A 57,671-nucleotide genomic window follows, 5' to 3' on the forward strand; every position below is an offset into this window, starting at 1 on the left:
ATGTTTTTCCCGACACCATATTTGCCCTGATACATCGGACCACCCGCAGAAATGCTTAAACCTTGGCTGCTAGCTTGAGCATGCGCACCGTTGCTGATATCACTGGTGCTGATGCTTCCTGTGGTTAGGCTGTTTTTATCTGCCGGCGCAGTGCTGGAAATAAGTCCTCCGGTCAGCGTTGTTTTATCTTTAACGTTGATCTTAAAGCCGCCATCACCCGCTTTGATGCCTGATTGCTCCACAACACTATGATAATCACTAGAGGATTTATCCTTGTTCAAGGAAATATTGGTTGTGGCTGTACCCTCCTTTTCTCGACTATTATAACCAATGGAAAAAGAGTTTTGCTTGCTAGAACTTTGTCCCGTATCACTGCGGCTGGTAATGGCGAAATCACCCCCTACTTCCATTTCTACACGCTCTCCAGAAGCCACAGCACCTGCCAATGTGGTGTTTGCCCCACTCGTTGTGTGAACTGTGCCGGTGCCAATAATATGGCTGTTCTTCTGTTGAACCTCCTCACTGGAACCCTTGCCTTTACCAAAAGAAGCATTCCCCATCCACCCTGGACCACCGGTACCATAACTATACCCAACATTCATCGAAGCGCTTTGCGTGTGGTTTTCTGTGCTTTGCGTATTTTGAGCACTTTCAAAGATGATATCTTTACCTGCTCCTATGGTGATATTCCCGCTCTGTTCATCATTGCTTTGTATCGGGTTTGTACCGGCAATAATATCGGCTCCAACACCATGGATGCTACCTTTGTGGGCTTGCATATTAACAGCGCGTCCTGCTTCTATTGTACCTGTTACCGCGGTAGAGGTCTGAACAGAGGCTTCTGCCTTCTCTGTCTTAAAGCCCACGGTTACGCTAGCAGAAACATCAGCAATATCACGAATAGACTGTTTAAGGTTTCCACCCTTCATCTCATTATAAAGACCTTTGCCTTTGCTATAGAGATCATAGCCTTTTAGACCAGCAATAAGACCATTGCCGATTTTGTGTTTTGTATCCCCATGACCAAAACGTTTGGCTGCATCCTTTACATCTTTTACTGTACCAAGAATGCCCACATTGACAGAGCCTGTCACACCAGCAAAAGACTTTTCATGTGTCTCTTTGCCGTTAGAGGTATCATAGCTTTCTGAAAGCGTGATATTATTGCCGGCATCCATGTTGACATCACGATCCGCCGAAACAATGGCTGCTTGCATATTTACATCATTGTCAGCAGTAATCTGCACATCTTGGCGTGCCGTGATGTGTGATTGTGTGGAAGTATTTTCCCATTGATCGCCCGTATCTTTGGCGCTTGCAATTCCAACACCCACGGAAGCACCGCTGTTGCTCTTTTCAAACTGAAACCCAAAACCTGTACGTTCTTCCTTTGAGCTTGCCCTATGACGATTGTGACCAACAAGCACATTGACATCACGAGCTGCCGAAAGGTTAATATTCTCACCTGCAAGATCAGAGCCAACAATTTTCACATCTTTTTTCTTGGCAGTGATGGTGATATTGCCATCCGCATTGAGAGAAGAACCTTGATGCTCAAAACTCTCTTCATTTTCTGTCTTTCCCTCACTCCCGTATATCGACACAAAGCCCTTGCCTGATCCCACACCAAAACCCGTTTCATGGGTTTCTGAATGGCTTTTATGATGATCTGTCATGCCATCAATCGTCACACTTTCTCCGCTCACATTGATATCTTGACCGGAAAGAAGATGAGAAGCAGAAATCTTGGCTTCTCCTTGTGCGTCTAACACGATGTTGCCCGTTGCCCCAAGGATAGAGGAAACCGTTGTGGTATGCGATTGAGATGTATCGGACGATTTCTCATGCAAAAAGCCACTTGATGACGATTGTTCTTGTTGATCCAAGTGTTCTTGGGCGCCTTTTATGACAATCTTTCCCCCAGAGTGAATGGTAATATCCGCTTGTTTCTGATCTTCTGGTGCTTTCTCTCCTGACGTTTCCTCTGCCTTACCGGCTATGAGCGTCGAGGCTATAACTTCCGTATTGTTGCCTGAGTCAATGGCAATGCCTTCACCCCCTGTTATGCTTGACCCCACAACTTGGCGCACATCCATCTTGTTATGCTCAGATTTACTGCTACTAAACACCCCACCGTCTTTATGGTACGACATCTCATAATGTAAGCTATCCTCTGCATTATTGATCAGGACATCGTTGCTGGCTTTCAGCCCTACCTTGCCATCAGCCGCAATGGAACTGCCTGTGATGCTAAGATCATGCGGTTTGCCATCCTGCCCTGCAATGACAGTGGTGTCACCTCCCGATTTTATCGAAGAGCCAACGGCATGAGAGGCTTGCATATCCACTTTCGTGTTTTTGGTGCGAAGATGATACTCCATCTCATCGTTTCTCACCCCTATTGTTATCTCCCCTTGGGCGCCAAGTCCAACATTGCCCTTGGCATCTATATCGGAAGCAGCAATATGGATATCGCCACCCGATAGAACAGTGGTCTCTTTTCCAGAACTTAAATGAGAGCCATTGTGCAAGGCAACATGAGATGTTTCACTCCCATTCTGATTGTCCATGCTGTTGCGTGTGGCATCAATAGAAACATTGCCCTCAGCTTGCAAGAGAAGTTTATCCGTTGCTTGAACATCAGAGCCTAGAATATTCAAATCTTGTCCAGAGACATAAGTGGGCTTGATGTACTTTGAAAAATATTTCTTTAAAACAAATGTGTGAATACACAACAACAAGTGTATTCCGTTTAGGGTGTTTTGTTTTGCATGAGGAGTATGATCTCATTAAAAAATGCAATAAACAAAAACGTAAGACAATGCGTCATCTTCATTTTCATTATTTAAAAGACATTGCTCTAAATGCTTTTGAAAATCGTAAAGCTAAATTAAAAGAAGATGATAAAGTTGGAAACTAGTTTTTCTCTTTGTAACTTTATATTCTTCCCCAATGAGGCTGTATTCCCGTTTCAGAACTTACTCTAACAGATATATGTAGTACGCTCGCTCTAATCTGGTATATAAAAGTAGACTAATGTTCGTCACTGGTTATGATCTTGTCCTATTTCTGAGATTAATTAAATACTTTTCACTTAAGCGTAAAATGATAGCCGTGATATAAGATTTTATATAATAACTAGTTATAAAATAGATACATACTACTAATTCGCCTTTTATAATATAAAACTTTTTTTAAGCCTTATAATACAAAATGAAGGGATTAAGAGAGATAAAATAGAGAGCTAATAAAATAAAGGCCCCGTTAAACGAGGCCTTAGTATTTTTTATGCTTCTAATTTCATTTTTACGAAATTAGAATTTGTAAGCGACACCTACACGGAAGTCATTGGTTTTGTAGTTGAATTCACGTGTATCGTTTGCGAATTTCTTTTTACCAAAATCGGAGTAACGGTATTCTGCACGTAAAAGAACGTTGTCTGTCATTGCAAAGTCAACACCGCCGCCAATAGTGAAACCAACCATTGTCTTCGTGTCATCAGCCCAAGTACCACCAGTCAAATCTACATTTTGCTTAACTGGTGGTTTTTCAACCACATCAGCTTTTTGCTCAACTTTAACTCTCTCTCCTTTTCCTGTAACTGATTGAATGCCCTGTACCTGCGCATAGGCAATACCACCAGCAACATAAGGCATAATACGGTCAACAGCAGCAAAACCGATACGAACACGTGTAGCACCAGACCATTTTTCTTTGTAACTGTGCTTTTCCGTTACCTTGTCACCTATTTCAAACCGTTGCTGATCTTTTAATTCAACCTTAGCTTTTTCAAGGGCAGCATTAAAATCTTCTGCATTTTTTTCAGTAAGAGTCAATTCACGGGCTGTTTTTGATTCTTCACGGCCCGCCCAAACTGCATCGGTTTCAACACCGAGAATGAGACCATTTCCGAGGTCTACGTTAGATCCGGCATAAATACCACCCATGAAACCAGAAGGACTAGGTGTGTTATCTTTTTTGAAAAGTCCTTTATCTTCTCCTGGAATAGTTACTTTAGTTTTACTCGAAAAGTTGCCCACTTGACCACCAAGATAAAAACCTGTCCAAGAAAACGAAGGGGCTGCAGCGATAACTGCTGGTGCGACTTCATGAGGAATCACCACATCAGCAGCTTGTGCTGCAGAAGCTGAAATTAAAGCGGCAATAGAAGTTGCTATTAAAGATTTTGTATTCATAATTTTGCTCCTAAATTGACTATCAAACGACCTTACAAGATTACAGATAGAAAAGCTGTAGTAAAAATGTCACAATCATACAAATAAAACCCCAGAAAACAGCGGTTTTGTAAAAGTCAAGATCTCTTGAAAATTTAACTTTTTATTAATACTTTTTATTCATAATTGCACTTTTGATGAAATTAGAACTTGTAAGCGACATCTACATGAAAGTCATTGCTTCTGTAGCCTAGTTTAAGGTAATCCTTTTTAAATTCCTTCTTACCAAAGTCTGAGTAACAGTATTCCGCACGAAGCAGAATATGATCTGTCATCGCGAAATCTATACCACCACCAAGAGTGAAATCCACCATCGTTTTTGTTTTATCAAATACCGTAGCAGAAAATGCTTTACTTGGGTTATCATTTGCCGATTTTTTTGTTCCTGAAATTTTACCAACACCCTGTATTTACGCATAAGCAATACTACCGGCAACATAAGGCATAATACGATCAGCGACGGAAAAACCAACACGAACCCGTGTTGCACCAAACCTTTTTTCTTTGAAACCAATGCGATAAACTGCTGTGTAACCCTTTTGAAACTTTTCATTTTCATCCAATGTAACACCAGCATCTTCAAATTCATCATTAAAATCATTAATCGTAAGAATCTTTGAGACCGTCTTCGTCTCTCCTCGGTCTACCCGGACTGCATCGGTTTCAACACCTAGAATGAGGACATTTCCAAGATCTACGTTGCAACCTAAATAAATACCACCTATGAAACCGGAAGGCTTAGGCAATCCATATTTGTATGGAGTTTTTTTCTCTAAATCAAATACATCAATTTTGACTTAAAAAGTTGCTAACTTGACTACAAAAATAAAAATCTGTTCCCCAAAATGAAGAGGCTGTGATAACTGCTGGAGCTGTTTCTCGAGGAATGATAATATCAACAGCTTGCGCCGCAGAAGCTACTGCCATAGTGATAATAGAAGTTGTGACTAAAGATTTTATATTCGTAAACTTTGCTCCTCATTTATTTACGAGCACAGTATTATACGACTACATAAAAAACACTGTAGTAAAATGATACAGTCATAGGAAACAAAAGCTGCCGCAAGATAAAGTCATTTCATAACTTCACGTTTCACAAGAAATTGTAAGTTATGAATCCGTATAATTCATTGATTTTACCGAGTAATTATTGCATATCGTTTATAAAAAATCTTTTTACACCTCCAATAAATATGGAGTGTGTAATAATATAACAATAAAAATAACAGAGGCTCCGTCTTTAACAGAGCCTCATAACAATTTATTTTGTCTTCATCATTTCGTTGTTGATGAAATTAGAATTTGTATGCAACACCTACACGGAAATCATTGGTTTTGTAAGCTAATTTATCCCCGTCCTTTACAAATGCTTTTTTACCATAGTCTGAGTAACGATATTCTGCACGCAACAGAACATTGTCTGTCATTGCAAAGTCAATACCACCACCTACAGTGAAACCAACCATCGTTTTCGTTTCATCAAACACTTTAGCAGAAGCGATTTCGGCACCTTCAGCTGTCGCTGCCTTAAGAGAATCAACCACTTGCAGCTGCGTATAAGCAATACCACCAGCAACATAAGGCATAATGCGATCAACTGCTGCAAAACCAACACGAACGCGTGTTGCACCAGACCATTTTTCTTTTATAGAGGTGCCCTCTACACGTTTGTCAGTCGCCACGATACCAGCAATAGTTTTTCCTGTAGCAGGTGTAGCTTTAGCTTCTGTAAGCTCATCTTTGAAAGTTTGAAGGCCTGCTTCCCCAATGACTGCTGAATGCGCTTTTGAATCTTCGCGGTCAGCCCAGACTGCATCGGTTTCAACACCTAGAATGAGGCCATTTCCAAGATCTACGTTAGAACCTACATAAATACCCCCCATAAAACCGGAAGGCTTAGGTGTCCAGTCTTTATCTGTAATTTTCTTTTTTGTTTCTGAATCAACTACATCAACTTTACCTGAAAAGTTACCAACTTGACCACCGATATAAAAGCCTGTCCAAGAAAATGAAGGGGCTGCTGCGATGACTGCTGGGGCTGTTTCATGAGGGATGACAACATCAGCAGCTTGTGCTGCAGAAGCTGCCGCTATAGCGATAACAGAAGTTGTTACTAAAGATTTTATATTCATAAACTTTGCTCCTAATTTATTTATGAGCAAAGTGCTACAAGATTACAGAAAGAAAAGCTGTAGTAAAAATGATACAGTCACAGAAAATGGAGGGCACATCCCAGACAAAATTGCTTCATAGCTTGATTTTGTATAAGAAACCTAAAGATATATATACAAATAACTTATTGATTTTTAAATGTAATTATTTTTATTGCTTATGATTTTTTTAAGAAAATCTGAATAATATCTTTTCATATCCACAATAAATTATGTATTGTGTGATAATATAGCAACAGAAAATAACAGAGGCTCTGTTTTTGACAGAGCCTCTGTTATTTAACTTACCATCTGTTAAAATTTGTAAGCAACACCAACACGGAAATCATTGGTTTTGTAAGAAGTCTCATATTTATCATTTGAGAATTTCTTTTTACCAAAATCAGAGTAACGATATTCCGCACGGACAATAACGTTATTGGTCATTGCTAAATCAACACCAGCACCAAGCGTGTAACCAACAAGGGTCTTTGTTTCATCAGACAGAGTACCAGAAGCGATTACTTTGTCTGAATCTTTATCTGTTATTGAAATCAACGCACTATCTTGAAGCTGTGTATAAGCGATACCACCAGCAACATAAGGCATAATGCGTTCAGCTGCAAAACCAATACGCACGCGCGTTGCACCAGCCCATTTTTGTTTAAAAGTGAAACTGTGGGTTCGTTTAGCACCAGGTACAAGCGCATCTTTACCAATATTAATTGCAGCGTCTTTTAATACCTTGTTAATATAATTGATGTGTTCTGGGGCAATGACATATGTTTTTCCTGTCTTCGTATCATCTTTATTAGACCACATGATATCTGTATCAACACCTAGAATAAGGCCATTACCAAGATCAACGTTGGAACCTGCGTAAAGACCACCCATGAAACCAGATAGTTTAGGCAAAAGGTCATCAGGCGCTGGAATCTTGTTTCCATTACTGAGAATATCCATTTTCGTTTTACCCGAAAAACCACCAATCTGGCCCCCAACATAAAAACCTGTCCAAGAAAAAGTTGGAGCAACAATAACGGGAGCAACAGGTGTTGGACTGGGGGGAACAATAACATCTGCTGCTTGAGCTGCTGAAGCTGAAACAAAAGCGAAAGCAGAAGCTGTTATTAACCATTTCATATTCATATTTTCTCTCCATAGCTGAATATTTATTTGAACACATCATTTCATATAGAGCCCCATCTTCAGATATCTGTAGTAAAAATGACACACTTATAAAAAAAACAAAAAGCCAATCAAAGCACCCTTAATTGCTTGATCTGTAATAAATGAGAATTAAACTATGCCCATGCACAAATGATCCCTTTTCCTCACATTTGCTCTCCTTTATAATTTTGCAAAAAATCTGTGTCACAGTATCCTTCGTGTAAAGCGTATACTATTGACATGAAAATATAATATATTGATTTATAATGAAAAAATATCTTTTATATTCATTCATCTGTAATATTGAAGATGCTCTTATCTTAAGCCTTTTTATATTAAAGAAACCATCCCCCCTGCACCTCATAAACGCGCAAGTGTGTGAATAAATAAAACTATTTAAAAGCTAGAATGGCTCCTATTAATATTCTCAATATTATAACAATGAAGACTGTTACAATATTGAGAGCAGCTAAATGTAACAGTTCCATTTAAATTCATACAAACAACGTTTTTAGCTTCATCCTTCGTATAACCAAATGTGAATAGCTCTTTGATTATTTTTTCATCATTGTAAAGAATGCTTGTACCCTACAGAACAAGATCTTCACTACCCTATGAACTGCAACAAGATTACATGCAATTTCATCACGCTTGCTCTTTGTTTTTAATTTAGGCATTTATTCCTTTTTGACATATTCAAAGCATATATTATACTTCTTTATGTTTTTTTCACTTTTTAAAAACTCATTGGACCTCGTGCAAATAGGTTTGGCCGTCCTCTTTTCCCTGGTCTTTTTTTAGGATAATGATCTCTTTTTTTACCAGAATGTAACACAGGTACTAACTTAGCTGCTGTTATGCATTCGCTGTTATTTGTGCAAGAAAGTTCTATCTGAAAAACTTCAGATAATAACTTGCAAAGCTGTTCACCAGAAAAAAAACCTATTGGAGGAATAGTCGAAGATGCTCTCTGTACAAGGTTTTGAGACGCTAAAAAACTCGCACTCTGAGTGATAGAGATTGAAGCAAAAGTAGCAAAAGTTGTAATAAAATATTTTATATTCATAAATTTAACCTCATTAAATATCCATAATGGATTTTATCTAGTGCCTTCATTGCAAATTTCCAGAGAAAAATAATGTGTTTATAGATAAAAAGTGAAAATCCTTTAAAATAAAGCTTTGGAGAATTTTGCTTTTAAAATAAAAGAAAATTGCCCTGCTCTGCCAACATAGAAATTACTTATCGAGTAATAAATAAAGGCACGAAGTATCGTCTGAAAATAATAAACTATACGAATTTTACACCAACATATTGATTTATATATATAATCTATATTTTCCATATTGAATACCCCCCTCAAATATTAGAATATTATCTCATTTCAAACTTGTTCATTATACATTAAGCAAATTTATTCGCTTACACATCATAAATAAGGTTTGTATATGGATAAAAGTCTTGAAAAAAGGAGAAATTCTTACGAGAATGCTTAAATACAAAAGCTATTGCAACATTTTGATTGAGTAAAAAGCGCTCTTGCTGACTTGTTTCTAACAAATTTTTCTAGGAGTCGTTCTTTGCATTGTTCAGTATAATCGTGGTTATCTTTATACATTAATCATATAGTATATTGATTTATAATGATAGTTTATCGTTATTCATATTGAATAAGAACCCTAAATACCATAAGATTCTCTCATTCCAAATCTTTTTCATGTTGAATCAATCAACACCATTTGTTTGCACGTTATAAGTGGGGAAAGCTGTGTGGATAAAAAAGACTAAAAATGTCTCTTATGAACCGTACCAAGGGCTAAGGACTTACACAACATTGGGAATTGGCACAGTTGTGTGGATGATAGCGGCTTGTTACTCCATAAGCATGAAGATGGTAGTGTTCAATAGATTTTATATCATATTTTTGAGGGCGTTATCATTATACCATTCATAAGCGCCGCCGTAAAATGGACTTGGGTGCCGGTTTCTTTAAAAAAGCACATGAATTAGCAACACAAATATATTCCGTTTAGGGCGTTCTGTTTTACACGAAGAACGTAAATCCATTAAAAACATGAGGCAATGCGTAATCTCTATTATTTAACAGATATTGCTTTAAATACTTTTGAAAGCTATAAAGCAGAATTAAAAATGATGGTAAAGATGAGATTTGTTTTTTACATTTACACATTCATATTCTCCCCCAATTAGGCTGTATACCGGTTGCAGAGATTTAAGTCTTCCAACCGACCGTATGTTTTCAGCCTCTCCTCAAAATTGCTTTGTTTCAAATAAAAGCTGTTACAAAAATAAAAAAATATGAATTCGCAAAAGTACTTTTATTACCTAAACTTCAAATGAAATAGCACTTAAGAATTTATTATAATTCTTATCAGAAAAGATGAGAGGATAAAATGCCCATAATGTACAAGCATTTTGTCCTCTCACATCAATAATTAGCTCTATTTAAAAGCCAATTTTAAAGTTAGCTATGCGCAAAAATATCAACTTCCGCCCATCCTAAAAGATCAAGCCTAGCTCTCATAGGCAAAAATTGAAAGCATGCCTTGGCAACATTTTCTCGCTCTTCACGTCTTAAACGTTCTTCAAATATAACTTTTAAACGATGTAAATATAACACATCCGACGCAGCATATTCAATTTGTGCCTGTGATAACGTTTCTGCCGCCCAATCCGAAGATTGTTGCTGTTTAGAAATATTCACATTCAGCAGTTCATTACAAATTTCTTTCAAGCCATGACGATCCGTGTAAGTACGCGTGAGTTTCGAAGCAATCTTTGTACAAAAAATAGCCTCTGGCATAACACCAAATGTATGTGCTAAAATAGCAAGATCAAAACGCCCAAAATGGAATATTTTTACGACTGCTTTATCTTTAAGAAGCTTGACCAAATTAGGTGCATTCTTTTGTCCTTTAGCAATCTGTATAATATCAGCAGTACCATCTCCAGAAGAAAGCTGAACAACGCATAAACGATCACGATGGGGTTGTAATCCTAAAGTTTCGGTATCAATCGCAACAGCATCAGTTTGATAATTATCTAAGTTTGGTAAATCACCTTGATGAACACGAATCTCAGCCATTTACCCTCCTATTTGCTAAAGCTGCAAGAATACGCGCCCAAGACCGCTGCCCTTTATGAAACGATTTTAAATTATACTTTTCATTAGGAGAATGAATACGGTCATCAGCCAGTCCAAAACCAACCAAAAGAGTTTCCATACCAAGAATTGATCGAAAATCTGCTACAATTGGGATCGATCCCCCCATGGCTGTCAAGACAGCAGGCACTTCCCACTCTTGTGATAAGGCATCCTTCGCCTCCTTGATAAAAGATGAATCATCAGAAATCTGAAGTGCCGGAGAAGAACCGTGATTCTTAAATTCAACCTTACAATCAGCAGGAATTGAGCTACGTACATAATCACGCAACGCTTGGCGTATTTTCTCTGGATCTTGCTTATGCACCAAACGACACGATACTTTTGCACTCGCTTGAGAAGCAATAACCGTTTTCATCCCTTCCCCTTCATAGCCGCCACTAATACCATTAATTTCCATGGTAGGACGTGCCCATACAAGCTCTAAAATGCTCCACCCTTTTTCACCAGCTGGAACGGAAAGTCCTATAGGACCAAGAAAATTTTCAGCAGTACAATTAAGCGCATTCCATGATTGTAAAATATGTGGAGGTGTTTCTTCTACTCCATCATAAAAACCAGGAAGTGTTACCCTATTATTTTCATCGTGAAGTCCTGCTAAGATTTTCGTTAAAATACGAATGGGATTAGCTGCTACTCCTCCAAAATAACCAGAATGCAAATCACGATTAGCTGCTGTGATAATAATCTCTTCTGCCATAATTCCCCGAAGAGAAAGAGCAATAGATGGTGTATTCGCATCCCACATTGACGTGTCACAAACCAATGCATAATCTGCCTTAAGTTCATCTGTATTTGCTTTTAAAAAAGGAATAAGGGAAGGAGAAGCACTCTCTTCCTCGCCTTCACATAAAATAGTAACTTTAATAGGAAGCTGCCCTGTTTCTTTCTTAAATGCACGACATGCTTCAATAAAAGTCATCAACTGACCTTTGTCATCTGAAGCTCCACGAGCACAAATAACTTTCTCTCCATCTCTCTCTTTTAAAGAAGGTGTAAATGGATCATCCTCCCATAAACTCAATGGATCAACAGGTTGAACATCATAATGTCCGTAAAACAACACATGCAAACAATCATCTGAAGGTCCTGGATGATGTCCAACAACCATTGGATGACCTGGTGTATCGCGCCGTGAAGCCTCAAAACCTATTGTTTTTAAATCTTCTACCAACCAATCAGCTGCTTTACGACATGCATCCTTATAAGCTAAGTCGGTAGAAATCGATTGAAAACGTAAAAGAGAAAAAAGGCGTTCAAGGCTCTTCTCTATATTTCCATCAAGATGTGTTAGTACTTTATTCAGCATAAAAAAAACCTTTCAAGCCTTGTGTAATTATATTATAGATACGATGACTTTAAGCCTCTTGTAAGATTTTGCAAGACGCCTTATTCATTTTTGACATTGTGAGCAGTAAAAACTTGAACGTCCAGCCTGTAAAATGCGCATAATAGGCGCTCCACATTCCAAACATTGCTTGCCTTCTCGTCCATAAACTGAAAAAGCATGCTGAAAATAACCAAGTGAACCATCTATACGCATATAATCACGTAAAGAAGAGCCACCAGACAAAATGGCTTCAGAAATCACATTGCGTATATTTTGTGCTAAAGAATCTGCAAATTCACATGCACGTGTCGTTTTTGATGCCAATGTAAATGCACCACGTTGTGGAGACAAACGACTCCGCCAAAGTGCTTCGCAAACATAAATATTCCCAAGACCTGCAACAATAGACTGATCAAGTAAAACACCCTTGAGAGACATTTTTTTATTAACAAAAGCCTTTTGTAAATAACGACCAGAAAACGAATTACTCATAGGTTCAAGACCTAGCTTATTTAAAAGTGGATGTTCATAAAGCTTATCCGTATCGACTAAAAGCATAAACCCAAAGCGACGCACATCATTATAAATAAGACGATAAACGTCACCATTCTTTGTCTGAATATCCATGACAAAATGATCATGTTTAACTAATTTACTTGACGCTGAGTAAGTTTTTCTTAAAAAATCATTCTCTATACGCCATGAACCAGACATTCCTAAATGGCTTAAAATCGTTTCATCCTGAGAAAGATGAAATAATAAATATTTCGCACGCCGACCAAGTTCTATAATTGTTCTGCCAATAAGGCGCTCAGAAAAAGCCTCAGGAAAAGGAAAGCGCAAATCTCTACGATTAAGTTTGACAGATACTATCTTTGCATCAGTTACAACGGACTCAAGTCCACGACGAACTGTCTCTACTTCAGGAAGCTCAGGCATTACTCTTCTTTAATAATTATACACTTTCCAATCGTATCACTGATAAATTGACTTCTTCCCCCCCCAAAAAACGAAGACTTCCTCTACATCTACTAAACAAATTCTTGATGAGTGGATTTTACTTGGATTCCTACTCATGTGAGTCATTTAACTAAAGGCTTTATGGTCAAGCCCTGCCTTGAATATATACCACACACTCTAAAATACTTAACGTATCAATGAGACTTACATCCCACCCCACCTCAAATGACGGTGTTTTATGGTAACAAAATTAAGCCCATTCACCCTTACGAAATACAGGAACTCTTACACCATCTTGGGTAATGCCATCTATGTCAATTTCACCAGAACCAATCATCCAGTCAATATGAATGATACTTTTATTCCCACCACGCGCTGCAATCTCTTCTGCTGTCAATGACGCTCCATCTAAAAAGCATTTGGAATAACACTGCCCTAAAGCAATATGACATGCAGCATTTTCATCAAATAAGGTATTATAAAAAAGGAGGTCACTCTTAGAAATTGGTGAAGAATGGGGCACAAGGGCAACTTCGCCCAACCGGCTTGCACCCTCATCACTTTGCAAAACCTGCTGTAAAACTTCTTGGCCTGTTGATGCACGAGCCTCAACAATACGCCCTGCTTCAAAACGTACTTCAATATTATCAACCAGAGTTCCTTGATAGGAAAGGGGCTTTGTTGAGCGAACGAAACCTTCAACCTTATGAGCATGAGGAGTCGTGAAAACTTCTTCTGTCGGAATATTCGGATTGCAAATAACACCATTTTGAGCAATGGATGCACCACCATGCCATTCATGATCATCTGCCAAACCAACAGTTAAATCAGTCCCTGGCCCTGTAAAGTGTAAGGCAGAAAAACGCTGCTCATTAAGCCAAGATGACCGTTTCTTCAAATGTGCATTATGGACAGTCCACGCCTGCACCGGATCTTCTCCTGTAACACGTGAAGCAGAAAAAATTGCATCAGCTAATTTTTTAATCGCCTCATTAAGTGGTAAAGAAGGAAACATTGCCTCAGCCCATCCTGCTGTTGGATAAGCAACAATCGACCAATTCATAGCAAAATTTGATATTTGCTTGAGTGCCGGCTGGTAAGCTATTGAAGTGGCTTTATTTAAACGTGAAACCTTATCAAAATCCTGATTGGAAAGGAGCAAAGGATTATCACCAACAATCGCTAAACGCGCTGCCCCATTTTCAAAAGCCTTTGCCATTCCCTCATAGAGCCAAGAAGGGGCACAATCAAAACTAGCTGTATGGGCATTTTCAAACCGTGTAAGTGATAACATATCATCACTAAAAATTGGTGTAATGACACCAGCACCAACCTTATAAGCATGATATGCAATACGCCGAACAAAAGGTAACGCTGAAACTGGAGCAGTTAAAACAAGATCCTGCCCCTCTTGTAAATTCAACCCCACTTTCACTGTAATTTCTGCAAGACGATTAAGCATTTCAGGCGAAATTGTCTCATGAATATCAAAGTACATTACCAATACCCTTCTTTAAATAGAATGCGTTCTTTATGTCGTCATATTATAAATTGTTTTTCAGATCCTTTGAATTTACTTTCCTCACCTATATTTGTAAGTGTTATCATCGCCAAAGGATTTACTTAATTCATAAACCGCAAGGGATGATAAAACCCTTCTTTGGTCGTGCAAAAATTATCGGATTGTGTACCGCTTTTCTAACATTGCAACAATTGCATTTAACTGATCTGATGAAGGCAACGCCATAACCGATTTATTTTCCTCTTTCCTAGCGGGATGTTGAGGCGCATAGGCGGGAATGGGAACTTTATCAAGCTGTACCATCGCAAAAGACGTAGGATGGTCCGTCTTGGACTGTGCTACCTGTGTAGAAGAAGATATACTCTTTTCTGTTCTTATTCCTCTACTTTCTAAACTTTCATCTACAAAGCTTGGCGTATTACCAGAACGTTCTTGGGCAAAGGCATAAGCAACATCATAAGGGCGATTATTCGTAGGAATTTGAAGCGACCCATCACGTGATCGTTTTTCATAAAAAGCATTTCCCCCTGCAACCTGAACATAATGCATGTTTTTATACGGAAAAGACAAACCAGCGGTATGAAAAAACTTAGCGTTTTTAACTTTCTTATCTCGTTCACCCCGTAAAACAGCATCAGCCGCCTCTCTTACACGAGCAACAGATGCTTTTTCCGTCATAGGACGCGTTAAAACACCAGGAGCAAATTGCCTATATTGACCAACAACACCACAAATTGTCTTAGGATAGGCGGTTGAATTAACACGATTCATAACAACCGTTCCAACGGCAATCATCCCTTCTCGGCTTGTGCGATTTGATTCAAAATACATCGCTCTCATAAGACATTGACGCTCTGTCAATGGATACGTAACCGTTTTTGTCTTATTATTATTTACTTTTCCAGTATCTAAATGACTTGAAGCACATCCCACAACAACTAATGGCGCTACACAACAGGTAACAAAAACATTCAAACGATTTTTTTTCATCTTATGCAACACATTCCTATAATCTCTGAGCTATTCAAGTTTTGAAATGAGCTTTAAATGTATCTCTCAATAAAGTACATAGCTAATTGTTACCACTCAGCAAAATTTTAATACAAGAGGTAATCAAAAAGTATCTATGCAAAATAAAAAATAAAAAACTCTTAATTTACAGATCAATATTGTTATTCTTCACGGTTCAATATAGGCTATAATAACCTATACGTTTCAATTATAATAAAATAACACTATCCATTTCTTCTACATACGAAAAAAATAATACAGATATCCCCTTTGAATATAAAATTTTAACAAAATGATCTGAAAGGAAATTCCCCTAGAAAACTCCCCTCCTGCCACAATACGAGTGATGATATCATCTAATATACAAATATGTCAAACAAAGAGTTAGCAATCTGCCATGCTTCTCTGAAAAAACTCTTTGTTGCTTCTTTGTGCTTTTCCATAAGATGGTTATCTTATTCTTTCTATAGCTGCACTGTAAGAAAATACTCACATATCTACAAACTTATTTTATACATATAAGAAAAATTTTAATTTATTTTCTTCTCATCTACCCCAACTTTATAAGTAAGGTCATCGCGAGGACGATCAGAGGACATATGGTAACCCGTTATGATATAATGCAGCATTTCAGCAATATTAGTAACATGATCACCAATTCGTTCAATATTCTTTAAACAAAACAGTAAGTGCGTACAAACCGTAATATTGCGCATATCTTCCATCATATACGTCAAAAGTTCACGAAAAAGAGAAGTATACAAAGCATCAATCTTCTCATCACGCTCACGCACCGCGTCAACACGCTCTAATAAGCGACTCGTATAAGCATTTAAGACTTCTTTTAATTGATTGAGAGCTAAAGCTGTAATCGCTTCAAGCCCATGATAAAAGGAAGTAGATTGACGTATTTCTGAAAGTGCAACAGTCCTCTTAGCAATGTTTTTGGCCATGTCCCCAATCCGCTCAAGATCAGAAGAAATACGAATGGCTCCAATAATTTCACGCAAATCTACAGCCATCGGTTGACGTTTGCAAATAATAGCAACCGCTTTTTCATCAATGTCACGTTCTGCTTCATCTAAAAATACATCATCGGCAATCACTGTCGTTGCAAGTTGAAGATCACTACACACAACCGATGCGACAGAACGTTCAATCATCCTTTCTGCATGGCTCCCCATTTCTGTAATCCTTGCTTTTAAATATTTTAGTTCTGCATCATAAGAACGGACAGTATGATTCATAGACATATCTTATACTCCTCAATTCACCTATCCAAAACGTCCCGTAATATAATCTTGCGTCCGTTGTTCTTTTGGTGAGGTGAAGATCATTTCAGTCGCACCAACTTCTACCAAATGCCCTAAATGAAACATAGCTGTATATTGAGAAACACGTGCGGCCTGTTGCATGGAATGCGTTACGATAACAATTGTATAATTCTGCCTCAATGCATCGATAAGCTCTTCAATCCGTGCTGTCGCAATGGGATCAAGAGCCGAACAGGGCTCATCCATCAAAATAACTTCAGGACTAACCGCAATGGCGCGTGCAATACACAAACGCTGTTGTTGTCCTCCTGATAAACTTGTTCCAAGATCATGAAGTCGGTCTTTTACTTCTTCAAACAAACCTGCCTGCCTCAAACTCTTTTCAACGACATCATGCAATTCAGAACGCGTTTTAACTAAACCATGAATGCGTGGTCCATAAGCAACATTCTCAAATATAGATTTTGGAAAAGGACTAGGTTTTTGAAAAACCATTCCTACACGTGCACGCAATTCTACAACATCAATCCGTGTGTCATAAATATTCTCCCCATCTAAAGTAATAAGACCCGTTATTTTAGCGCCTTCAATCGTATCATTCATACGGTTAAAACAACGCAAAAAAGTCGACTTCCCGCATCCTGATGGACCTATCAAAGCCGTCACTTGATGTTCAGGAATATCAAGTGTAATACCATGGAGTGCTTCTTTGTCTCCATAAGAAACCTTCACATCCTGACCACGCATTTTAATTTTCATTATAAAAATTCACCTTACAAAAATCTTATCGAAGTTGTTATTTTATTAAAATTACTGGCGGCGTTCAAATCGTCGACGTAAAAAAACCGCAGAAATATTCATGATCGCCAAAAAAATCATTAATACAATAATAGCCCCCGACGTCTTTTCAACAAAAGCGCGCTCTGCTTCACCCGCCCACATAAAAATTTGAACAGGCAAAGCTGTTGCTGGATCCATGGGGGTCGTAGGAATATTAACAACAAAAGCAACCATTCCAATCAAAAGCAAAGGCGCAGTTTCACCCAAAGCCTGAGCTACTCCAATAATTGTGCCTGTCAAAATACCAGGTGCTGCTAAAGGAACAACATGATGAAAAATCATTTGTGTTTTTGATGCCCCCAACCCTAACGCTGCGGCACGAATAGAGAGAGGAACAGCACGCAAAGCAGAACGTGTCGCAATAATGATCGTGGGGAGTGTCATGAGCGCTAAAACAAGACCACCAACCAAAGAAGCTGAACGTGGTAACCCCAAAAAATTAACAAAAACCGCGAGTCCTAAAAGACCAAATACAATCGAAGGAATAGCAGCAAGGTTATTGATATTAACTTCAATAAAATCTGTAAATTTATTTTTGCGTGCATATTCTTCCAAATAAAGAGCCGTCGCTATGCCTATCGGGAGTGAAACCAATAAAACGATGCCTATCATATAAAGAGAACCAATGATCGCAACACCTAAGCCCGCAGTTTCAGGACGACTTGAAGCGCCAAATGTAAAAAAACCAACATTAAATGTTTTATAAAGCGTACCATCATGCGCTAAACGCTTTATCCATTCTACTTGTCGATTAGAAACTTTACGGTTTTTTTCTGCTACATGCAGATCAATCTGCCCCTTATAAGCAGAATCGATATCCGCAGCTGCCAAAACTTTGATTTTTTGCATTGTGCCAATCAGTTTTGGATTCTTTGTCACCATTTCACGAAGTTGAACACGGACGCCATTTGAAAACATACGATTAACATCCCGCAGAGAAGCTCGATCATTTTGATCGATATCAAGTTTCTTTGCTAAAGCATTGCGTACAAGAATCGGATAATTCGCCGTTATGAGAACCTGTGGATTTGTTTTACGTTGACCACCTGGATCAATGATCTTTTCATCCAAATAAATTGATAATGTCATTTGACTTTGAAAAAAAGCTGTATAACCTTGGCTAATAATAGAGCATAAAAGTGCAAATAAAAAAAACAAACCAATAAAAATGGCAATTAAACCATAGGCACGAAAACGACGTTCAGCCCAATACCGACGTTTGAGGCTAATATTGCGACGAGGAAAAAGAATTTTTTCATTCATTCATATTGTTCCCGATATTTACGCACAATATAAAGAGCTAGAATATTCATCAAAAGTGTCATAACAAAGAGTGTCATTCCCAAGGCAAAAGCCACCAGAGTTTGTGGAGAGTTAAACTCAAAATCACCGGTTAATTGATTAACAATCTTAACAGTCATCGTAGTCATTGCTTCGAAAGGATTGAGTGTTAAGTTTGCTGCAACACCTGCCGCCAAAACCACAATCATTGTTTCTCCAATTGCACGCGATGCCGTCAACAAAATTGCTCCCATAATCCCTGGAAGCGCTGCAGGTATAACGACTTTCTTAATCGTTTCAGACTGCGTTGCTCCTAAACCATAAGAACCTTCACGTAAAATACGTGGAACAGCTGTTATAACATCATCTGACAAAGAGGAAACAAAAGGAATTAACATAATTCCCATCACAACTCCAGCAGTCAAAACACTTTGCGCCATAATAAAACTAACCCCGTCTGAGAGAGAAGCAGAGAGATCACGTAAAAATGGTCCTACAACCTTCAAAGCAAAAAAGCCATAAACAATCGTTGGAATGCCAGCAAGAACTTCTAACAATGGCTTCACAATTGCTCGCAATCGCGAAGAAGCATACTCGGCCATATAAAGAGCTGAAAATAATCCTATAGGTACAGCAAAAAGCATGGCAACAAATGCAATATAAAGCGTACCAGCAAGAAGCGGTATTAAACCAAATTGTCCTACTTCATTGCTTGAACCGCTCGCAGAAAAACGTGGATCCCAAACCGTTCCTAAAAAGAAATTCGAAAAGGATACAGACTGAAAAAAGCTTATTGTCTGAAAAAACATAGAAAGTGCAATGGCTATTGTCGTCAAGATAGCAACGATAGAAGCACAAGCCAAGCCAATAATAATCAAAGATTCAACCTTATTACGCGCACGCTGTTGAGGAGCAATTTGCATCATTCCACAGATAAAACCAAAGAACGCAATAGCAAAAAGGAAACCATGACCAATAAACTGAAGCTTTTCAGAAGAAAATACCCATGATTGTGCTATTTTGAACACATCATCCGATGCTTCATGAGGTAAAACAAACCCTTTCGTGAGTAATTGTTCCTGCACTTTCTTATAGGAAACGGTAGAAAGGTCCCCTTCAAAGTGATGAAGCATTTTGACGAGACTTCGAAGTGTCTCCCAAAGTAGATCATGATTTACAGGCTCTGTTACATGCGCACTATACGCCCCAAGCTCTTGAGAGGCATTATATTCTAAATAAATTGTACTCCCCGCATCCCAAAAAATTAAAAAAATAAAAGCTGGAATAACAGTAATCAAAAATGTCCACCAGCCATAATAATACGCACGAGAATGCATTTTATGTTGTCTGTCTTCAAGAAAGCGTGCTCGCATATAAGAAATACAAAAGCCACAAAATCCAAGAGTCAACAACAGCAAAACAATGAAGGAAATGCGCATTTTATCTTTCAGTTCTTATAAAAAAATAGCACCAAAAACTCTTACTTTGGAAATCCAACAAATTATTCCCAGCCAATTATTTCAATGTCATTACTCGACCAGCAGAAAAATCAGAACGCTGTGCTTGACGTTCCTTTTCAGGAGAAACAATCAAACCATATTCAGCCAAAGGCCCCTCTGGACCAATCATTTGATCAGAAAGAAAAAAATCAACATACTCTCGCAAACCTGAAATAATACCTAAATGTGCTTTCTTAATATAGAAAAAAAGCGGACGAGAAACTGGATATTGTCCACTAGAAATCGTCTCAACTGTTGGCGCAAAACCGTTAATATCGGCAACCTTTAGCCTATCGGCATTATTTTGATAAAAAGACAAACCAAAAATACCAACCCCTGTTTTATTAGAAGTTAGACGCGCAAATGTTTCAGAATAATCACCATCAATATCAACCGCTTTTCCATCCTTACGTACTGCAATACAAGCAGCGTATATTTCCTTATCATCCATCCCTAAAGACTTCATCGTCTCAACCGCTCCACTCTCTTTACAGCCTACAGCAAGTAATTTTTCTTCAAAAACTTCACGCGTTCCATGCTTCTCTCCAGGAATATACGCTGCTATCGTCCAGTCAGGAAGAGCACCATTAACTGCATTCCATCTCGAAACATTATTGGGCTGCAACTTTCCGTCTATAATAATTCGAGCCGCAAGGGCCTTATAAACATCTACTGGCTGTAATTTCCAATCAGGTCCCTTAATATCTGTTGCAAAAACAATGCCATCATACCCAATACGTATTTCCTCAACATCTTTTACACCAGCATCAAAACAAGACTGTAATTCACTCGGTTTCATTGCTCGCGAAGCATTAACAATATCAACAGTGTTCTCCCCAATACCACGGCAGAATTCCTTAATACCAGCTCCTGTTCCACCAGATTCGATAACAGGAACCTTAAAATGAGGATAAATTTCCCCAAATGTTTCAGCAACAATCTTTTGATAAGGTAAAACTGTAGATGAACCAGTAATCTGTATTTGATCGCGCGCATTGCCTCCATTTGCTGACAGCAGTAGCGCAAAAAACAATCCCACTCCAATTGATAATACTCTATTCATCTATAAGCTCCCTAAAAATTGAGGATAAAGCCTCTTAATTTATATTATACGGTCATTCTAGTTCACATTTGCAACATAACAAATATAAAAAAACAATATGGATCATTTTTTAAAACCATGTTTTTGTCCTCTGTCAAATAAATTCATTTGAACGCTTGAACTCAATAACATCCCAAAACAAATGAGCAATATCTGTACAGCAGAAGCGTTTAATTTCACGAATTCCTGTAGGAGACGTCACATTAATTTCTGTTATATAATCTCCAATCACATCAATCCCCACAAAAAGAAGACCGCGTTCCTTTAAAGCTGGACCAATGCGTTCACAAATCTCATAATCACGTTTTGTTAACTCAACATTTTCCGCGCGACCTCCAACATGCATATTAGAACGAACATCTGTTTCTGTCGGAATTCGATTAATAGCTCCAACAGGTGTACCATCAAGCAAAATAATCCTTTTATCTCCTTTTCGTACTGCCTCTAAATAGCGCTGAACAATAAACGGTTCGTGATAAATTTCTGCAAACATTTCCAACAATGATGCTAAATTGCGATCATCTTGTTTTAAATAAAAAATACCAGCGCCCCCATTTCCATAAAGTGGTTTAACAATAATATCGCCAAATGTCTCTCTAAAAGCTGTTATTTCTTCAATATCTTTGGTAATTAATGTTTCTGGCATCAGATCGGAAAATTCAGTAACAAAAATTTTTTCTGGACTGTTGCGTACCCATGCCGGATCATTCACAACGAGTGTTTTAGGATGAATACGTTCTAACAAATGAGTTGTTGTGATATAATTGAGATCAAAAGGTGGATCTTGGCGTAAAAGAACCACATCCATATCTGTTAATTCAGTGCGAACAGGCTTTTCTAATTGATAGTGGCTTCCCTCTTTATCATGTACAATCAATGGCTCTAGTCGTGCAATCACACAACCATTACACAGAGATAAACGATCTGGTGTATAATGGAAGAGAGAGTGTCCACGTTCTTGTGCTGCTAAAGCGAGTGCAAATGTCGTATCTCCTTGAATCCGAACTGTTGAAATATGATCCATCTGAATGGCAATTTTCATCAATAAATCCTCCCTATCCTAAAAGCAGACTGGTCTATGCACCATAAACTTAGTAAACAATAAAAGAACTATGACAAGAGAAAATTTATGACACAAGAAACAGATATAAAATTAAACAACAAAGAAATCGAACGCTATGCACGCCATATCATTTTGCCTGAAATTGGTGGCGCAGGACAACAAAAGCTAAAAAAAGCACGCGTTCTTGTTGTGGGCGCCGGTGGTCTTGGTGCTTCTGTCTTAACCTATTTGGCTGCTGCAGGTGTTGGAACCCTTGGAATTGTCGATAACGACATCGTTTCACTTTCCAATTTACAACGCCAAGTTATTCATAAAACAAATGCAATAAACAAAAGCAAAACAGACAGTGCTGAAACCACTATAAAAGCAATAAATCCCCATGTTGTAGTTGAAAAACACACCCTACGCTTAGATAAAAGTAATGTGGATAAACTGCTCAATGCTTACCACATCATTGTTGATGGAAGTGATAATTTTACGACACGCTATCTTCTTGCTGATCACGCTGCCCAATGCAAAAAACCTTTAATAAGTGGTGCTGTAGAACGTTTTAATGGCTCATTAACCGTCCTTATGCCGTATAAAGACAATAATCCTCACTATCGCGATTTATTTCCCACCTCTCCAGCTCACGGGACTATCCCAACATGCGCTGAAACTGGAATCATCGGTGTTTTACCTGGCGTTATTGGGACCCTACAAGCAATGGAAGTTATTAAAATGATCACAAACATCGGAGAGCCATTAGTAGGAAAGATTCTTCTCTATAACGGATTATTAGCGCAATTTAATGTTATTACCTATAAACGCTCAAATTATAAAGAAAATGCCATAGTTATTAAGAAGCTTGGAGAATCATGATGATGTCCTCTCTTCCACTAATTTTTAGCACTCTCGCAACATATATTGAAATACTAGTATTTTATCGCAAATCATCGAAACACTGTAACCCATGGAAACTATTAGATTTATCACAAATATGGAAAACCTTTTGTGAAAAAATAATTCTCTATAATGGATTATCGACATAATTTCATGTCATCGTCTATAAATGGACAGAGACTCATGCAAATGTAGCGGCCATCAGTGTTCTTGTGTAAAAAATTTTCGGCGTAGATAAAAATACAATCAGCGGAATTCTATTCAGCTATTTTACTATTCACACATAAAAATTGTTTCACATGGCAGTGCTTACTTCAGACCGCCATAGGTTTTCCAATTCACGGGTTTGTTTTAAAGAGACATGTCTTAAGGCACCCAAGCTCATTTCGCGGCGCCGACCGTGAATGGTATAACGATACAGCCATTGAGCATCTCCATCTTTACGCTTATGAAGAAGCAAGCCGGCACCATCATTATATTTGCCAGCCCCCAATGTTGCGACAGATCTTGCATTAAGCCGATTCATCAGAATCATTTTTACTCCTTTCTTTTATAGTTTTTACCCACACGCCAGCCCCGCTTGTGACGTGCAAGCAAGTGATTTTGATTGATTCAAGATACACAGATTTGAAATGAGAGAATTCTACGTTATTCGGGGTTCTAATTCAATGTGAATAACGATAAATTATAATTATAAATCAATGTCTTATACAGACAACAACCTATAAATAATCTAAGTCATATTTTAGTGACCGATACTATAAAAGGTCAATGATCTGTACCTACACCTCTAACCTTAAGAGAAAACGTCTATTCATCAAGCATCATAAAATGCAGCTTAGGATCATTGCACGTATAAGAACAATCAATTGTCTCTGTTCATAAAAAAATACATGGGGATTGATGTGTATAGAAGGATTAAGATAAACTTCATGGAGAGCTTTAATTACATAATTATTACATTCAGAAGCAGAAAGCTGCGGCTCATGAATTGATAATCCTTCAGCTATAATTTTACAGACAAGTATATGTAGAAAAAGTGAAGCCCACAAATCTTGAAAACCAATCCGCAGATGACAGCGTAAAGAGTGTATTTTTATAAAAGATCTCTTTAAAATAAGCGAGTAAATATGCAATGTTAAATGTGTTCTGTTTTGCGTGAGGGGCGTTCCCCCTAACAAAACATCAATAAGAGCTCTTTTTATAAAACCGTGAAACTAAAATTAAAAAAAGTCAGACTTCTTTCTAAAATTAACATCTATGGTATAAGTGAGTTTGGCTCGTTCGCTTTATTATTATCCATTGGTAAAGGAACAGGATGATCGGATAAACTGCGTAAATAAAGCAAAAGATCGGCACGATCTTGGTCATTTTTAATTCCACGAAAAGACATAATGGTCCCAGGAAAAGCTTCACGTGGAGAATGTAAATAACGATCCAACGTTACAAAATCCCATTTTTGATCAGAATGCGCGCGCAATGCCCGTGAATATGCAAAACCTGCTGCTGATGCCAAAGGGCGGTTAACAATCTCCCAGAGAACTGGACCAACACGCCCTGCTTCATTACGTCCAGATGTGTGGCATATGGCACATTGGCGAAAAATTTTACGGCCATTTTCAAAATCGCCTTGTTGAAGGCGGCTATTTAGTGATAAAGAAACATCGGGTGCTTTTTGTTTTTCTTGAAATATATCATTCTTGGCAACTGTATGATGATATTGGACTGATGTAGGATGATCGTAAATTATATTGCTGAGTGTGGAAATCCCCACAATAATGACCAGCACACATAAACAAGCACAAATAAAATAAATAAATCTCGGGCGATTCATAAAAACTCAAATGTTCACGGTTTCATTACCATTTTTAGTTTAAGCTTTTTCTTTATAACACACAACATCATAAATGCATCACAGATGACATTTGGAATCTTACAATGGCTCTTGAACCAATTATTCTTATTCCTGCCCGTATAGGCTCAACCCGTCTTCCTCAAAAAGCTCTCGCTGAAATTGGTGGAAAGCCGATGATTGTTCATGTCGCAGAACAAGCCAAAAAAGCCGCAATAGGACGTACAATCGTTGCAACAGATCATCATGATATTGCTAAAGCTGTTGCAGATTATGGGCATGAATATATCATAACACGAGGTGATCATAAGTCTGGATCTGATCGTATCTATGAAGCTTTAATGCGCATTGATCCTGCACAACGCTACAACGCCATTTTAAATATACAAGGTGACCTCCCAACAATAATGCCTCAGGAAATCATTCGTGCGCTATGCCCTTTAGAAAATAGCCTTACTGATATTGCAACCTTGGGTGCTCAAATCATTGAAGAAAATGAAACAAGAGATCCCAATGTTGTCAAAATCATTGGTACACCGCTTTCTCAAAATCGCCTTCGTGCTCTTTATTTTACGCGCGCCACAGCACCCTATGGAGATGGTCCTCTTTATCACCATATTGGAATATATGCCTATAGGCGCGAAGCACTTGAGAAATTTGTATCATTCAAACCCTCACCACTTGAGCAACGTGAAAAACTTGAACAATTACGCGCATTAGAACACAATCTGCGTATCGATGTGGAAATAATCGATACAATTCCCTTAGGTGTGGACACACAACATGATCTCGATAGAGTTTGTGAGATTTTAGCATGAAAATATTTAAAAAAACCAATAAAATTTCTTTCCAAGGAGAATACGGCGCTAATTCCCATATTGCTTGCTCCAATATGTTCCCCCATATGGATACTATTCCCTCTGCTACTTTTGAAGACGCCCTTAATTTAGTGGAAAGCGGGAAAGCTGATCTTGCTATGATCCCTATTGAAAATACTCTTGCGGGACGCGTTGCAGACATTCATCATCTTTTACCTCAATCATCTCTTTATATTATTGATGAATATTTTTTACCTATCCATTTTCAACTCATGGTTTTGCCCGGCGTTACACATGACGAAATTAAAACCGTCCACAGCCATACGCATGCTCTTGCACAATGCCGAAAAATTATACGAAACAACGGTTGGAAACCTGTTGTTTCTGCCGACACCGCTGGAGCTGCAAAATTTATTAAAAAAAATGCTAAACGTTCACAGGCTGCTCTAGCACCTTTAATCGCAGCAGAACTCTATGGACTTGATATTCTTGAAAGAGATGTTGAAGATAACCCTCATAATATTACCCGTTTTGTCATCCTTTCACGCTCCAAACGACATGTCCCTAAACCTCAAAATGGCGAAAAAATCATCACCAGTCTTCTTTTTCGCGTGCGCAATGTCCCCGCTGCTCTCTATAAAGCTATGGGAGGATTTGCAACGAATGGTATCAATATGACAAAATTAGAAAGCTATCAAATTGGTGGAAATTTCAATGCAACACAATTCTTTGTTGATATTGAAGGACATCCTGAAGACCCTATGATGAAACTTGCCTTAGAAGAGTTGTCTTTCTTTTCTGCAGAATTGCGTATTATCGGCACTTATCCGGCACAAAACGATCGAACATCGTATATATAAAAGCAATTAAGCTGCCATCATTTTTTGTTGATATCAAAAAGCATCGTAAAAATTTCATAATGCAACGCATCTTGAAAGAGCTCGTTTTTTCTACTCAACACCCTTCATAAACACTGAAGAAGAAAAAACAGTAACCAAAAATAAAAACGCTTGTACCATCTATTTCCCTTTCCACATTAAAGAGAGGTTCTTGAGAAAAGTCATTTCCTATGACAATTTATTCTAATAAAGATAACAAACTTCTAAATTGCTCTCAAAATAATTCAAATTATTATACATAATAGAGCATTCAAATCTCTTAGATTAATATCATTTTAAACATGGTTTAAAACTAGAAAATGCAACTTAGCCCTGATTTTAGCGTTAAGTTTGAACTTTTATCTTTATAAAAACTGATTTATATTCCACCTAACTTTAGAAAAAAGGAGAGGATAATGAAAAAAATCTTCACGCAAGGATTATTAGCTGCCAATATTCTCGTCTACTCTAGTGTTGCATTCGCTGGCTTTGGTGAGAAAAAATGGAATTTTGGGCTGGATGAAAGTGTTGTGATCATACCATCTGATACAATCCATCAAGGAGCTGAATACTCTTGTAGTATCTTTAAGCCGAAGAAAGTATCCTTTACTTTATCATACTCTGCCCCTTCTGATTTAAACAAATTGAGAATTTTTGTTGATGATGAAAAGAAAATAACCCATGATAAAGAAAAGAAGATCTTTACCCTAAAAAATATAAAATCTCTTCATATAAGTTTTCCTTCGTCAGGACATTATATTTTTAAAAATATTACGAAGAAAAAAGTTATTGGAACAAATTGTGACACAGGAGATTATGATTAATAATATTTCTAATAGCATCTAAATGTGAGTAAAATTATTCTTTTGTTCAGGTGTTTTTTTCAAAATAGGTTATAATGAGCTATTAAAACTTATCTCTGAAGAGGTGTTTTGTAATGATATGGAAAACCTTAAGCTACTCATAAAATTAGATATTAAAGAACTTTTGCGACAACTAAATGACTAAACTTAAATTGTTCTTTACTCTCTACCATCAGAGCTAATTTTTAAATAAGAATATAACTTTTACCTTCGCAAATGCTTCATTTTAATTACTATAAAGTACATCGTACCCAAATCATTTATAGATTAAGAAGAGAAGTAAAAATTGTTTTATAGAGGCATTCCTCATTGCATTTTAATCATATTCATTCAAGATTCTTGTAAAAAATTCATCTTGCTTTTCTCTTATCGTCAAAAAATATAATTATTTCAAGCTATAAAATGTCGTGTATATAAAATACCATTTTTACAGTTATGAAATCATAAATCTGTGCCATCATTATTATTTTATAGCTTTTAAATTGCATCGTCTCTTGTAAGAGTACAGTCCTTAAAAGATATGTGAAATCTTTTCTCCAATAATGGGAACGCATATATTGATCCATCTGGTGATGAACCCAACGTCTTTAATGAAGAAAATCAGCACTCAAGAAAAAAGAGCGATAATATCTACTCAAGATTTACATTCATAGATGTTAAAAGAAAAAATATGAAGAGCTATTGTTATGAAAACTGATAAATCCTCAACTTCTTTGTTGTTTATATGTTAATAAATTAAACGCAAAGGAAAATTCTTCATCGTTCTTATAATATTTTTTGTTTCTGAGCTTGATTTTTCATTCTAAATCGACAATATGGATTTTGGGAGGTTGGTGGTGGACGAACTACTCGCCAACTGGGTCAGGTCTGGAAAGAAGCAGCCCTAACGAGTTCTGGTACGGGTCATCGTGCCAGCCTCCTGTTTTGCTGAAGAAATTATTTTTATGCTATCTTTTAGCGAAGTATTTTAAATCTTCAGAGCAGCGTTTGTATGCAGCGGTAAAGGGATTTGGTTGTCTTTAAACAAATTGTCCCATAAATAATTTGATTAAGAAAAAATCCTTTTATATGAGAGTACAGTATTGACCTATGCTTTTGTATTATCAAAATGTATGCATAAAGAACTTTGAAGTTGGAAACATTCATGGAAAATGTACCGGTAGAAACAGCCTATCGTGTTCTTGCTCGTAAATATCGACCACAAAACTTCTCTGACCTCATTGGTCAGGAAGCTATGGTGCGTACTCTCACCAACGCCTTTGAAAAAGGTCGCATTGCACAAGCATGGATGTTAACAGGGATTCGTGGCATAGGAAAAACCACAACAGCACGTATTTTGGCACGTGCGCTCAATTATAAAACAAAAGATATTGACCAACCAACAACCGTATTGGACTCTCTTGGTGAACATTGCACACAAATTATCGAAGGACGCCATATTGATGTTATAGAAATGGATGCCGCTTCTCATACAGGCATTGACGATATTCGTGAAATTATTGAACAAATACGCTATCGTCCTGTTTCTGCACGCTATAAGGTTTATATTATCGATGAAGTCCATATGCTCTCAACACAAGCTTTTAATGGTTTGTTGAAAACTCTTGAAGAACCACCATCCCATGTAAAATTTATTTTTGCCACAACAGAAATTCGCAAAGTTCCTATTACAATCCTTTCACGTTGCCAACGTTTTGATTTGCGACGTATTGAATCAAAAGCTTTGTGTGCACATTTGCGCCAAATTGCGAAATATGAAAAGGTAGAAGTAGAGGATCAAGCACTCTCTATGATTGTTCGCGCTGCAGAAGGCTCTGCACGTGATGCATTATCCATTTTTGATCAAGCGATTGCCCATAGCAATGGCAATGTTAATGCTATTGCGGTGCGTACAATGTTAGGACTCGCAGATCAAGCACGTATTATTGATCTTTTTGAATTTATTATGAAGGGCGATGTTGTCAATGCATTACATGAATTACGCAGTCAATATGAAGCAGGGGCTGATCCTCTTACTATATTGACAGAACTGGCCGATTTTAATCATTTGGTCACACGTTTACGTTTTACACCAGAAATAGTGGAAGATTTTTCGCTAACTGAAGAACAACGTTTAAAAAGTGTAGACTTTTCAAAAAAACTTTCCGTTCCTATTTTATCTCGAAACTGGCAAATGTTACTCAAAGGTTTACAGGAAGTTAATCAAACTGCACGTCCACTTCAAGCTGCTGAAATGCTTTTAATTCGTCTTGCTCACACGGCTGACCTTCCAACTCTTGATGAAGCTTTAAAAAAGCTTACGCAAGAAAAAACACCTCTCACACTGGTTAAAAACTCTTCTCATCAAGAATCTACAAATGCAAATAATATACCAAAAGAAACAATGGTCGATACCCATGTTTCCTCGAGCATTTCAAATACATTACCCGATCAATCAGATTTAAAAACATCTTTGAAAAACCAATTAGATCATTCCTTACAACCGGAAAATTTAGTTAAAAATCAAACTTCTGAAAAAACCAACGCTCAAGAAGTAACAGAGGTTCTAGAAACTTCTCAATCTACTGATCTTTCTGGAAAGATTGCAAATTTATCGCATTCTGTCACGCAAACAACAGAAGAGATTACTGAACCTAAAACTCTCGTGATTAATTCTTTGCACGATATTATTAAATTAGCCGAACAGCATGATGATGTTCCTTTCAAACTCCTTGTTAAAGAATTTGTTCATCCTGTTTCTTTTGAAGCTGGGCATATTACCTTGAGACTTTCTGAAAATACCCCACAATTTCTTGCTCATGATATAGAAAAAAAGATATCTCAATGGACTGAAAAACGCTGGACAATAACTTTTGTTAATGAAGGAGGTGGCCCAACCTTACAGGAGGAAAGTATAGCGATTCAAAAGACTCTTTTTTCTAATGCAGAAACAGATCCTGATATCGCGAAAATCCTCAATCATTTCCCAGAAGCAAAAATTGTCGATATTCGACTCAATAAAGAAGAAAATGATCTTGATTTACTCTCCAATACCTTTAAAAATGCTGATATTTTTAAAAATAAAAATGATATCAATGATGAATAAGGATACCTATTCCTATGCGTGAAATGATGAGCATGATGAAAAAAGCCAAAGAAATGCAAGAAAAAATGCAGAAGATTCAGGAGGAAATAGCTAATCTACAAGCTGTGGGTACTGCAGGGGGTGGTCTCGTCAATATCACTTTAAATGGCAAAAATATTATAACAGCAATTCAAATTGATCCTTCATTACTCAAACCTGAAGAAGCTGAAATTCTTGAAGATCTCATTATGGCAGCTTATAATGAAGCAAGAACAAAAATCGAAATCGCAATAGAAGAAAGAACCAAAAGTATAACGGCAGGGCTACCACTCCCATCAGGTTTCAAGCTTCCATTTTAATGAAACGGATTTTTTCCGTGGGACAAAAATATGTCTAAATACATTGCAGGACCTGAGATTGAACGTCTCATTCAGATTTTATCACGGTTACCAGGTCTTGGTCCACGTTCAGCGCGTCGTGCTGCACTGCATCTTATCAAAAAAAAGGAGACTTTGCTGGAGCCTTTAGGAGCAGCTATACAAGCAGCTATCGAAAAAGTCGGCATTTGTTCTGTTTGTGGAAATGTCGATACCATTGATCCTTGTTCAATTTGTACAGATTTGCGCCGCGATGATACAACAATCATCGTTGTTGAGGATATTGCTGATCTGTGGGCTCTTGAACGTGCAAAAACTTTAGCCGCACGTTACCATGTGTTGGGTGGACGACTCTCCCCCTTAGATGGAATAGGTCCTGACGAACTCAACATTGCCACCTTAATACAACGTGTTGTACAAAATCCTATTACGGAGATTATTCTTGCTGTCAATGCGACTGTCGAAGGTCAAACAACTGCTCACTATATCACTGATCAGCTTTCTAATTTTCCAGTTAAAATTACGCGACTTGCTCATGGTGTGCCTGTAGGAGGCGAGCTTGATTATCTTGATGATGGAACTTTAGCAGCAGCTGTACAAGCACGAACAAATCTTTAAAACTTTTTCTTATCTGTTATCTCTTTTTGTTTGCTATCATTTCTTTGTTATGGGGGAAATATTAAAATGATAAAGAAAAAACTTTCACTTTTAAACGACTTTGGTCCTGGTATTTTAGTATGTTTACTCATATCAGCCTTAGCTTATGGCTTAGAAGTTGTAGAAAAACAGCTTTTTGGACAAGCATGGCTTGAAAGCCTTGTTTTGGCAATTCTTTTAGGATCGATTATCCGTAGTTGTTTTCCTTTGCCAACATATTTTCAAAAAGGTATCACCTTTTCTGCAAAAACACTTCTTGAAATTGCTATCGTTCTTCTAGGAGCAAGCATTAGCATTAACGCAGTCCTTTCAGCTGGTTGGAATTTGCTTGCTAGTATCATATTCGTGATATTCGTAACGATTATCCTGAGCTTTGCTATCGGCCGACTTTTCGGGCTTTCTACACATTTGGCAATGCTGGTCGCTTGCGGGAATGCTATTTGTGGCAATTCAGCTATTGTCGCTGTTGCACCTGTCATTAAAGCAAAGCATGACGAAGTAGCCGCATCAATTGCTTTTACTGCTCTTTTAGGAGTTCTTATTATTTTATTTCTACCCTTTTTACATCCATCTTTGAATTTGTCATTTAGCCAATATGGCGTGCTTGCTGGCATGGTTGTTTATGCTGTACCGCAAGTTTTGGCAGCAACAGCATCTATCTCTTTTGTAAGCGTCCAAATTGCAACAATTGTTAAATTGGTACGCGTTCTCATGTTAGGTCCTGTTATTTTTATTCTATCAATTATCTATCATCGCTCAGCACAAACACGTTTTCGTCTACATACTCTTGTGCCATGGTTTATAATCGGTTTTATTATCATGATGCTTATCCGCTCAAGCGGACTTATTCCTGAAACGGCTATAAATCCGATCAAACTTATTGCTCAGGTATTCACTATCATTTCAATGGCAGCATTAGGTTTAGGTGTTGATATACGATCATTAAAAAAAGCAGGATGGCGCGTCATTTTGACTTCAACCTGCTCCATAATTATTCTCGGTATTTGTAGCCTTATCATGATACAATTGAATGATTTAAATCATATAACATTTTGAAATATGCATTGATTGTTTCTTTTTTCAACGGAGTATACAATCAATCCAAAGTCTTACTACTACTAAAATCAGCTCTTTCATAAAACCAGCAAAAATTCTAAAAATTTGCCTATTATTCTATACAAAAATTGAAAGAGCTATAATATGAAGCGCAAACTGCCAAAATTACTTTTTAACCCATAATAATTTGCAGCGATATAGTATTAAATACGTAAATCATACAAAATAATGCTATTTCTTTCATCTCTAATCTCATTAAATTAAAGTTTGTATAAAAGATTGATAAATATACACTTTAATGGGGTTACGTCTCTCACGAAGAACAAAACGCCCAAAACAGAATATATTTATGTTGTGCATTCACGTTCTTGTAAAAAAACACCTCTCAACGCACTTGAGCTCCCTTTCACGGCAGTGCCTATGAATAACATACTGTAAAATCCCCATGACGTGTATAAAATACATTATACTCCCCATCTTTTCGCTTGTGAAGTACAAGCCGGAACGTTATACTATCGGCTCTATTTCTAGCTCCCAATGTTGCCGATAGCGCTTGCATCAAGATGATTCATAAGAGCCATTTTAGTCCTTTCTTAATAGTTTTTTACCTACACACCAGCCTCGTTTGTGGTGTGCAAGCAAGTGATTTCAATTGATTCAAGATAAGCAGATTTAAAATAAGAAAATCTTACAATGTCCAAGGATCTTATTTAACATGGAAATAATAAATATCATTATAAATCAATGTATTAACAATAAAAACAAATAAGAATCAAATCAATAGCTCATTCTATTCTATAAAAGATATTGTTGCTTATTGGCACTAGTAACTTTCTTATAAATGGAATATACAACAGTAAAAAGATTAAAAATATAACAGGCCTTTTGTTTATCGTTTTATTCAACTAAACTATTTTTATGCTTATCCTTGCTATAGATACTGCTTCAATTTATTGTGCTGTTGCACTCATTTGCCATAAGTCTGTTATTGCGCGCATCAATGAGCGCATGAACAAAGGACATGCTGAAAAACTTATTGGGCAGATTACACAAATAATGACACAAGCCAATATGACGCTTGATCAAGTTGAACGTATTGCTGTCAATATTGGACCTGGATCGTTTACTGGTGTACGTGTCGGTGTTGCAACAGCGCGCGCTTTGGCATTAGCACTTGAGATACCAGCTGTTGGAGTGAGTGCTCTTGAAGCATTAGCCGCACAAGTAACAACCAATGAAAATTCTACATCGGCAATTACTGTTGTTATTGAAGCAGGAAGAGATATGTTTTACCATCAAAATTTCCATAAAGATCTCACACCTTTGGGAGCGCCGGGATTAAAAACAATTGAAAATATCCTCGAAGATTTGCCAAAAAAAACCCGACTGACTGGCTCAGCCGCTGATGTCGTTGTACAGCATATTAAAAACCATAAAATAAACGAAAAAATTGTCCTAGAAAAAATCCCCTGCGAAGCGGCTGATATTGTAAGCTATGCTTATCTTGCTGCCAACAAACAACCACAAAACTCACCTCGCCCACTCTATCTTCGCAGTGCTGATGCAAAACAACAAACCGATTTTGCTTTACCACGAAAAAAATAATGTCCAAATTTTCATTGACAAAAAAAAATTTTGAGATTGCTCCGCTACAAATTAATGATAGTGCTGCTCTTCATCAAATTCATCAACATTGTTTTACCCCTGCTTGGACAAAACAAGCTTTTGATAATTTCTTAACAGATCACTCTATCTTCGGGTACAAAGCTTTTCTCCTTGATCACCCTGATCAAATTTTAGGCTTTTGCCTCTGCCGTCTCATCCTTGATGAAGCAGAAATCATCACAATTGCTGTCCACCCTCATTATCGTCAACAAGGAATTGCTACCCTTCTTGTCGATCGCACAGTTTGCCATCTTCACAACAAGCGCGCTATAAAATTATTCTTGGAAGTAGAAGCTACAAACCTTTCTGCTTTGAACCTTTATCAACGCTTCAAATTTCAAAAAATTTCTGAACGTCTTGCCTACTACCCGTCAAAAAATGGTCGCGGTGATGCAATTATCATGCAAAAAACTTTTAAGCAAATAGATTGAGATTTGTGTAAAAAACATTTAGACATGCGCTATGAATAAAGTAAATCCTAAAAATACGCCTCCTGTTGCTCCTAAAAAGGTTTTCATCAAAACCTATGGATGTCAAATGAATGTTTATGATAGCCAACGGATGACTGATAGTCTCAGTTCACAAGGCTATGTGACAACACAAACTCCCAATGATGCCGATCTTATTCTTGTTAATACCTGTCATATTCGTGAAAAAGCAGCAGAAAAACTTTATTCTGATCTTGGTCGTTTGCGCGTTATGCGTCAAGAACGCACACCTGATAAACCCTTGACAGTTGGTGTAACAGGTTGTGTTGCACAAGCTGAGGGAAGTGAAATTTTGCGCCGTGCTCCAACAGTGGATCTTGTTATTGGTCCGCAAATGTATCACCGCTTGCCAGAATTGTTAGAAAAAGTCAAACAAGGAAAAAAAATTATCGAAACAGACTATGCTGTTGAAGATAAATTTGCTCATTTGCCGCCTCACAATAAACATGCAGTAAGAAAACGGGGTGTTAGCGCATTTCTAACAGTACAGGAAGGGTGCGATAAATTTTGCACTTTTTGTGTTGTTCCCTATACGCGGGGTGCCGAAATATCACGGTCCGTCGAGCAAATTACCGAGGAAGCCCGCCAACTCATAGAAGCAGGAGTTAAAGAAATTACGTTGCTTGGACAAAATGTTAATGGTTGGCATGGACAAAGTGTTGATGGAAAAACTTGGCGTCTTGGCGATCTTCTTTACCATCTTGCAAAACTTGATGGTTTAAAGCGTTTGCGTTACACAACCAGCCACCCACGTGATATGGATGATAGCCTTATTGCCGCGCATCGAGACCTTGATATGTTAATGCCTTACCTCCATCTGCCTGTTCAATCAGGTTCAGATCGCATCTTAAAAGCCATGAACCGACAACACAAAAGCTCTCATTATCTTCATCTTATCGAAAAAATTCGAAGCGCACGGCCAGATATTGCCTTTTCAGGCGATTTTATTGTAGGGTTTCCAGGAGAAACAGATGAAGATTTTGAAGAAACTATTAAACTTATTCAACAAGTGCAGTACAGTTCAGCTTATTCTTTTAAATATTCCCCCCGTCCTGGAACAGTGGGAGCCACAATGAAAAATCATGTTGATGAATCTGTAAAAGATGCCCGACTTCAACATTTACAGCTCCTTCTCCTTGAGCAACAAGATGCATTTTTGCGTTCTAAAATTGGTCAAAAAACGAACGTTCTTATCGAAAAACCTGGACGTCACTCAGGGCAAATGGTAGGACGTTCCCCTTGGCTTTTACCTGTTGTTGTCGATACAAAAGCCTCTACAGGTAGTGTGATAGAAATTCATATTAAAAATGCAAGCTCAAACAGTTTTGTTGGTGAAATGATAGATAGATAAATATGCCTCTAAAACCTTGTTCAAAAATAAATATTTTGGAAAACTCTTTTATTTTAAAAGAAAATGATTACATCTAAAGCGTGCACTTTTTGTAAAAAATTGTCTTTTATAAAATTTACTTAACAAAATGTGCAATATTTATATAGAATGGAGAATAGGCTGAAAGCTTCAACCGAAAAAATAAAGCGTATTAAAGAAAAAGTAAATACGTCCCTTGAAAAGACTGATACCTTGAAACAAACAAGCGTTTCAGATGTGAGCCAAGTTGTTTTGATTTTCGAAAATAATAAATATGCAAAAGCAGTTTTTGGTAAATTTGACGAAAATCTCGCTTATATCGAAAAAAAACTCGAACTTCGTATTCATCCGCGTGGTAATGAAGTCTTAATCCGTGGAAATATTTCTGTTATAAAACGTGCGCAATATGTATTGCAGCAACTTTATGAACGTGCCAAAACACATCAAGAGCTCACTTTATCAGATATAAAAGGAGCGATTGCTATGGCAGATATACCAAAGAAGCAGAAAGAAGATACCATAACACACAAACCTGCAACGAAAACTATACCAGCACGGTTGAGTACCCATAAAAAAATAATTCATCCAAGAACTCCAACACAAGATGCTTACATAAGCGCTATGGAGCATACTGAACTTGTATTTGGTGTAGGACCAGCAGGAACAGGAAAAACGTATCTTGCTGTTGCTCATGCTGCAATGCTTCTAGAACGTGGTATCATTGAGCGAATTATTCTCTCACGTCCAGCTGTGGAAGCTGGAGAACATCTTGGTTTTCTTCCCGGTGATCTCAAAGAAAAAATCGACCCATATTTACGACCACTTTATGATGCCCTTTATGATATGATGCCCGCTGAAAAAATAGAACGTATTTTAGCTTCTGGTGTCATAGAAATTGCTCCTCTTGCCTTTATGCGCGGACGAACACTTGCCCATGCTGCTGTTATTCTTGATGAGGCACAAAATACTACGCCCATGCAAATGAAGATGTTTCTCACACGTCTTGGAGAAGGAACGCGTATGATTGTTACCGGTGACGTAAGCCAAATTGATTTGCCTACAGGGCAAAAATCAGGTCTCATTGAAGCAATTCGCATTCTTTCAAATGTAGAAAATATTGCAATCGTGCATTTTGATGAAAAAGATGTTGTACGCCATCCACTTGTTGCTGCTATCGTTCGTGCTTATGATCGTGATTCAGAAATACAAAATAAAAAAAAATCATTCGCATGCGATGCATTAAAAAATGAATTTGATTCATCATGATTATTATTGATATAATGATTAAAAGCGCAGGGTGGAATGATGAGAAAATGCTTTATAATATCACTGAAAAAGCATTAATGGCAACTATGCATCATGTTTCATTGGCAAATGTTGTAAGCGAGATTAGCTTGCTTTTTACGGATGATGAACATATGGCACAAATCAATGCACAATGGCGCAACAAAAACAAATCTACTAATGTATTATCCTTTCCTGCTTTTCCACTTAAAGCTGGAAATCGACCTGGTCCCATGCTCGGTGATATTATTATTGCCCGAGAAACTGTTGTTTTCGAAGCAGAGAAAGAAGGAAAAACATTTCAAGACCATTTAACACATATGATTGTTCATGGTATCTTGCATCTGCTTGGTTATGACCATGAAACTGATGATGAAGCATATAAAATGGAAAAGCTCGAAAGAGAAATTCTTCAAAAGCTTTCCATAAAAGATCCTTACGCTGAATTGTCTATCAATGATAAAATTTAACTTTTAAAATTAATATTATAAGCATACCATTTAAAGCCTCTTATTTATCTATTATAAGAAAGAAAGTTTAGAAGATTTCAAAACCATGGACAACAAAATAAATACACAAAATAATAGTCAAACATCTTCTAACAATGAAAAAAAAACTTCTCAACAGACGAATCATACAGAAAAATATTCTCTGATGAATCATTTATTTTCATTCTTACGTGGTCGTAATTGTGCACCTACGTCACTGCGCGATGATCTTACCGTTGCCCTCACGACTAACAATGAAAAAGATACCGCCCCCTTCTCGCCTGAAGAACGTACTATGCTGCATAACATTTTACGCTTACGTGAAGCACGCGTGGATGATGTTATGATACCTCGTTCTGAAATCGAAGCATTAGAAATAAACACTTCACTTGGAGAAGCACTTAAATGTTTTGCAAAAATTGGTCATTCTCGCATACCCGTTTATGCTGAAACTTTAGATGATCCGCGCGGCATGATCCATATCCGCGATATTCTTAACTATATGATTCGCTTTATTATCAATCCAACAAAAACCGAACAAAAATCCGATTTGCTTCAATTAAACCATACAGACTTACATACTCCAATCGGTGAATTGGACTTAATCCGAACAGTTCTCTTTGTTCCCAGTTCTATGCTTGCAAGCAAATTATTAACACGGATGCAAACGACACGAACTCAAATGGCTTTAGTTATTGATGAACATGGAGGAACAGATGGTCTCGTTTCAATGGAAGATATTGTTGAGTTAGTCGTTGGGGATATCGAAGATGAACATGATAATGTCGACAATGCTATCGTACGTGAACCAAATAATAAATGGCTCGTTGATGCAAGAACTGAACTAGAAGATGTGGAGAAAGCTCTTGGTCCTGATTTTATCGTAGGGGAATATGGTGATGAAGTTGATACTATTGGTGGTTTGATCGTCTCCATTCTTGATCGCATTCCTGCCAAAGGTGAAATTGTTGAAGCTGTACCTGGCTATAGATTTCGTATTTTAGAAGCTGATAAACGCCGGATTAAACGGTTGCGCATTTTTCGCATTCCAAAAAATGAGAATCTTGAAAACAATGCCATCCCTAAAGAATAGTCCAGCGTTTTTACACAATTTCATCGTTTTTTTGTTCTCTGTTACAGGCTGGAAACGCCAAGCATGGATATTTCTGTGTGGTGCTCTTACTTCTTTTGCACTTCCACCCTTTTATTTAACACCTCTTTGCTTTTTAACTTTCCCTCTCTTTATTGTTTTACTTGACTCAATACAGGCCACAAAAAATAATAAAAAACATTTTTTTACTTACGCTTTAAGCTGTGGAACCTTTGGTTTTAGTTATTTTATTTGCGGACTTTGGTGGCTATGCAATGCTTTGTTAACAGATCCAGATTCTTTTGGTTGGGCCGTCCCATTAGCCATTTTATTCCCTCCACTCTACCTTTCTCTTTATTGGTTTTTTTCTGGTTTCATTGTCGGTTTATTATGGACAAAAGGAATAGCACGCTTTTTTGTTTTAGCCTTTGCATTAGGATTGTCCGAGTGGTTGCGTGCGTTTTTATTCACAGGATTTCCATGGAATTCTCTTGGCTATACAGCCATGCCAACCCCAATGTTCATGCAATCTGATGCAATCGTAGGACTTTACGGAATGAATATTCTTGCTGTCTTAGCCTACAGTTTGCCAACTGTTTTATTAACGGATGAAAAAAAGAAAGTGGCACTTTCTCTTTGCTTATCACTTATCTTCATTCACTGTGGTTTTGGGTTTTATCGTCTTCATACTATAGAAAACACAGCTGAAGATCAAAAAAGTGCTTATTGGGTGCGCATTGTTCAACCGTCCATCCAACAAAATATAAAGTTGCGTGATAATACACGAGAAGCTATGTTGGAAGCGCATATGAAGCTAAGTGCAACACCAACAACCGATCAAAATTCAGAACCTGATTTTATCATATGGCCTGAAGCTTCCGTTCCTTACCTTCTTTATGATAACTCATCTATCACAATGCACATTGCCTCTCTTTTAAAACCTAAACAATGGGCTATTATCGGAGCAATACGCGCCAGCAATGATCTACCTCATTCTCAAACACAATATTTTAATACAATTGCAGTCATTAATGCTCAAGGTAATATTTTAAATACTTCTGATAAACTTCATTTGGTTCCTTTTGGTGAGTATCTTCCTTATCAGAATTTATTGAAAAAAATTGGATTGCGTACCCTTGCCGATACTATTGGTGGATATAGTGCTGCAAGTGTGCGCAAAATTGTTACAATGCCAAACGGATTTTCTTATCTACCCTTGATTTGTTATGAAGCAATATTTCCCCATGAAATGACTTTTAAAGGTTCCCCACCTCAAGCAATTATTAATATTACAAATGATGCATGGTTTGGTGTAACGCCTGGACCCTATCAACATCTTCAACAAGCACAGCTTCGTGCCGTTGAACTGGGAATCCCCCTCATACGGGCAGCCAATAATGGCATATCAGCTGTTATTGATTCTTATGGACGAATCGTTGTAGCTCTTCGACAAAATGCTGTGGGCATTATTGATTCACAAGTTCCATCATCCATTACCCCTATAGGAAGCAATGAATACAGAACTTTCTCTACTTTTATCTTATTCATCCTTATGCTATTGTGTCGTATTGGTTTTGGTTTTACAAAACAGCTTAAATGATTCAAGTGCCCTTTGTACGGTATTATGTTGCGTGTACCAGTAATATTGGGAAAAAATATTACATATTGTTTTAATTATATGATAAATCAGCTGCGCATAAATATGATGTTGATTTAGAAAAAAGTGCTGGAAATAAAGAGTTGCATTATGACCGAAACTAGAAAAAAACCTGACCCTATAGATATCTATGTTGGAACTCGTATCCGTTTACGTCGTAATATTTTAGGACTCACTCAAGAGAAACTAGGTGAAAAATTAGGAATTACTTTTCAGCAAATCCAAAAATATGAAAAAGGAACAAACCGTATTGGTGCCAGTCGTCTTCAAGCGATAGCGGAAATTATGGATGTTCCTGTTTCTTACTTTTTTGATAAAGGTATTACCTCCCAACAAGTAGAGGGTTTTGCCGAAAGTGATCACAATTTTATAGACTTTTGTTCTAGCAGCGAAGGGATTCAGCTCATGCGCGCTTTTACAAATATATCTGATGCTAAAGTGCGTCGAAAAATTATTGACTTAGCAAAAGCACTTTCTGAGGAAGATTTGACAAATAAGTTATAAATTAAAATTATATCTTTTCTCTTTTATTCATATAAATTTGCATTGACTATTTGCTGTAGAATTAGCAAATGGTGACGACTTTAGTAAGCAATTGATTAAATCGTTGGTTTTCTTTTTTGAAGGAGTTCCTATGCCGCATGAAGATTATCTTTTTACGAGCGAATCGGTATCGGAAGGACATCCTGATAAAATTTGTGATCGTATTTCTGATGAAATCGTTGATATGATCTATAAAGAAGCTGAAAAGACTGGTACTGATCCATGGTTAGTACGCGTTGCCTGTGAAACTCTCGTTAGTGTCAACCGTGTTGTTATCGCTGGTGAAGTACGTGTTCCTGATACGCTATTAAAAAAAGATAAAAATAAAGAATTCATCTATGATGAAACTAGCTTTCCACTCATTAATCCTACACGTTTTCGTACAGCAGCGCGCCGTGCTATTCGTACCATTGGCTATGAACAAGCAGGATTCCATTGGAAAACTGTTAAAATTGATGTTCTTTTGCGCCCTCAATCAGCTGATATAGCAAGAGGGGTTGATAATGCTACGGATCGGCATGGTGAAGAAGGAGCAGGTGATCAAGGCATCATGTTTGGATATGCTTGCCGTGAAACACCTGATCTCATGCCTGCGCCAATTTATTATGCGCATAAAATTCTCAAACTTCTTGCCGCAGCCCGTCATAAAGGAGAGGGAGAAACTGGAAAATTAGGACCAGATGCTAAAAGCCAAATAACCATACGCTATAAAAATGGAAAACCGATAGAGGTCACATCCATTGTTCTTTCAACGCAGCACCTTGATGAAAGTTGGGATTCCAATAAAGTACGTACAGTGGTTGAACCTTACATTCGCCAAGCTTTACATGACATTCCCATCGCAGCTCAATGTAGGTGGTATATTAACCCAACAGGAAAATTTGTCATTGGAGGCCCTCAAAGCGATGCCGGATTAACAGGACGCAAAATTATTGTGGATACTTACGGAGGTGCTGCACCCCATGGAGGCGGTGCTTTTTCAGGAAAAGATACAACAAAAGTTGATCGTTCTGCTGCCTATGCGGCACGCTATCTGGCTAAGAATATTGTTGCTGCTCATTTAGCAGAGAGATGCACCATTCAACTCTCCTATGCAATTGGTATTGCACAACCTTTATCTATTTATCTTAATCTTCATGGAACAGGAAAAGTCGATGAAAAAGTTATTGAAGAAGCCATCCGCAAAATAATGGACCTTTCACCTACCGGCATTCGAAAACATCTTGACCTCAATAAACCTATTTATGCGAAAACAGCTGCCTATGGTCACTTTGGCCGTAAACCAAAACACGATGGTTCGTTTTCATGGGAAAAAACTGATCTCGTGAAAACGCTTCAAACAATGATCCAAATCCCATGATTAAACATAATATACGCAAGAGTGAAGCATTTTTTGGACGCCGACAAGGAAAACAACTTCGAAACAGTCAGCTTACACGTATAAAAATGCTTCTCCCCAAATTTAATATTGATTTAAATGTTCCTCCTCCCCCAAACCTTACATCCTTATTTTCAAGCAAAGTAAGAGAAATTCGACTTGAAATCGGCTTTGGTGGAGGTGAACATTTACTTCATGAAATGGAATATTTTCCAAAAACCGGTTTTATCGGCGTCGAGCCCTTCATCAATGGCATGGCAAAAATATTGTTGTCTCTTGAACAGTATCAAAACCATCAAAATCGTCTTCGCCTCTATAATGATGATGCGACACGCCTCCTTGATTGGCTCCCTGATAACTCGCTTGATGGAATAGACCTCTTCTATCCTGATCCTTGGCCGAAAAAGAAACACTGGAAACGACGCTTCATCAACATAAAAAATCTTAACCGTTTTGCTCGTGTTCTTAAAATAGGGAAATTTTTTCGCTTTGCTAGCGATATCGACAGTTATGTAAACTGGACTTTGTACCATTGCGCACAACATGATCACTTTGAATGGAAAGCAGAAAGCCCTCAAGACTGGAAACTCCCTTATCCACTATGGAGTGGGACCCGCTATGAAGCAAAAGCTTTACGCGAAGGACGAACGCCTGCCTATCTTATCTTTATCAAGAAATAAATGATCAAGCGCTTTTCTCATAAACAACTTGAAAAATTTTGAATTTAAGAGTATCAATAGTTAAATTCTTGGTCTTATGATGAAGAGTGGGCCGTTGGACCCGCTCTTTTTTAATATCATAAAACTGATGAAATAACTTGGATAAAATGTATGAACGAAGCTGAAAAAATAAGCAATCTTGACGAACCGCGCTTGTTTGAAGAAGATGGTATCGAAGCACAGGTTGCTGCTCTTGTCATACCACTACTTAAACCTTTAGGTTTTCGTTTGGTTCGTGTGAAACTTCTTGGTCAAAATGGTTTAACACTTCAAATTATGGTTGAACGAGCTGATGGTTCTATGACCATAGAAGATTGTGAAACTGTTAGTCGAACTGTTTCCCCACTCCTTGATGTGCAAAATGTTATTGAACGCAAATATCATTTAGAAATCTCATCACCTGGAATTGATCGTCCATTGGTAAGAAAATCTGATTTTTTTCATTGGCAAGGGCATCTTGCAAAAATTGAAACTAAAATAACAATTGATGGGCGCCGAAAATTTCGTGGGACACTTACGAATATCACGCAAGATGGATTTATTTTAAACACTGACAAAGCAGCTTATGGAGAAGCCATGTACACCCCTATTTCCTTTTGTGATATCATAAATGCGCATTTAGTGCTTACCGATGAGCTTATTCGTGATGCATTGAAACAAAATAAAAATTTAAGTCAACAATTCATTGCCGAAGAGAACGCTAACGACTCTATATAGACGCTCAATTTCAAAAAATAATATCACTGGGAAATACCCATCGTGTGACACAAAGAAGGAGAAAATTGATGGCTACAAGCGCTAACAGGCTTGAGATTCTGCAAATTGCAGATGCTGTTGCACGTGAAAAGTCGATCGACCGTGAAATTGTCATTTCTGCGATGGCTGACGCTATTCAGAAAGCAGCACGTTCTCGTTATGGTCAAGAGACCAATATCCGTGCTGAAATCAATTCCAAAACAGGTGAAATTAAATTACAACGCTTGCTTAAAATTGTTGATGTCGTTGAAGACTATACAACGGAAATTACTTTGTCCGATGCACTCAAACGTCAAGCAGAAGCAAAAATTGGTGATTTTTTTGCTGATCTTTTACCTCCTATGGATTTTGGACGTATCGCAGCGCAATCTGCTAAACAGGTTATTGTACAAAAAGTACGTGATGCAGAGCGTGATCAGCAATATGAAGAATTCAAAAATAAAGTTGGTGAAATTATTTCTGGTACAGTTAAGCGTGTGGAATATGGTAACGTCATCGTTGATCTAGGGCGCGGTGAAGCTATTGTGCGCCGTGATGAATTAATTCCTCGTGAATCATTCCGCTATGGAGATCGTATTCGTGCTTTCGTCAATGATGTACACCGTGAAACGCGTGGACCACAAATTTTCCTTTCACGCACACATCCCCAATTTATGGTAAAACTTTTCACTATGGAAGTGCCAGAAATTTATGATGGTATTATAGAAATCAAATCTGTTGCTCGTGATCCAGGTTCACGGGCTAAAATCGCCGTTGTTTCACGCGATGGTTCCATTGATCCTGTTGGAGCATGCGTTGGAATGCGAGGAAGCCGCGTACAAGCTGTTGTTGCTGAATTACAAGGCGAAAAAATTGATATTATTCCTTGGTCGCCTGATGCGGCAACATTTGTCGTTAATGCACTCCAACCTGCTGAAGTTTCTAAAATCATCCTTGATGAAGATGCTGAGCGGATTGAAGTTATTGTACCAGATGATCAACTTAGCCTTGCTATTGGACGACGTGGGCAAAATGTCCGCTTGGCTTCGCAACTAACAGGATGGAACATTGATATTTTAACGGAAAAGGAAGAATCTGAAAATCGTCAAAAAGAATTTACTGAACGCAGTAAATTGTTTATGGAAGCCTTAGAGGTTGACGAAATGATCGGACAGGTTATGGCATCAGAGGGTTTTTCTTCTATTGAAGAAATCGCCTATATTGATCTTGAAGAAATCGCTTCTATTGATGGTTTTGACAATGATACCGCCGCTGAAATCCAAAGTCGTGCCCGCGAATATCTTGATCATCAAGAAAAAGAACTTGATGAAAAACGCAAAAAACTCGGAGTTTCTGACGAATTACGAACACTTCCCGGAATGACAAGTGCTATGTTGGTTGCTGTTGGTGAGGATGGTGTAAAAACAATAGAAGACTTTGCTGGCTATGCCGTTGATGATTTAGCTGGTTGGAGAGAACGTAAAGAAGGTCAAACACAGAATTTTTCTGGTATTCTGACCCCTTTTGACATTACACGCGCTGATGCAGAAGCTATGGTTTTAGCCGCACGTGTACAAGCAGGCTGGATAGACCAAGCTGATCTTGTTACAGAAAATCCTGTAGAAAATGAAAATTCTACAGAAAATGAAAAAACAGATGATTTGGATGTGGATACACTTTAAATGAATGAACGGACTTGCATTGTGACCCGAAAAAATGCTTCAGCACAAACGCTGATCCGTTTTGTTATTGGTCCCAATAACCAAATTGTTCCTGATCTTAAAGCGAATTTACCAGGGCGTGGCGTTTGGATTTCTGCCCATCACGCTGTTATTGAGAAAGCAATTGAACAAAAAGCTTTTCATAGAAATTTTAAAACAGATGTTGAGGTTGCACCAAATCTTGTGCATGTTGTTGATACGCTTTTACTAAAAGCCGCTCTTTCAAGCCTTTCCATGGCACGAAAAGCGGGAGCAATTGTTATGGGAGCAACAAAGGTTGACGCTGCTATCCGCTCTGGTAAAGTTATTCTTGTACTTCATGCTAAAGAAACAACAGAAAATGGGAAACAAAAAATTGCACAGGCCATCCATTCAATACAACAACAAACAAATCAGACTATAAAAACCATATCTTTATTTACAAGTGATGAAATGCGCGTGGCTTTTGGCTCTAATCCTGTAATGCACGCCGCTTTATTGGACACAAAAGCTGCTGAAGGATTTCTCAAAGCGACATGTAAATTGATCAGCTATCGTGACGACAAGCATAGTAAGTCTAGTGAGATGACGGCACAAGCCGTGAAGGAAGTACAATGAGTGAAAATAACAACGACAAAACAACCGTCAAGAAGACACTAACTCTCAAGAGGTCTGTCTTGGAAACGAGCACGGTCAAACAAAATTTTAGTCATGGCCGTACGAAGGCTGTCGTTGTCGAAACCAAACGGCGTAAAATTACGCGACCTGATGAAAAAACTGAAACCCTACAGCCCATTACAAAGCCGCATGTGGCCCCCCAGCGTTCTAAACCGCGTTTTGAGGGAAAAAAGCCTCAAGAATCTGTGGCCAAAAGCAATCTTTCATCAACTGAAATGGAAGCAAGACTTCGCGCATTAGAAGAAGCACATATCCAAGAAAGAATAACGCGAGAACAAGCCGAAGAAGAAGCAAGACGCGCTAAAGAGCGTGAAGAAATTTTACAGCAAGAAATTAAAGAAAAAGAAATACATCTCCAACAAGAAGAAGAAATATCGCTAGTACAGACTCCACCTGTTCCCCCTCTCATTGAACAGACAGATATTCCTATTGCGCCTAAAAATACAACCGTGGTTGAAAAACGCAAAATAGATGACAATAAAGAGGAAGAACGGCATAGTCGACGTGCTAATCCTGCTAAATCAGAAATACGTGTACCAAAAGTTGTCAAAGGAGCTGATGAGCGGCGACGCGGAAAACTAACTCTGAATAGTGCACTGGATGAAGAAGGAAGCGCACGTGGGCGCTCAATGGCTGCAATGCGGCGTAGACAGGAAAAGTTTAAGCGTGCACAAAATCAAGAACCAAGAGAAAAAATTTCTCGCGAAGTTGTTCTTCCTGAAACGATTACCATTCAAGAGCTCGCACAACGTATGACTGAGCGTTCTGTTGATGTGATTAAATTCTTGATGAAACAAGGACAAATGATGAAACCTGGCGATGTTATTGATGCAGATGTTGCCGAACTCATCGCTGTTGAATTTGGACATACTGTTAAACGTGTTTTAGAATCTGATGTAGAAGAAGGTATCTTTAATATAACAGATAATCCTCAAAACATGCAGCAGCGTCCCCCTGTTGTGACCATTATGGGCCATGTTGACCACGGGAAAACTTCTCTTTTAGATGCTATTCGCAAAGCAAATGTTGTTTCTGGCGAAGCAGGAGGTATTACGCAGCATATTGGTGCCTATCAAGTAGAACAAAACGGTCAAAAAATTACCTTTATTGATACACCAGGGCATGCTGCATTTACGGCTATGCGTGCACGTGGAGCTCGTGTTACTGATATTGCTGTTCTCGTTGTAGCCGCTGATGATAGTGTTATGCCTCAAACGATTGAATCAATCAATCATGCGAAGGCCGCTGGTGTACCTATCATTGTTGCTATCAACAAAATTGATAAACCAGCTGCAAATGCACAAAAAGTACGTACAGAACTTCTACAACATGAAGTGTTTGTTGAAACTATGGGCGGAGAAACTTTGGACGTTGAAGTTTCTGCTAAAACTGGTCAAAATCTTGATAAACTTCTCGAAGCTATCCTTCTTCAGGCTGAAATGCTTGATCTGAAAGCAGATCCTCAACGAACTGCAGAGGGCGTTATCATTGAAGCCAAATTGGATCGCGGACGCGGATCTGTTGCAACAGTTCTTGTTCAAAAAGGTACATTACACCCTTCTGATATTATAGTTGCCGGAAATGAATGGGGGCGTGTGCGTGCTTTGATTGACGACCATGGCCGCCATGTCAAAGAAGCCGTTCCCTCTACACCAATTGAAATTTTAGGCATGCAAGGTACACCACAAGCTGGAGACCGTTTTGCTGTTGTCACACATGAAGCAAAAGCACGTGAAATTTCTGAATATCGTCAACGATTAGCACGTGATAAAGCTGTTGCACGGCAAACTGGTTCACGTGGTTCTCTTGAACAGATGATGACAAAATTGCAAACGACTGGTGTTAAGGAATTTTCTCTTATTATAAAAGGGGATGTACAAGGATCAATTGAAGCAATCGCTTCAGCATTAGAAAAACTCGGAAATGACGAGGTTCGTGCGCGTATTGTACATTCTGGTGCTGGAGGAATTACCGAAAGTGATATTTCCCTTGCGGAAGCTTCTAACTCTGCTGTAATTGGCTTTAATGTTCGAGCCAATAAGCAAGCACGTGATTTTGCTAAAACACAAGGAATTGAAATTCGTTATTACAACATCATTTATGATCTTGTTGACGATATCAAGGCTGCTATGTCTGGATTACTCTCACCAGAACAGCGTGAAACTTTCCTTGGTAATGCTGAAATTCTAGAAGTCTTTAACATTACAAAAATTGGAAAAGTTGCAGGATGTCGTGTTACAGAAGGTAAAATAGAACGAGGAGCCGGTGTTCGCCTTATCCGCGATAATATCGTTATTCACGAAGGAAAGCTGAAAACACTCAAACGCTTTAAGGATGAAGTCAATGAAGTGCAAAGTGGTCAAGAATGTGGAATAGCCTTTGAAAATTATGAAGACATGCGCGCAGGAGACATCATTGAGACCTTCCGTATCGAACATATTAACCGCACATTATAAAATAATCCAATAACTTTCCTCATTTCACGACAGAGTTAAAGTGATTGGATTTTATAAACAATGTCTCTTTTTTCCTTATCTTGATGATTAAAAAAGAGATCTTGTAGCAGGGATAAAACTTTGATGAAAAATGCAGGGCCATCACAACGACAACTTAGAGTAGCAGAGCAAGTACGTCACGCAGTAGCGCATATACTACAGCGTGGTATTTTACTTGATGATGTCTTGAAAGATATTGTTATTTCTGTCTCTGAAGTACGCATGTCACCAGATTTAAAAATTGCTACTTGCTTTGTATCACCTCTCAGTACTCTTAAAAATGCTTCTCATACCGATGTTGTTGATACCCTCAATAAACATAGTCGTTTTCTCCGTGGAGAAATCAGTCATGCGTTGCGACAAATGAAATATATGCCAGAACTGCGTTTCCGACTTGATAATAGCTTTGATAATTTTTCAAAAATTGATGCCCTCCTTCGCTCGCCTGAGGTTGCACGCGATCTTCACCATAGTGATACAGATGAGGATTAAAGATATGGCGCGGCAACACAAGAAAAAAGGGCGTCCTGTTTCTGGCTGGGTCATATTTGATAAACCAAAAGGAATGAAATCAACAGAAGCTGTCTCACAAATCAAATGGCTCTTCCATGCTCAAAAGGCAGGACATGCGGGTACACTTGATCCTCTTGCTTCTGGTCTCCTTCCCATTGCATTGGGCGAAGCAACCAAAACCGTCCCTTACGTGATGCAAGGCAAAAAAACTTACCGTTTTCATATTGCTTGGGGGCAAGAGCGCTCAACAGATGATCTAGAAGGAGAAATAACGAAAACTTCTCTCAATCGTCCAACACAAGAAGAAATACTTGCTCTTCTTCCTCAATATACAGGTGTTATTTTACAAACACCTCCACAATTTTCAGCAATCAAAATTGCCGGAAATCGTGCCTATGATTTAGCGCGTGAAGGAGAAGTTGTTGAAATTCCGCCCCGTGAAGTGGAAATAGAAACTTTCAAGTTATTAGAAATGCCTACCAAAGAGCATTCTGTCTTTGAAATAACCTGCGGAAAAGGAACTTATGTGCGCTCTTTAGCACGCGATATGGGACGTGATCTCGGTTGCTATGGGCATATTGCTGATTTAAGACGTATTGCCGTTGCACCTTTTGATGAAGAAGATCTCATTACATGGGAGGAACTAAAAGCGGCCATTCCGCCAAATAAAAACACTACAGATGAGAATAATCGTTCTTTTGAAAAAAACTTCTCAACACTCGATGGGCTCTTAATTGACACAAGCGCCGCATTGGATTGCCTCCCTCACTATATCCTTAATGAAACTCAAGCACAGAGAATTATAAATGGTCATTCTATCCTCTTGAATCATCATAAAATACCTCTTGATGAAGAGGAAGTTTGTGTCCTCTATAAGGAACAACTTCTTGCTATTGGCATTCTCGACAAAAGTCTATTTAAACCAAAGCGGATTTTCTCAATTTAATCGATTCTTTTCCACAACCACCTTTTGCGGAAAGATATTTTTCTCTATCAATTAAGAAAAATATGGTGCTTTTCATTGTCTATATTTACCGTATTCATATCAAAATTTAAGTCAGTGCTATAAGCTAACACCACCACACACTTTTTCCTCTTAATGTCGCAACAATCCTTGCATTTAAAGGATTCATAAGAGGCTTTTTATTTCTTTTTCAATCGTTTTTTACTCATACTTTAGTCCTCGTTTATAATGTACAAGCAAAGATGTAGACTGATTTACTCTAAACAGATTTGAAATGAGAAAAGCTTAAGATTTTTAAGACTATCACTCAACATGAAAAATGACAAATAACCATTATAAATCAATTAATTAACTATTAAAACAGCAATTTTTTATGATTATGCTAACAAATTAATCGAAATAACATTAACATAATTTAATATTTACAAAAACTGTTTTAACCTTAAGGGAGATGATCAGAGGAAACTTTTAAAAGCATCTCATTGGCTTGCGGTATTGTTTGGCGTTCAATCATGCGGTGCACTCTTATACCGTTAGGAGCACAATTTAAATGGCGCAGACGCTTATTGACTTCGGCATCCGCTTTTGTACGACGATGATTATGGCGTAAATAATCTACCCATGTTGGCATATGATAAGCCTCTGTCCAATATTCAGGTCTTTCAAGATCTCGTAAAAGGACCCATTGACGCGCACCATCACGTAATCGAATATGGCGTCGACGCGTCATCACTTTGAGAAACTCTTCAAGATCATTTTCATGAATTTTATAATCGATCATTATCATGATCGGGCCACTTCTTGCTTTGAGGTCAAGTAATAATTCCGGTTCTCTAAAATGATCAAGAGGATTTAAATCTATCTGAGGAATTTCTTGAATGCTAAATTTTACCCCCGCAAGAGCGCCAAAAATCAAGAATAGAGAACAAACGCTCAAAGCAATTGTTGGAGAATAACCATCAGCTAAACCTCCCCAGATTGCACTTCCAATAGCCATCCCCCCGGCAGATGCCGTTTGATAAAGAGCTAAAGAACGTGCAACAACCCAGCGTGGTGTAGAGAGTTGTACAGATGTATTAAACAATGATAAGGCCAAAACCCAACATAACCCTGCAGGAAATAAAGCAATATGGCTTATAATCAGTGAACGACTGATTCCCAATAAAAAGCAAGAAAAGGCGAAACCAATAAATGCACTTGCAATAATTGTTTCTGAACGAAAATGATGCCGTACAACTGCATTAATAATACCTGCGGTCATGGCTCCTAACCCAAAACAACCGAGCAATGTACCATAAAGAAGGGCACTTCCTCCAAGAACTTTATGTGCAACAATTGGCAAAAGTGCTAAAATAGAAGTTGCTCCTATACCGAAAAGGAACGCTCGAACCATAATACTTAAGAGATTAGGTGACATCGCAACATAACGCAAACCATCTGAGATAGCTCCTAACAGCCTTTCTCGTGGCAATGAGTTGTTTTCATAATTCGACTTCCAGAAAAATAACGCACCAATAAGAGGAATATAGCTTATAGCACTAAACAAAAAAGCAGCAGATGCCCCTAAAGTTGCAATGATGGCACCACCAATAGCAGGACCAACACTCCGCATCAAATTAAAGCCAACACTATTCAAACTAACAGCAGCAGGAATATTTTCCCTGCTCACAATATCTCCTATCGTTGCTTGCCAAGAAGGATTATAAAAAGCTGTGCCACATCCAATCAAAAACGTAAAACATAACAAAAGCCAAGGTGTTAGAAATCCCATATAGGCTAAAACAGATAAACTCATGGATATGACCATCATCATAATCTGTACACACAACATAATTTGACGCCGATTAAAATTATCAGCTAATGCCCCTGCCATCAAAGAAAACATAACAAGTGGTAATGTTGTGGCACTTTGAACTAGCCCAACCATGGAATGCGAAGAACTAATCAACGCCATTAACCACCCTGCTCCAACAGCCTGTATCAGCCCCCCTAAATTAGAAATAAGAGTAGATGACCATAAATTTCGAAATACCGAATTACGAAAAAGTTTTAATGTTGAAATGCTCTGCATCTTTTCCCTCCAAATCGGTATTTATCACTTTTGTTACCACTCACACACACTCATAATCTTTGTATCAAAAGGATGCATAATTGTTTAAACACTTCTCATAAAACTCTATTTAAATCAATATTTCAAAACAAAAGCTTTTATTTAAAGAAAGACTTCAAAATGCTGTCAAGGACTAGTATTTTAACCTTCTTTCCTATATAAGAACGAAATTAGGTAAGAGTCTTCGACTTTTCCTGTTTTCTCACAGACCCTTGCTGAACGACATCTCGGCTATGGGTGACTTTATGTTTCTTCGTTTTTGGAAAGGATAATACGATGTCGATTACAGCTGAACGTAAACAAGCTCTTGTCGCAGAATACGCAAACAAAGTTGGTGATACAGGATCACCAGAAGTACAGATTGCTGTACTTTCTGAACGTATTTCTAATTTAACAAACCACTTTAAATCTCACAAAAAAGATAATCATTCTCGTCGTGGTCTTTTGAAGATGGTGTCTCAACGCCGGCGCCTTCTTGATTATCTTAAAGGAGTTGATCAAAATCGTTATCAGACACTTATAAAGAAGTTAGGTTTACGTCGCTAAAAGAAAAATGGAGGTGGTATTAAAAAAACCACCCATTTTTTCAATGTGTTGCCTTTAATTAAAAATTTTAAAAACTGATAAGTTATTATGGGATAGGACTGCTCATCGTTTCACATTTAATACGATTTACTTCTCTCTTCGTCGTAACAAAGGAAGTAATTTGTTGTTCACCCCAGAATTTGCAAATATGCTATGCACAACCAGAATGTAAGCAATCAAAGATTTAAACACTGGTCATTAAGGATAAAAAATGTTCAAAACGCACAAGATAGAAATTGAATGGGCTGGGCGTCCTCTCACCCTTGAGACAGGGAAAATAGCGCGTCAAGCTGATGGTGCAGTGATTGCTACCTATGGAGAAACTATTGTCTTAGCAACCGTTGTATCGGCCAAAAGCCCAAAACCAGACCAGGACTTTTTTCCACTCACTGTTAATTATCAAGAAAAATCCTATGCTGTTGGTCGAATACCTGGAGGCTATTTAAAACGTGAAAGCAGGCCAAGTGAAAATGAAACTTTGGTTTCACGTTTGATTGATCGCCCGATTCGTCCCCTTTTCGTTGAGGGATATAAAAATGATACACAAGTTATTGTTTCCGTTATACAGCATGATCTCGAAAACAATCCCGATATCCTTGCGATGATTGCATCTTCTGCCGCATTGACCCTGTCAGGTGTTCCTTTCATGGGTCCTATAGCTGGTGCACGCGTTGGCTATTGTAATGGACAATATGTTCTTAATCCTCATATCGATGAAATGCCCGAATCAAAACTTGATCTTGTTGTTGCTGGAACAGAAAGTGCTGTTTTGATGGTTGAATCAGAAGCACAAGAATTACCAGAAGATATCATGTTGGGGGCCGTGATGTTTGGTCACAAAGGCCTTCAACCTGTCCTTGATGCCATTATAAAGCTTGCTGAAGTTGCTGCAAAAGATCCTCGTGATTTTGTTCCTGAAGATCTTTCTGAACTTGAAAAAGCGATGCAGAAAATGGCAGAAAAAGATATACGAAAGGCTTACACAATTACTGATAAGCAAGAACGTTATGCTGCAATTGATGCACTAAAAACAGAAATCATCAATAAATTTATGCCAGAAACAGAAGAAGACTGTCAATTCAGTACAGATCAGATTGCAACGGTATTTAAACAATTGCAAGCAAAAATTGTTCGCGGGAACATTCTTGATACACAAAAGCGTATTGATGGACGCGATCTTTCTACCGTGCGCCCTATCCAATCAGAAGTAAGTATTTTACCCCGTACACATGGATCAGCACTCTTTACTCGCGGAGAAACGCAAGCTATTGTCGTTGCAACACTGGGAACTGGCGAAGATGAACAATATGTTGATGCCTTAACGGGTATGTATAAGGAAACGTTCCTTCTCCATTACAATTTTCCACCATTTTCAGTGGGTGAAACAGGACGCCTTGGTTCTCCTGGTCGTCGTGAAATTGGACATGGCAAATTGGCATGGAGGGCAATTCACCCCATGTTGCCAAATAAAGAATCTTTTCCTTATACCATTCGTGCTGTCTCAGAAATCACTGAATCCAATGGATCTTCTTCTATGGCAACGGTTTGTGGAACCTCACTTGCTCTCATGGATGCTGGTGTTCCTCTCGCACGCCCTGTTGCTGGTATTGCTATGGGTTTGATTAAAGAAGGAGAACGCTTTGCTGTTCTTTCTGATATTTTAGGGGATGAAGATCATCTTGGAGATATGGATTTTAAAGTCGCAGGAACAGAAAATGGTATTACTGCCTTGCAAATGGATATCAAAATTGATGGTATTACCGAAGAGATTATGAAAATCGCGCTTGAACAAGCCAAAGGTGGCCGAATCCATATCCTTAATGAAATGGCGAAAGCTTTAACCAGTGCACGTGCTGAGCTGAGTGAATTTTCTCCGCGAATCGAAGTTATGAATATTTCTGTCGATAAAATCCGTGATGTTATCGGCTCTGGTGGTAAAGTTATTCGGGAAATCGTGGAACAAACGGGAGCAAAAATTAATATTGATGATGATGGTACCATTAAAATTGCTTCTGCTGATGCTAAAACCATTGAAGCAGCAAAACGTTGGATCCATTCTATTGTTGATGAACCTGAAGTTGGTGCTATCTACCAAGGAACAGTTGTAAAAACTGCAGAATTTGGTGCATTTATAAACTTCTTTGGTTCTCGTGATGGGCTTGTTCATATCTCTCAACTTGCATCAGAACGCGTTGCCAAAACAACCGATATTATTAAAGAAGGTGATAAGGTTTGGGTTAAATTAATGGGCTTTGATGAGCGTGGAAAAGTTCGGTTATCAATGAAGGTCGTTGATCAAACAACCGGAAAGGAAATCACCGGTGATAAAGCGATGAATGAAGAAAAGTGCGTGGATGAAAAAAAACAACCTGAAAATAAGCGCCGTCGTAAGAAACAAGAAGAGTAAATTTTTTCTCTTATCGTATCATGAAATGCCATCCCAATATTGGAGTGGCATTTTTCTTTGAAAGAGCCCTATGTGTTATTATTTTTGCCTTTTGAAAATCATGAACTCCCGTATCCTGACCCAAACCAGTGTTGGCTAAGTTTTGGTTTAACAGAAATCCCAGCTCCAGAATGGGCACAAAATTTAAAAGTTATTACGCCTTGGCGACCAGATTTTTTAAAATTTGTCGATACTCAATTTCATTGCTCTCCTCAAATAGATAAAACCTTCAGCTATGATGGTGCATTTTTACATTTGAGCAAATATCGTGGTTTGAACCAAAATTGTTTTCTTGATTTATTAGAGTGCGTTAAACCCAATGGATGGATTGTAATCAGTGGGAATAAAACTGCTGGCGCTGCTTCAATGATGAAATGGGTCAAAACAATTGTTCCCATCACCAATAAATTATCTAAAAATCATGGTCTGGTATTTTGGTTACAAGTTCCTCCACAAATTGAGAGACATAACATTGCGCAATTGCGCTCACCACCGCTCACTTTTGGTAAATTTCAAACCGCTTCTGGTATGTTCTCACACGGTCGCATTGATCCAGGATCTGCTGCCCTTGCTTCTTATATACCCAAAGTTATTTCTGGAAAAACAGCTGATTTTGGTGCTGGCTGGGGCTTTCTTTCTCACGTTGCACTTGAAAGCAATGTAAAACTTACGTCCCTTGATCTTTATGAAGCAGACTACAACGCTTTGAGAGCAGCAAAATGGCACCTTAAATCCATAACAGCTCCTTTTCCAATTCATTTTTATTGGCATGACCTGGTGCATGAGCCTGTCACAAATCTGTATGATACAATTATTTCAAATCCACCGTTTCACACACAACAAACAACAGATGTTTCATTAGGAAAAAATTTTATTATAAATGCTGCAAAGTGCTTAAAACCAAGCGGCAGTCTGCTTTTTGTTGCAAACCGCCACCTGCCTTATGAAACATTATTAAAAAATATTTTCCGCACAGTGTTGATACATGAACAAGCCCATGGTTTCAAAATTATCGAAGCGCGCAGATAAACAAAACAAGCAATAACTTTCAAAGAATAAAACGGGAAAGATCGATATCAGCAGCAAGCTCACCAATAGATTTTCTCACGTAAGCAGCATCAATTTTAAACGATGTTCCAGCTTTATCAGGCGCCGTAAAAGAAATCTCATCCAAAACGCGCTCCATCACTGTTTGCAAACGACGTGCCCCTATATTTTCAATCCTTGCATTTAAATCTACAGCAATATCTGCTAAAGCATCAATTGCATCATCGGTAATTTCTAAATGAACCTCTTCCGTTGCCATAAGAGCAATATATTGTTTAATCAAACTGGCTTCTGGTTCTGTTAGAATGCGTCGTAAATCTTCCCTTGTTAAAGGATTGAGCTCCACACGGATGGGCAAACGCCCTTGAAGTTCCGGTAATAAATCAGATGGCTTGGAAACATGAAATGCACCTGAGGCAATAAAAAGAATATGATCTGTTTTGATTTGCCCATATTTTGTAGCAATTGTTGTTCCTTCCACCAAAGGCAAAAGATCACGTTGAACGCCCTCACGCGAAATCGCAACACTTGCTCCACCGTCTCTGGTTGCAATTTTATCAATTTCATCAATAAAAACAATACCATCATTTTCAGCAACACGAAGCGCCTCTTGAATAATTTGCTCCTGATCAAGGAGTTTTTCAGATTC

At 38.1% G+C, this 57,671-nt stretch carries 46 protein-coding genes, 1 other RNA gene and 3 pseudogenes (1 of these 50 running past the window's edge); 29 read left to right on the forward strand and 21 right to left on the reverse strand.

Going from position 1 to position 57,671, the window contains the following annotated elements; genetic code table 11:
- Positions 1 to 2,681 (reverse strand): annotated as a pseudogene (locus ACFIJJ_RS03800) (hemagglutinin repeat-containing protein); the annotation flags it as partial.
- A 14-nt stretch (positions 2,682 to 2,695) separates the two neighbouring features.
- On the opposite strand from ACFIJJ_RS03800, the gene ACFIJJ_RS03805 reads away from it, so the two are divergent.
- Complete coding sequence (locus ACFIJJ_RS03805; RefSeq protein WP_375646045.1) at positions 2,696 to 2,920, forward strand: hypothetical protein; 225 nt, start codon at positions 2,696 to 2,698, stop codon at positions 2,918 to 2,920.
- Between the two features lie 394 nt (positions 2,921 to 3,314).
- Here the strand turns inward: ACFIJJ_RS03805 and ACFIJJ_RS03810 are convergent, their stop codons facing one another.
- From ACFIJJ_RS03810 to gshB, 16 genes and pseudogenes are all read right to left on the reverse strand, one after another.
- Complete coding sequence (locus ACFIJJ_RS03810; protein ID WP_375645967.1) at positions 3,315 to 4,196, reverse strand: outer membrane protein; 882 nt, start codon at positions 4,194 to 4,196, stop codon at positions 3,315 to 3,317.
- A gap of 182 nt (positions 4,197 to 4,378) precedes the next feature.
- Positions 4,379 to 5,162, reverse strand: a pseudogene (locus tag ACFIJJ_RS03815) (outer membrane protein).
- A 368-nt stretch (positions 5,163 to 5,530) separates the two neighbouring features.
- Positions 5,531 to 6,367 carry a porin gene (locus tag ACFIJJ_RS03820; protein ID WP_375645968.1) on the reverse strand — a complete coding sequence of 279 codons (837 nt, stop codon included), beginning with the start codon at positions 6,365 to 6,367 and terminating at the stop codon, positions 5,531 to 5,533.
- Positions 6,368 to 6,700: 333 nt separating this feature from the next.
- Positions 6,701 to 7,534 (reverse strand): outer membrane protein, encoded by an 834-nt coding sequence (locus ACFIJJ_RS03825; protein ID WP_375645969.1) that lies wholly within the window; start codon positions 7,532 to 7,534, stop codon positions 6,701 to 6,703.
- Positions 7,535 to 8,291: 757 nt separating this feature from the next.
- Positions 8,292 to 8,621: a hypothetical protein gene (locus ACFIJJ_RS03830; RefSeq protein ID WP_375623093.1), complete on the reverse strand. Its 330-nt coding sequence runs from the start codon at positions 8,619 to 8,621 to the stop codon at positions 8,292 to 8,294.
- A 1,419-nt stretch (positions 8,622 to 10,040) separates the two neighbouring features.
- Positions 10,041 to 10,661 (reverse strand): ribonuclease D, encoded by a 621-nt coding sequence (locus ACFIJJ_RS03835; RefSeq protein ID WP_273790559.1) that lies wholly within the window; start codon positions 10,659 to 10,661, stop codon positions 10,041 to 10,043.
- Complete coding sequence (locus tag ACFIJJ_RS03840) at positions 10,654 to 12,048, reverse strand: M20/M25/M40 family metallo-hydrolase (RefSeq protein ID WP_375645971.1); 1,395 nt, start codon at positions 12,046 to 12,048, stop codon at positions 10,654 to 10,656. The genes ACFIJJ_RS03835 and ACFIJJ_RS03840 overlap by 8 nt, the downstream gene beginning before the upstream one ends.
- An 84-nt stretch (positions 12,049 to 12,132) precedes the next feature.
- Positions 12,133 to 13,008 carry a bifunctional DNA-formamidopyrimidine glycosylase/DNA-(apurinic or apyrimidinic site) lyase gene (gene mutM, locus ACFIJJ_RS03845; protein ID WP_375645972.1) on the reverse strand — a complete coding sequence of 292 codons (876 nt, stop codon included), beginning with the start codon at positions 13,006 to 13,008 and terminating at the stop codon, positions 12,133 to 12,135.
- Positions 13,009 to 13,279: 271 nt separating this feature from the next.
- A complete protein-coding gene (locus tag ACFIJJ_RS03850) occupies positions 13,280 to 14,527 on the reverse strand; it encodes an aminopeptidase (protein WP_375623085.1) in 1,248 nt (415 codons plus the stop codon).
- Positions 14,528 to 14,704: 177 nt separating this feature from the next.
- Positions 14,705 to 15,541 (reverse strand): cell wall hydrolase, encoded by an 837-nt coding sequence (locus ACFIJJ_RS03855; protein ID WP_375645973.1) that lies wholly within the window; start codon positions 15,539 to 15,541, stop codon positions 14,705 to 14,707.
- Between the two features lie 551 nt (positions 15,542 to 16,092).
- A complete protein-coding gene (phoU, locus tag ACFIJJ_RS03860) occupies positions 16,093 to 16,815 on the reverse strand; it encodes a phosphate signaling complex protein PhoU (RefSeq protein ID WP_375623081.1) in 723 nt (240 codons plus the stop codon).
- 21 nt (positions 16,816 to 16,836) lie between these two features.
- Positions 16,837 to 17,595, reverse strand: coding sequence for a phosphate ABC transporter ATP-binding protein PstB (pstB, locus tag ACFIJJ_RS03865; protein WP_012230692.1), 759 nt, complete (start codon positions 17,593 to 17,595; stop codon positions 16,837 to 16,839).
- Positions 17,596 to 17,646: 51 nt separating this feature from the next.
- Complete coding sequence (gene pstA / locus ACFIJJ_RS03870) at positions 17,647 to 18,939, reverse strand: phosphate ABC transporter permease PstA (protein ID WP_375623078.1); 1,293 nt, start codon at positions 18,937 to 18,939, stop codon at positions 17,647 to 17,649.
- Positions 18,936 to 20,396 carry a phosphate ABC transporter permease subunit PstC gene (gene pstC, locus ACFIJJ_RS03875; RefSeq protein WP_375623076.1) on the reverse strand — a complete coding sequence of 487 codons (1,461 nt, stop codon included), beginning with the start codon at positions 20,394 to 20,396 and terminating at the stop codon, positions 18,936 to 18,938. Before pstC ends, pstA begins: the two co-directional genes overlap by 4 nt.
- A gap of 76 nt (positions 20,397 to 20,472) precedes the next feature.
- Positions 20,473 to 21,519: a PstS family phosphate ABC transporter substrate-binding protein gene (locus tag ACFIJJ_RS03880; RefSeq protein ID WP_375645975.1), complete on the reverse strand. Its 1,047-nt coding sequence runs from the start codon at positions 21,517 to 21,519 to the stop codon at positions 20,473 to 20,475.
- Positions 21,520 to 21,652: 133 nt separating this feature from the next.
- On the reverse strand, positions 21,653 to 22,600 hold the full coding sequence (gene gshB / locus ACFIJJ_RS03885; RefSeq protein WP_375645976.1) for a glutathione synthase: 948 nt from the start codon (positions 22,598 to 22,600) through the stop codon (positions 21,653 to 21,655).
- Between the two features lie 87 nt (positions 22,601 to 22,687).
- On the opposite strand from gshB, the gene ACFIJJ_RS03890 reads away from it, so the two are divergent.
- Complete coding sequence (locus tag ACFIJJ_RS03890; RefSeq protein ID WP_375645977.1) at positions 22,688 to 23,482, forward strand: molybdopterin-synthase adenylyltransferase MoeB; 795 nt, start codon at positions 22,688 to 22,690, stop codon at positions 23,480 to 23,482.
- A 337-nt stretch (positions 23,483 to 23,819) separates the two neighbouring features.
- Here ACFIJJ_RS03890 and ACFIJJ_RS03895 read toward each other — a convergent pair.
- Both ACFIJJ_RS03895 and ACFIJJ_RS03900 read right to left on the reverse strand, forming a co-directional pair.
- Positions 23,820 to 24,038 (reverse strand): annotated as a pseudogene (locus tag ACFIJJ_RS03895) (Arm DNA-binding domain-containing protein); the annotation flags it as partial.
- Positions 24,039 to 24,761: 723 nt separating this feature from the next.
- Positions 24,762 to 25,337: a c-type cytochrome gene (locus ACFIJJ_RS03900; protein ID WP_375645979.1), complete on the reverse strand. Its 576-nt coding sequence runs from the start codon at positions 25,335 to 25,337 to the stop codon at positions 24,762 to 24,764.
- Positions 25,338 to 25,441: 104 nt separating this feature from the next.
- On the opposite strand from ACFIJJ_RS03900, the gene ACFIJJ_RS03905 reads away from it, so the two are divergent.
- The 24 genes from ACFIJJ_RS03905 to truB all read left to right on the forward strand — a co-directional run bounded on the left by ACFIJJ_RS03905 (position 25,442) and on the right by truB (position 50,816).
- Complete coding sequence (locus ACFIJJ_RS03905; RefSeq protein WP_375623066.1) at positions 25,442 to 26,173, forward strand: 3-deoxy-manno-octulosonate cytidylyltransferase; 732 nt, start codon at positions 25,442 to 25,444, stop codon at positions 26,171 to 26,173.
- Positions 26,170 to 27,033 (forward strand): prephenate dehydratase, encoded by an 864-nt coding sequence (locus ACFIJJ_RS03910; protein ID WP_375623064.1) that lies wholly within the window; start codon positions 26,170 to 26,172, stop codon positions 27,031 to 27,033. The genes ACFIJJ_RS03905 and ACFIJJ_RS03910 overlap by 4 nt, the downstream gene beginning before the upstream one ends.
- Before the next feature lie 434 nt (positions 27,034 to 27,467).
- The gene (locus ACFIJJ_RS03915; protein WP_375623062.1) at positions 27,468 to 27,875 is read left to right on the forward strand and encodes a hypothetical protein; all 408 of its coding nucleotides are present in this window, start codon (positions 27,468 to 27,470) and stop codon (positions 27,873 to 27,875) included.
- 864 nt (positions 27,876 to 28,739) lie between these two features.
- An RNA gene (gene ffs / locus ACFIJJ_RS03920) (signal recognition particle sRNA small type) lies at positions 28,740 to 28,837 on the forward strand.
- Positions 28,838 to 29,058: 221 nt separating this feature from the next.
- The gene (locus ACFIJJ_RS03925) at positions 29,059 to 30,999 is read left to right on the forward strand and encodes a DNA polymerase III subunit gamma/tau (RefSeq protein WP_375645980.1); all 1,941 of its coding nucleotides are present in this window, start codon (positions 29,059 to 29,061) and stop codon (positions 30,997 to 30,999) included.
- 14 nt (positions 31,000 to 31,013) lie between these two features.
- Positions 31,014 to 31,337, forward strand: coding sequence for a YbaB/EbfC family nucleoid-associated protein (locus ACFIJJ_RS03930; protein ID WP_273790576.1), 324 nt, complete (start codon positions 31,014 to 31,016; stop codon positions 31,335 to 31,337).
- A gap of 30 nt (positions 31,338 to 31,367) precedes the next feature.
- Positions 31,368 to 31,973 (forward strand): recombination mediator RecR, encoded by a 606-nt coding sequence (gene recR / locus ACFIJJ_RS03935; RefSeq protein WP_273790577.1) that lies wholly within the window; start codon positions 31,368 to 31,370, stop codon positions 31,971 to 31,973.
- Between the two features lie 66 nt (positions 31,974 to 32,039).
- Positions 32,040 to 33,068, forward strand: coding sequence for a YeiH family protein (locus ACFIJJ_RS03940; RefSeq protein WP_375645981.1), 1,029 nt, complete (start codon positions 32,040 to 32,042; stop codon positions 33,066 to 33,068).
- Positions 33,069 to 33,986: 918 nt separating this feature from the next.
- Positions 33,987 to 34,673 carry a tRNA (adenosine(37)-N6)-threonylcarbamoyltransferase complex dimerization subunit type 1 TsaB gene (gene tsaB, locus ACFIJJ_RS03945; RefSeq protein ID WP_375645983.1) on the forward strand — a complete coding sequence of 229 codons (687 nt, stop codon included), beginning with the start codon at positions 33,987 to 33,989 and terminating at the stop codon, positions 34,671 to 34,673.
- A complete protein-coding gene (rimI, locus tag ACFIJJ_RS03950) occupies positions 34,673 to 35,164 on the forward strand; it encodes a ribosomal protein S18-alanine N-acetyltransferase (protein ID WP_375623053.1) in 492 nt (163 codons plus the stop codon). Before tsaB ends, rimI begins: the two co-directional genes overlap by 1 nt.
- Positions 35,165 to 35,195: 31 nt before the next feature.
- Positions 35,196 to 36,572 carry a tRNA (N6-isopentenyl adenosine(37)-C2)-methylthiotransferase MiaB gene (gene miaB, locus ACFIJJ_RS03955; protein WP_375645984.1) on the forward strand — a complete coding sequence of 459 codons (1,377 nt, stop codon included), beginning with the start codon at positions 35,196 to 35,198 and terminating at the stop codon, positions 36,570 to 36,572.
- 159 nt (positions 36,573 to 36,731) lie between these two features.
- Positions 36,732 to 37,856 carry a PhoH family protein gene (locus tag ACFIJJ_RS03960; protein ID WP_375623107.1) on the forward strand — a complete coding sequence of 375 codons (1,125 nt, stop codon included), beginning with the start codon at positions 36,732 to 36,734 and terminating at the stop codon, positions 37,854 to 37,856.
- Positions 37,853 to 38,344 carry an rRNA maturation RNase YbeY gene (gene ybeY, locus ACFIJJ_RS03965; protein WP_375623049.1) on the forward strand — a complete coding sequence of 164 codons (492 nt, stop codon included), beginning with the start codon at positions 37,853 to 37,855 and terminating at the stop codon, positions 38,342 to 38,344. The genes ACFIJJ_RS03960 and ybeY overlap by 4 nt, the downstream gene beginning before the upstream one ends.
- A gap of 85 nt (positions 38,345 to 38,429) precedes the next feature.
- Entirely contained in the window at positions 38,430 to 39,455 is a 1,026-nt protein-coding gene (locus ACFIJJ_RS03970; protein WP_375623047.1) for a hemolysin family protein, read from the forward strand.
- The gene (gene lnt, locus ACFIJJ_RS03975) at positions 39,418 to 41,052 is read left to right on the forward strand and encodes an apolipoprotein N-acyltransferase (protein ID WP_375623045.1); all 1,635 of its coding nucleotides are present in this window, start codon (positions 39,418 to 39,420) and stop codon (positions 41,050 to 41,052) included. The genes ACFIJJ_RS03970 and lnt overlap by 38 nt, the downstream gene beginning before the upstream one ends.
- Before the next feature lie 147 nt (positions 41,053 to 41,199).
- Positions 41,200 to 41,613, forward strand: coding sequence for a helix-turn-helix domain-containing protein (locus ACFIJJ_RS03980; protein WP_012754634.1), 414 nt, complete (start codon positions 41,200 to 41,202; stop codon positions 41,611 to 41,613).
- A gap of 130 nt (positions 41,614 to 41,743) precedes the next feature.
- Entirely contained in the window at positions 41,744 to 43,012 is a 1,269-nt protein-coding gene (gene metK / locus ACFIJJ_RS03985; RefSeq protein ID WP_375623043.1) for a methionine adenosyltransferase, read from the forward strand.
- On the forward strand, positions 43,009 to 43,710 hold the full coding sequence (locus ACFIJJ_RS03990; protein WP_375645985.1) for a tRNA (guanine(46)-N(7))-methyltransferase TrmB: 702 nt from the start codon (positions 43,009 to 43,011) through the stop codon (positions 43,708 to 43,710). The genes metK and ACFIJJ_RS03990 overlap by 4 nt, the downstream gene beginning before the upstream one ends.
- A gap of 150 nt (positions 43,711 to 43,860) precedes the next feature.
- Positions 43,861 to 44,466, forward strand: coding sequence for a ribosome maturation factor RimP (gene rimP / locus ACFIJJ_RS03995; RefSeq protein WP_375645987.1), 606 nt, complete (start codon positions 43,861 to 43,863; stop codon positions 44,464 to 44,466).
- A 68-nt stretch (positions 44,467 to 44,534) separates the two neighbouring features.
- The gene (nusA, locus tag ACFIJJ_RS04000; RefSeq protein ID WP_375645988.1) at positions 44,535 to 46,166 is read left to right on the forward strand and encodes a transcription termination factor NusA; all 1,632 of its coding nucleotides are present in this window, start codon (positions 44,535 to 44,537) and stop codon (positions 46,164 to 46,166) included.
- Positions 46,167 to 46,802 carry an RNA-binding protein gene (locus ACFIJJ_RS04005; protein ID WP_375623035.1) on the forward strand — a complete coding sequence of 212 codons (636 nt, stop codon included), beginning with the start codon at positions 46,167 to 46,169 and terminating at the stop codon, positions 46,800 to 46,802.
- Positions 46,799 to 49,318, forward strand: a complete 2,520-nt coding sequence (gene infB / locus ACFIJJ_RS04010) for a translation initiation factor IF-2 (protein WP_375623033.1) — start codon at positions 46,799 to 46,801, stop codon at positions 49,316 to 49,318. The genes ACFIJJ_RS04005 and infB overlap by 4 nt, the downstream gene beginning before the upstream one ends.
- Positions 49,319 to 49,441: 123 nt before the next feature.
- Positions 49,442 to 49,849: a 30S ribosome-binding factor RbfA gene (rbfA, locus tag ACFIJJ_RS04015; protein WP_375623031.1), complete on the forward strand. Its 408-nt coding sequence runs from the start codon at positions 49,442 to 49,444 to the stop codon at positions 49,847 to 49,849.
- Positions 49,850 to 49,853: 4 nt separating this feature from the next.
- Entirely contained in the window at positions 49,854 to 50,816 is a 963-nt protein-coding gene (gene truB, locus ACFIJJ_RS04020; RefSeq protein ID WP_375623029.1) for a tRNA pseudouridine(55) synthase TruB, read from the forward strand.
- Positions 50,817 to 51,276: 460 nt separating this feature from the next.
- Here truB and ACFIJJ_RS04025 read toward each other — a convergent pair whose 3' ends face one another.
- Positions 51,277 to 52,905 carry an MFS transporter gene (locus tag ACFIJJ_RS04025; protein ID WP_375645989.1) on the reverse strand — a complete coding sequence of 543 codons (1,629 nt, stop codon included), beginning with the start codon at positions 52,903 to 52,905 and terminating at the stop codon, positions 51,277 to 51,279.
- Positions 52,906 to 53,220: 315 nt separating this feature from the next.
- Here ACFIJJ_RS04025 and rpsO point away from each other — a divergent pair, with 315 nt between their 5' ends.
- From rpsO to ACFIJJ_RS04040, 3 genes are all read left to right on the forward strand, one after another.
- Positions 53,221 to 53,490, forward strand: coding sequence for a 30S ribosomal protein S15 (rpsO, locus tag ACFIJJ_RS04030; RefSeq protein WP_005774142.1), 270 nt, complete (start codon positions 53,221 to 53,223; stop codon positions 53,488 to 53,490).
- Between the two features lie 250 nt (positions 53,491 to 53,740).
- Positions 53,741 to 55,936 (forward strand): polyribonucleotide nucleotidyltransferase, encoded by a 2,196-nt coding sequence (gene pnp, locus ACFIJJ_RS04035; RefSeq protein ID WP_375645992.1) that lies wholly within the window; start codon positions 53,741 to 53,743, stop codon positions 55,934 to 55,936.
- A gap of 72 nt (positions 55,937 to 56,008) precedes the next feature.
- On the forward strand, positions 56,009 to 57,004 hold the full coding sequence (locus tag ACFIJJ_RS04040) for a class I SAM-dependent methyltransferase (protein WP_375623023.1): 996 nt from the start codon (positions 56,009 to 56,011) through the stop codon (positions 57,002 to 57,004).
- A 19-nt stretch (positions 57,005 to 57,023) separates the two neighbouring features.
- On the opposite strand, the gene hslU is transcribed toward ACFIJJ_RS04040, so the two are convergent.
- Positions 57,024 to 57,671, reverse strand: the end of a protein-coding gene (gene hslU, locus ACFIJJ_RS04045) for an ATP-dependent protease ATPase subunit HslU (protein WP_375623021.1). Its footprint extends 663 nt past the window's final position; only the last 648 of its 1,311 coding nucleotides appear in the window; its start codon lies beyond the right edge, outside the window — the gene reads right to left on this strand; it ends in the stop codon at positions 57,024 to 57,026.

Origin of the sequence: Bartonella sp. TT29SHDZB (genome assembly GCF_042193395.1) — a bacterium.
Classification (GTDB): domain Bacteria; phylum Pseudomonadota; class Alphaproteobacteria; order Rhizobiales; family Rhizobiaceae; genus Bartonella.

What these genes read in the sequence shown, in the direction of transcription:
- ACFIJJ_RS03810 (WP_375645967.1), bottom strand. Translation starts at nt 4,196, where the DNA reads ATGAATACAAAATCTTTAATAGCAACTTCTATTGCCGCTTTAATTTCA.
- ACFIJJ_RS03820 (WP_375645968.1), bottom strand. Translation starts at nt 6,367, where the DNA reads ATGAATATAAAATCTTTAGTAACAACTTCTGTTATCGCTATAGCGGCA.
- ACFIJJ_RS03825 (WP_375645969.1), bottom strand. Translation starts at nt 7,534, where the DNA reads ATGAATATGAAATGGTTAATAACAGCTTCTGCTTTCGCTTTTGTTTCA.
- ACFIJJ_RS03830 (WP_375623093.1), bottom strand. Translation starts at nt 8,621, where the DNA reads ATGAATATAAAATATTTTATTACAACTTTTGCTACTTTTGCTTCAATC.
- ACFIJJ_RS03835 (WP_273790559.1), bottom strand. Translation starts at nt 10,661, where the DNA reads ATGGCTGAGATTCGTGTTCATCAAGGTGATTTACCAAACTTAGATAAT.
- ACFIJJ_RS03840 (WP_375645971.1), bottom strand. Translation starts at nt 12,048, where the DNA reads ATGCTGAATAAAGTACTAACACATCTTGATGGAAATATAGAGAAGAGC.
- mutM (WP_375645972.1), bottom strand. Translation starts at nt 13,008, where the DNA reads ATGCCTGAGCTTCCTGAAGTAGAGACAGTTCGTCGTGGACTTGAGTCC.
- ACFIJJ_RS03850 (WP_375623085.1), bottom strand. Translation starts at nt 14,527, where the DNA reads ATGTACTTTGATATTCATGAGACAATTTCGCCTGAAATGCTTAATCGT.
- ACFIJJ_RS03855 (WP_375645973.1), bottom strand. Translation starts at nt 15,541, where the DNA reads ATGAAAAAAAATCGTTTGAATGTTTTTGTTACCTGTTGTGTAGCGCCA.
- phoU (WP_375623081.1), bottom strand. Translation starts at nt 16,815, where the DNA reads ATGTCTATGAATCATACTGTCCGTTCTTATGATGCAGAACTAAAATAT.
- pstB (WP_012230692.1), bottom strand. Translation starts at nt 17,595, where the DNA reads ATGAAAATTAAAATGCGTGGTCAGGATGTGAAGGTTTCTTATGGAGAC.
- pstA (WP_375623078.1), bottom strand. Translation starts at nt 18,939, where the DNA reads ATGAATGAAAAAATTCTTTTTCCTCGTCGCAATATTAGCCTCAAACGT.
- pstC (WP_375623076.1), bottom strand. Translation starts at nt 20,396, where the DNA reads ATGCGCATTTCCTTCATTGTTTTGCTGTTGTTGACTCTTGGATTTTGT.
- ACFIJJ_RS03880 (WP_375645975.1), bottom strand. Translation starts at nt 21,519, where the DNA reads ATGAATAGAGTATTATCAATTGGAGTGGGATTGTTTTTTGCGCTACTG.
- gshB (WP_375645976.1), bottom strand. Translation starts at nt 22,600, where the DNA reads ATGAAAATTGCCATTCAGATGGATCATATTTCAACAGTTCGGATTCAA.
- ACFIJJ_RS03890 (WP_375645977.1), top strand. Translation starts at nt 22,688, where the DNA reads ATGACACAAGAAACAGATATAAAATTAAACAACAAAGAAATCGAACGC.
- ACFIJJ_RS03900 (WP_375645979.1), bottom strand. Translation starts at nt 25,337, where the DNA reads ATGAATCGCCCGAGATTTATTTATTTTATTTGTGCTTGTTTATGTGTG.
- ACFIJJ_RS03905 (WP_375623066.1), top strand. Translation starts at nt 25,442, where the DNA reads ATGGCTCTTGAACCAATTATTCTTATTCCTGCCCGTATAGGCTCAACC.
- ACFIJJ_RS03910 (WP_375623064.1), top strand. Translation starts at nt 26,170, where the DNA reads ATGAAAATATTTAAAAAAACCAATAAAATTTCTTTCCAAGGAGAATAC.
- ACFIJJ_RS03915 (WP_375623062.1), top strand. Translation starts at nt 27,468, where the DNA reads ATGAAAAAAATCTTCACGCAAGGATTATTAGCTGCCAATATTCTCGTC.
- ACFIJJ_RS03925 (WP_375645980.1), top strand. Translation starts at nt 29,059, where the DNA reads ATGGAAAATGTACCGGTAGAAACAGCCTATCGTGTTCTTGCTCGTAAA.
- ACFIJJ_RS03930 (WP_273790576.1), top strand. Translation starts at nt 31,014, where the DNA reads ATGCGTGAAATGATGAGCATGATGAAAAAAGCCAAAGAAATGCAAGAA.
- recR (WP_273790577.1), top strand. Translation starts at nt 31,368, where the DNA reads ATGTCTAAATACATTGCAGGACCTGAGATTGAACGTCTCATTCAGATT.
- ACFIJJ_RS03940 (WP_375645981.1), top strand. Translation starts at nt 32,040, where the DNA reads ATGATAAAGAAAAAACTTTCACTTTTAAACGACTTTGGTCCTGGTATT.
- tsaB (WP_375645983.1), top strand. Translation starts at nt 33,987, where the DNA reads ATGCTTATCCTTGCTATAGATACTGCTTCAATTTATTGTGCTGTTGCA.
- rimI (WP_375623053.1), top strand. Translation starts at nt 34,673, where the DNA reads ATGTCCAAATTTTCATTGACAAAAAAAAATTTTGAGATTGCTCCGCTA.
- miaB (WP_375645984.1), top strand. Translation starts at nt 35,196, where the DNA reads ATGAATAAAGTAAATCCTAAAAATACGCCTCCTGTTGCTCCTAAAAAG.
- ybeY (WP_375623049.1), top strand. Translation starts at nt 37,853, where the DNA reads ATGATTATTATTGATATAATGATTAAAAGCGCAGGGTGGAATGATGAG.
- ACFIJJ_RS03970 (WP_375623047.1), top strand. Translation starts at nt 38,430, where the DNA reads ATGGACAACAAAATAAATACACAAAATAATAGTCAAACATCTTCTAAC.
- lnt (WP_375623045.1), top strand. Translation starts at nt 39,418, where the DNA reads ATGAGAATCTTGAAAACAATGCCATCCCTAAAGAATAGTCCAGCGTTT.
- ACFIJJ_RS03980 (WP_012754634.1), top strand. Translation starts at nt 41,200, where the DNA reads ATGACCGAAACTAGAAAAAAACCTGACCCTATAGATATCTATGTTGGA.
- metK (WP_375623043.1), top strand. Translation starts at nt 41,744, where the DNA reads ATGCCGCATGAAGATTATCTTTTTACGAGCGAATCGGTATCGGAAGGA.
- ACFIJJ_RS03990 (WP_375645985.1), top strand. Translation starts at nt 43,009, where the DNA reads ATGATTAAACATAATATACGCAAGAGTGAAGCATTTTTTGGACGCCGA.
- rimP (WP_375645987.1), top strand. Translation starts at nt 43,861, where the DNA reads ATGAACGAAGCTGAAAAAATAAGCAATCTTGACGAACCGCGCTTGTTT.
- nusA (WP_375645988.1), top strand. Translation starts at nt 44,535, where the DNA reads ATGGCTACAAGCGCTAACAGGCTTGAGATTCTGCAAATTGCAGATGCT.
- ACFIJJ_RS04005 (WP_375623035.1), top strand. Translation starts at nt 46,167, where the DNA reads ATGAATGAACGGACTTGCATTGTGACCCGAAAAAATGCTTCAGCACAA.
- infB (WP_375623033.1), top strand. Translation starts at nt 46,799, where the DNA reads ATGAGTGAAAATAACAACGACAAAACAACCGTCAAGAAGACACTAACT.
- rbfA (WP_375623031.1), top strand. Translation starts at nt 49,442, where the DNA reads ATGAAAAATGCAGGGCCATCACAACGACAACTTAGAGTAGCAGAGCAA.
- truB (WP_375623029.1), top strand. Translation starts at nt 49,854, where the DNA reads ATGGCGCGGCAACACAAGAAAAAAGGGCGTCCTGTTTCTGGCTGGGTC.
- ACFIJJ_RS04025 (WP_375645989.1), bottom strand. Translation starts at nt 52,905, where the DNA reads ATGCAGAGCATTTCAACATTAAAACTTTTTCGTAATTCGGTATTTCGA.
- rpsO (WP_005774142.1), top strand. Translation starts at nt 53,221, where the DNA reads ATGTCGATTACAGCTGAACGTAAACAAGCTCTTGTCGCAGAATACGCA.
- pnp (WP_375645992.1), top strand. Translation starts at nt 53,741, where the DNA reads ATGTTCAAAACGCACAAGATAGAAATTGAATGGGCTGGGCGTCCTCTC.